We start from the raw sequence: 46,917 nt of genomic DNA, 5'->3' as shown, positions 1-46,917 counted from the left end.
GCCGCGGCTTGTAGGCTGCAGCGCAGTGGCCCTCGGCTCGGACAATCGGAGGGAAACAACGTGGTGCGCCCCAGCAGCACTGGCTCGAACGGAGTCCAGTCGATTGATCGCGCCTTCGTTCTCCTCGACGTCCTCGCGCGGGCCGGGAGATCCATGGCCGTCAACGAACTGGTCGCTGCGTCCGGCCTCCCCCAGCCCACAGTCCACCGCCTGGCCCGCACGCTCATGGAGTCCGGCCACGTGCGCCAACTGTCCAGCCGTCGCTACACGCTGGGCCCGCGCCTCATCAGCCTCGGCGAGGGCGCAGCGCGCATGCTCGGGGCGCGGGCGCAGCCGGATCTCGCTCTGCTCGCCGACGAGGTCGGAGAGACGACCAAGCTGGGCCTGCTCGACGGCGAACGCGCCGTGTACGTCGCGCAGGTGCCGGGTCGTCACTCGATGCGGATGTTCACCGAGGTCGGTCGCCGGGTCTATCTGCACAGCACAGGTATCGGCAAGGCAATTCTCGCGCAGCTACCCGCTGAGTCGGTGCGTAGGACATTGCTGGCTGCCGCGACGCCACGGCTGACGGACCGGACGCTGGTCGACGTCGAGGAGATCCTCGATGAGCTGGAGAAGATCCGACGGACGGGGCACGCCGACTCCGACGAGGAGCAGGAAGTCGGCCTGCGGTGTATCGCCGTGGCGGTTCCAGGTGCTCCGACACCAGCCGCCATCTCGTTGTCAGGCCCCACCTACCGGCTGACCCCCGACATAACGGACGACGCGGTCCGTCACCTCCACTCCACAGCGCGGAGAGTGTCGGAATACTTCGCGTGAGACCGCCGCACCCAACCCGTGGATCAGCGGACGGAACGGTCGGCCGGAATCAGGCGAAATGCTTGGCCACCGCGGTTGCGGTCTCGCGCAGTAGCGGCACGACCCTGTCGACCACCTCGGCAGTGAGCCGACTTGCCGGGCCGGACACCGAGATTGCCGTGAGCGTTGCCGCGTCGGGGACTGGTACAGCGACGCAGCGGACGCCGACCTCGTGCTCGCCGTCGTCGACCGTGTGGCCGCTTTCGCGGATCTCGGCCAAGACCTGTAGGAGGACGTTGACGTCGGTGATCGTCCGATCCGTCAATGGAGGCATGCCGGTCGAGGTCATGAGCTTGCCTACCGCGGAGTCAGACATCTGCGAGAGCAGCGCCTTACCGACGCCCGTTGCATGAAGATGGACACGGCGTCCCACTTCGGTGTACATGCGCATCGAGTGGTGTGAGGGAACTTGGGCGACGTACACAGCACGATCCCCGTCGTACAAAGCCATGTTCGCGGTCTCACCCGCGACCTCAGCAAGTTCCCGCAGATCTCGCTGAGCCCCGGCCGCCAGCATGTGCGAGGCGCTTTCGCCGAGCCCGATCAGCCGAGGTCCCAGTGTGTACTGCCGTGACGCGTCCTGCCGTACATAGCCGGACTCGGTTAGCGTGCGAATGATCCGGTGGATCGTCGGCAGCGGCAGGCCTGACGCCGCGGCAAGTGCGCTGATGGACATCTGGCCGCCGGCCTCCGACATCAGATGCAGAAGGTGGAAGGCTCGCCCGACCGATTGCACTCCGACCGGCGTTTCCGCGGCCAACTGTTCCTCCCGATCGGGTGCGAGGAGCTGACGTCTCAGTAACTCCTCGCCGGGAGTCTACTCAACCCTCCTACGGACTACTGGTCCAGCCGGAGGTGATCCTGGAGCCCGGCCCGATCCGCCGGGGCCGGTGAGACGGCTCGCCGTCGTCCGCGGGGGGTCGGCGAACTCGTGGGTGCGTGGTGTGACCTGCGGTCGATCGACACTCGGAGGATGCCGGTGGAGTAGGGCAATGGTTCTCGAGGCCAGATGATCGTCGGGTTGCCCCGGTCGTGCCGGCCGCCCCCGTGGGCAGGGCCGGGGCAATCGCCCGTCATCCGTAGCGGCGCAGGTCGTGAAAGAAGTGATCGATCACCTGCAGCTCACCGCAGCGGGTCACCTCGTCGTAGACGTACTTGCCGACCGCGAGGTCGAGCACCCCGAGGCCGAAGGGCGAGAACACCACCGGCCGGCCCGTCGGAACCGTCACCCGCCCGGCCATCACGTCGTCCAGCGTGCCGTGCAGGAAGTCCCGGTTGCCCGCGAGCTGCTCGGCCAGGTGCGGCGATGTGTCGGCCTTGAGGCAGTGCTCCACGTCGTCGACGATGTTGGTCGAGGCGAGCACGATCTCCGGAGCGAGGTCGCGCAGCGACACGTGCAGCACCACCGGGTTGTGGTCGAACCACGACACGTCGCCGACGTGCGGCCGGCCGGCGACGGTGGCGAACACGACCAGGTCGCTGGACCGAATCAGTTCCTCGGCGCTGTCATGCACCATGATGCGACCGGCTGCGCCGGATTGCTCAAGGTGTCCGCGGAAGCCGGCGGCGCTGGCGGCGGACATGTCGTGCACGCCGATCTCGTCGAACGACCAGCCGGTGGCGGCCAGGAAGGTGTGGATGTAGCGGGCGATCAGCCCGGTGCCGATGAAACCGACGCGGGTGGGGCGGGCTCGCCCCCGGGTGAGCATGTCGGCACCCAGGGCCGCCGAGGCAGCGGTCCGGGTGGCGCTGATGATCGAGCTCTCCAGGCAGGCGAACGGGTAGCCGGTGTCATGGTCGTTGAGGATCAGCACCGCGGAGGCCCGCGGGATACCGGCGGCGACGTTGTCCGGGAAGCTGGAGATCCACTTCATCCCGTCCACGCGGATCGGCCCGCCGATCGACGCGGGCAGCGCGATGATCCGCGCGGACGGCCGGTCGGGGAACCGCAGGAAGTAGGACGGCGGGTTCACCGATTCCCCGGCGCCGTGTAGCCGGTAGGTGGCCTCGACCAGCCCGACGATCTGCTTCTCCCGCCCGCGCAGCGCGCGCTGGACCTGGGCGCCGGAGATCACCGCGAACGGCGGCACCCCGACCTGGGGCGCGCTCACCGTCCGCCTCCCGGGACAGGCATCCGCAGGGGCTCGCTCATGCCGACGAGCACCTCGCGGTCTCCCTGGTAGGGCTCCCGGCTGTGTGCCATCCGCACGTTGTCGACGAGCATCAGGTCGCCGGCCTGCCAGGGCTCGCGGAGGGTGTTGGCCTCATAGACCTGGTTGAGCAGTGCCACGACGTCCTCGCCGACCGGGTCACCGCCGCCGAAGCACGTGGTGAACGGGAGGCCATCGGCGCCGTACATCTCCACCAGGTACTCGTGGACGTCGGGGTCCATCGTCCACTCGTTCAGGAAGGCGATCTGGTTGAACCAGCACGGCTGCTTGGTCACCGGGTGCCCGACCAGCGCAGGGCGGCGCTGCCGGGTGCGTAGGCCCCCGTCGGGCTGCCACTCGAGCTCGATCGCGTTCGCCCGGCAGTAGGCCTCGACGGCGCCGCGCTCCGCGGTGCCGAACGCGTCGGCGTAGGACGCCCCGATCTCGTCGTTGTAGTTGCGGACGAGCATCCAGCCCTCGCGCGCGAAGCGCTGCACCAGTTCCGGCGGCAGCGCGTTCATCACCGCCGTCGAGTCGGCCACCGCGGTCACGCCCCCCGCCGTCGGCGGGGTCAGGCACGCGAACAGCATCAGGGAGGGGATCTCGAGGGTGTAGCTCAGCTCGTGGTGCATGCACATCGGCTGGTTCGCCGGCCACTTTGTCGAGGAGTAGACCCCGTCGGCGTAGGTCTGCCGCGACGCGAACGCCTCCCGCTCGGCCATCAGGCCGGTGCCGAGCCGTTGGAAGACGGCCGCGACCTGTGCCGCGTCACGCAGCCCGAGACCGCGGACCAGGACAGCGCCGTGCTGGGCCACCGCGGCCCGCAGCCCGTCCCGGTGCTGGGCGGCCCAGCCCGGGGCGTCGGCGGTGGGGTCGACCTGCAGGAGCGGGGTCCGGCCGGGACGCTGTTCGACGTCGAGCGGCGCCGCCAGATGGGGGGACGACATCGCGGTCTCCTCTTGTCGGGTCGGTTCAGGTGATGGAGTCGGTTCGGATCTCTCAGGCGTATCGGCAGGCGATGGCAAGACTCCGTTCGTTGTTGCCTTCGGTCGCGCTGCCGATCAGCTCGCTGGTCCGTTCCGGATTGCTGTCGATCGGCCTGCTGTTCATCAGGTCGGCGAGATCGGCCAGCACCGGATGCCGGGTGACGTCCTTCAGAGACACGACGCGGTTCAGGGCGACCACGAGTTTCACCGCGGACAGCGAGGAGCCGCCCAGCTCGAAGAAATGGTCGCGCCGACCGATCTGGTCCGCTGGGACGCCGAGGACTTGCGCCCACGCTCGTGCCAGCAGCTTCTCGGTCGGCGTGCTGGGCGCCTCGTAGTCAGTCTCGGTGACCTCGAGCTGGTCGGCGAGCGTGGTCAGCGTCGAACTGTCGATCTTGCCGTTCGGGGTCAGCGGGAGACGCTCGCGCCAGCGGAAGGCCGAGGGCAGCATGTACTCGGGCAGCCGTTCGGTCAGCCGGTCCCGCAACACGTCGGCCTCGATCGCCCGCTCGCCCGAGTAGAAGGCCACGAGGCGTTTGGCGCGGTCGGCTCCGTCGGCGACCACCACGGCGCCGTCGCGGATCCCGGGCACACGCAGCAGGGCGTTCTCGATGTCGCCGATCTCGATCCGGAAGCCACGGATCTTGACCTGGTTGTCGCGGCGGCCGAGGAAGTCCAGCTTGCCGTCCGGCCGCCAGCGGCCGTAGTCGCCCGTTCGGCAGATGCGTCGGCCCGGGCGATGCGGATCGTCCCCGAACATGCGACGGGTGCGCTCGGGGTCGTTGACGTAACCGCGGCCGGCGCAGACGCCGGAGAAGACGATCAGGCCGGGAGCGCCGAGCGGCACCGGTGACAGGTGCACGTCGACGACGTAGACGGTCGTGTTCTGGATCGGGAGGCCCAGCGGGATCTGCGCCCCGTTCGGGACCCCATACATGATCTCGTGGACGGCGTCGTCGGAGGTCTCGGTCAGCCCGTAGGTGTTGACCAGCCTGGTGCCGGGCTGGGCCGCGAACCACCGACGCACAAGCTCCTTCTTCAGGAAGTCACCGGTCGGGCACACGCAGTGCAGATCCGGCAGCTCGCGGGGATGCTGTTCGAGATAGGACAGGAGGATGTCGAGGTAGGAAGGCACGACCTGGAGCACGCTGGCCCGGGCCTCGCCGAGCGTGTCGACGAGCCGCGCTACGTCCAGGACCACCTCCTGCTCGACCAGCAGGGTCCGGCCGCCGACCAGGAGCGCGCCCACCAGTTGCCACACCGAGATGTCGAAGCACTGGGGCCCGGTCTGCGGGATGGCCTCCCCCTCGCGGACCCCGAGGTCGGCGAGCTTGGCGTAGACGTGGTTGAGCATGCCCGCGTGCTCGCACATCGCGCCCTTGGGCTCCCCGGTGGAGCCCGAGGTGAAGAGCATGTAGGCGAGCTGATCCGCCCCGACGTCGACGCCGAGGTCGCCGTCGGCGTGGCCCTCCGCATAGGCCGTGTCCACATAGAGTGTCTCGACCCCGGATAGCGTACCGAGAGCCTGGTCGAGTGTCGTGGTGCTGGCGCGTTCGGTCAGCACGAGCGGGCTCTCGGCCCGGCAGATGGCGGTCCCGATCCGCCCGGGAGGGAAGTGCGGCTCGAGGGGCAGGTAGGTCAGCCCGGCTTTCCAGATCGCCAGCACGGAGGCCATCCAGTCCAGGTTGCGCTCCGTCACCACGGTGACGACCGCTTCGCGCCGCAGCCCCCGGGCCAGCAGGGCCCGGCCCAGCCGGTTGGCCCGTGAGTTGAGCTCCCGGTAGGTCCACTGCTGGTCGCCGTGCACGGCCGCGACGGCGTCCGGATGCATCGCCACCCGCTGCTCGAACAGCTCGTGCACCCGCAGGTCCGGCAGCTCCCGCCGAGGCCCGTCGAGCCCTTCGAGCTGAACGTGGAGCTCCTCGGCAGAGAGCAGGCTCTGCCGCCGGTGCTCGGCGTCCGGATCGGCGGTGATGGACGCGAGAGCGGCGAGGTGATAGCCAGCGATCCTGGCGGCGGCGTCGCCGTCGAGCACGTCGGTCCGGTAGCGCAGCCGCAGCGCGAGCCGGCCGCCGCGCCGCGGGAAGCCGACCTGCAGCACGACACCATCGGCGAGGTCGTCGCCCGCACAAACCGGATCCGACCCGGAAGGATCAGGCCCGGACGGCTCGAACACCGTCTCGAACAGAGAGCCGCTCGGGCCGTGCTCGCCGTTGCCGTCGGCTGGCCCGAGCTGCCGCGACCGGGCGGCGGCGAGCAGCACCGCCAGCCAGGTGTCGGGCTCGGTCGTCACCTGACAGGGCATCGGCCGGGCGCCCTCACCGGCCGCGTACCCGGTCACGATCTCGCGCTCGCCCGACATGGCGGAGAGCACCTTGGCGTGCGCGGCCAGCAGCACGGCGTCGAACGGCACGGCCTGCTCGTCCGCAACGCGGTGCACCGCGGCCAGGAGGTCGCCCGGAATCGCGGTCTCGTGCTCGGCGATGCCGGGGACCGGGTCGAGGGTCCACCGCGAGATTGCGGTGAAACCGGCGGTCGCGGCTGCTGTCGTCATCTGGTTGTTCCTCCTCGATCGCGCGGTCGTCATCGGCCTTGCTGCAGGCCCGCATCGAGTACGGGCAGGTCGCCGTAGCCGAACCACCGCATCTCTGCCGGGTCCGGCGGCGGGACCGGCGCCGCGGCCGTCAAAGGCTCGGGGCTCGGAGCGAGCTCCGCCGAGGGCGGCACCAGGCCGCCGGCGGCGACCGACGTGCCTTCCACGGGCGCGGCGGACCGGGGCTGCTCTACGAGCACCGGAGCCGCGGCGTTCAGGGCCGGGGCCTCCACGACCAGCATGGGGTCCCTCATCTCGTGCGCCGGGTTGCCGCCCCAGTGCGCGTTCGGCGGCACCTCCTCGCCCTTCATGAGGAAGGAGTCGGGGGCGAGCACCGCGCCGTCGCCCATCGTCACGCCGTAGTGGACCAAGGCGGCGGTCCCCACGGTGCAGCCGGAACCGACCGTGATGTAGTCGGACTTGTAGGCGTAGTCCTCCTGCGAGTGGCACTGGATGGCCGACCCGGCGTTCAGGGTGACGTCGTCGCCGATCGTCACCATGTTCTTCTCGGCCATACTGCAGCCATCGTCGAAGAGCCTCTTGCCGAGCCGGACGCCCAGCATTCGCCACGCCAGGTTCTTGAACGGGGTGCCGTTGAGGACCATGTGCGCGTCCGAGCTGTTCTTCAGGAAGCGTTCCACGCGCCAGAAGTCGAGCTGGTAGATCGAGCAGTACGTCGGCCGCAAGGCCCGGAATCCCCTGGCTGCACGTTCGACCAGCACCTGGTAGAAGACACTGATCACGAGGCTCAGGACGGCCCAGAGGGCGAGCGCCGACGTACCCCGCGAGGCGTACAGGTCCGTGGCGCACAACGCCCCAAGAATGAGCACGAAGCTGAGGAACCACTGCGCCAGCAGGTGCAGTGCGATGGTGACGGTGTTGTGCCTGTTCTTGCCGGCCAGCCCTCGGCGCAGCTCATCTCCGCTGGCCAGGTGGTGGAACCTGCTGTCCCGAGCCACGGTGCGCGGGATCTCGAAGCTGGGCGAGCCCAGAAGGCCGACGTTCTCCCGAACCTCTCCATCGATCGGGACCAGGACCTTCGTCCCGAGTAGACAGTTGTCGCCGATCTTGCCCTGCGAGGGATACGTGATCACGTTCCCGGTGAAGCTGTTCGCTCCGATCGACGCTCGGGACACGCTGAAGGACGTGCTCGAGAAGTCGGCGTTGACGAACGAGATTCCGTCAGCGCACACCGTCCCGGTACCGACGGAGACCAGGTACGGGGTCTCGTGCCTCGTTTCCTTGCCGAAGTTCGACCCGGCCTGCACGAGGGGGGAAAGCTTGTACCCCAGAAAGCGCAGATAGTGGGCGATGTAGGAGCTGTCACCGAAGAGTGTCGTCAGGAACTTCGCGTTCGTCATACGCGCGATCGTCCGGTGGAGCGCGTAGTGGAAGCCGTACAAGGGGTAGACCTTGTCCGGCTCGATCGCGAGGTTCAGCACGCGAGGGACGGTGAACGAGACGAGGACGGTGAGGAGCAGGGCGCCGAAGAAGAACACGACGGACGCGATCAAGGCCTGCCCGTAGAACGACCAGGACGTCCATGTCAAAGGCTCCGAACCCAGGAGCGCACCGAGCCACGAGATCTCGCTGAAGAACAGGGACGCGACGCCGAACGCCAGCGGTACGTACAGGACCAGCACCTTCAGCAGTTGCAGGGCGCTGTAGACGGCCCTCCTCGCGCTGCCGCAGTCGGCCGCGCCGGCCGGCCGGTAGTTGGTCTCGCTCCGCTGCCCCGGGGATCCGTGCCAGCGCTCGCCGTCGGGTACGGACTGTCCCCTGTGCAGAGACGAGGAATGACCGATCTGGGCCCCGTCCCCCATCGAGGTCTCGATGTCGATCACCGTCGCCTCGCCGACGAACACGTCCTTCCCGAGGGTGACCGTGCCCGTCTGGATCAGGCCGGCGTGGGCCCGGTAGCAGGTGAGGAAAGTGTCCTTGCGGATGACCGTGCCGTCACCGATGGTGAGAAGGTCGGTGCAGACGGGCATGTGCTTGGAGAAGATTACGACGCCCCGGCCGATCTTCGCCCCCAACGCCCTCAGATAGAGCACGTAGAGCGGTGAACCGATGAACAGGCGGACCAGCGGGTTGGCCTGGATCAGTGTCTTGACGAACCAGAAGCGGACATAGGCCAGGCTCCAGACGCGAATCTCCTGGGGTTTCCAGCGCCCGATGAGCACCCACTTGGCCAGGATCGGAAGGGTGCACTGGAGAAGGAAGATCGCGCCGCCGGTGGCCACGGCTCGCAGGTACTTGTCGAGCAGGGTCTCCCCGGCGGTGATCCACAGGAAGGCGCTCTCGAAGATGCGCGCGTAGACGAAGGCGTATCCAAGGAACAGCAGAAACTGCAGCGCTCCGCAGAACAGGTACTCACGCGTGCTGGCCGGCCTCCGAGCCTCGGGCTTCGGCGGCACCGGCGAGCTGGTCGACGCCGGGGCCGAGGAGCCGACAGGGGCCGTGGGCGCCTGGTCGGTGAACGCGATCGCCAGGCCCCGGATCGTCGGGTGCTGGTAGACGTCCTTGATCGAGATCGACGGCAGGTCCTCGCGCTTGCGCAGCCGGGCGCAGAACCGGGTCATCACCATCGAGTCCGCGCCCAGCTCGTCGAAGAAGTGGCTGTCGGCCGTGACCTGGTCGCTGCCCAAGACCTCCGCCAGCACCTCGGTCAGGGCCCGCTCGGTTTCACTGCGCGCCGGGGGCGGCGCCGCGACGGGCGCGGGCGCGAACGCCGTGGCCAGGCCCCTGATCGTCGGGTGCTGGTAGACGTCCTTCATCGAGATCGACGGCAGGTCCTCGCGCCTGCGCAGCCGCGCGCAGAACCGGGCCAGCACCATCGAGTCCGCACCCAGCTCGTCGAAGAAATTGGCATCGACCTCGACCCGGTCGACACCGACGACCTCGGACAGCAGCGCTGAAAGCTCCCGCTCCGTGTCGGTGGTCGCTGCGGCGCCGGCGGGCGAAGCCGGCGGCTTCACCCGGTCCACGGCCGGGAGGGGCTTCTCGGCCCGCGGCACCGGGAGGTCGATGACCTGCAGCTCGGGGAGGTCGATGGCCTGGGGTACCGGGAGGTCGATGGCCTGCGGCACGGGGGGTTCGACGGCCTGCGGCACCAGGAGGTCGACGGCTTCCGGTACGGGGAGTTCGATGGCCGGCGGCGCCGAGGCTTGGGAAGCCCGCAGCAGGTCCGATTCGATCTCGTCGATCTCCGTCCAGTAGCGGCGCGCCGCGCCGTTCCCGTCGATCCGGTCCCCGTCGATCCGGCCCCCGTCGATCTGGCTCACGTACTCGATCTCCCCGTCGGGATTGACCCGACCCAGATCACCGGCGCGGAAGATTCGGCCGGACGGGTTCGCCGGGATGCCCAGGAAGTCGGGGATGTACGCCTTTTCGGTGAGGTCGTCGCGGTTCAGGTAGCCGCAGGCCAGGCCGATGCCGGCGATGCCGATCTCACCGGCCGTGACGTCCACGTCCAGCGGGACGTACGCGGCCCCGATCTTCAAGACGGCCAGGATCGCGGCGTAGGAGTCGGTCGGACGGTCCAACAGCAGCCCGATCCGATCGCCGGCGCCGGCACCGCGTAGACGAAGGTACCGGGCGAGCTGATTGGCCCGAGCATCGAGCTCGTCGTAGGTGAGCGACCCATCGGGGGAGTCGATCGCGTGCTTGTCCGCCCGGCCGTACGTGCGAACCCAGTCGCAGCGCACCTCGAACAGGTGGTCGAGGCGCTCGCCCTTGTGGCGGACCCGCCAACCCTGCGCCTCGTGCTGGTCCATCAGGACCAGCTCGGAATTCGGTGTGACCAGCCGGGCGTCGGGCTGCGCGGCGAGCGTGACGCCGTCCTGCCTGCGCTGCTCCCGGCGGGCCTGCAGTTCCACCGGAGGGCCGGGCACGTTCTTCGTGACCTGCCCGCAAGTGCCCTGTGTCAGCGCGGTCATCGCGTATCCCTCGGGGTTGTGGAGCAATCGGTACGGGTTGTCGGGGCCGGTCGGAGACCGCACGGTGGCGCGTCAGGCCGCACGGGAAGCGGCGGTCAGCTCGCCGGTGCGTAACACGTCCTCGCCGTAGAGGTCCTGCACCCAGTCGCTCTGGTAAATGGTCTCGAGATAGCGCTCGCCGAGGTCCGGGGCGATGGCCGCCGCCGTGAGGTCGCGCGAGTCGTGCAGGTCCAACCAACTCATCGCTCCGCTGACGACCGTGCCGGTCGAGCCGCCGAACAGGAACCCGCGGCGGGCGAGGCGGTGGCAGACCCGGATGGCGTCCGCCTCGTCGACGTGGACGACCTCGTCCACGAAGGACTCGTCGAGCAGCGGCGGGCGAACGTTCATGCCAAGGCCGGGGATCAACCGGCGGGACGCCGGGGTACCGAAGCTCACCGAGCCGGCCGGGTCCACTGCGACGATCCGCACCTGCGGGTGCCACTCGCGGAAGTAGCGGGCGCAGCCCATCAGGGTGCCGGTGGTGCCCGCGCCGACGAACAGCACGTCCAGATCCGGGAACTGCCTGGCGATCGCCGGCCCCGTGGTGCGGTAGTGCGCCTTCCAGGCGTCGGCGTTGGTGTACTGGTCGAGCCACACATAGCGCGCATCGGAGGCGCACAGCGCGCGGACGTAGTCCAGCCGCGCGCCGAGGAAGCCGCCGACCTGGGCTTGCTCGGTGATGGTGTGCACCTGGGCGCCCAGCGCCTCCATCAGCAGGATGGTCGCCTGGTTGCAGCGCGAGTCGGTCACACAGAGGAACTCGTAGCCCTTGCTCGCCGCGATCATGCTCAGCGCCACGCCCAGGTTCCCGGACGAGGACTCGACCAGGACGGACCCCGGGGTCAGCACACCGGCCCGCTCGGCGGTCTCCACCATCGCATTGGCGGCCTTGAGTTTGACCGATCCGGCGAAGTTGAAGCCCTCGCATTTCAGGAACAACGGGCGCCCGATGATCGACTGGAGATCGACGTAGAGGTCGTTCTCATTGAACTCCTGGGGAACGGATATTACCGTCACGATGACTCCCTCGTCAGTCTGGCCGGGAGACCGGGAGATCATCGACCAGAGATTCCGCACTGGCCGTAATAGTGGAGCCGGAGGCGGCGCCGAACGATGGTGACAGCCCGCCGACCTGCGAGACTTCCCCCCTGAGCGCCCTGGGGTTTTCCCGACGTGCGAGCCCAGAACGGAGCCGGCAAACACGGGGATTTGCCGGAGAGGGCTGCCCCCCTTGCCCGAGGGGGGTGGCCCCAACGGGTGTAGGGCCGGCCCCATCGATCCCACCGTGGATCGAGAGCAATGGTTTCCTGGTTCAGCGGACTGGACAGAATGTACCTCGAGGGGACGTGGCGTTCATGGCAGCTGAATCACCAGAACTGGAACGGCGGGGTGTGCCGTCGGCGAACGCTGTCACCAGCGGAACTCGGGCCATCGCCGGCGGTAAGCCGCGTGTGGTCGGAGTGGACGTCGCGCGGGGTCTCGCGCTGATCGGGATGATGGCGACACACGTCTTCGCGACACTTGACGACAACGACAACCCGACGGTGGCGACTGTCGTGGCGAGCGGTCGGGCGGCCGCGACCTTCGTGCTGGTCGCCGGGGTGAGTCTGGCGTTCCTGTCCGGTCGGCGCACGGCCGTGCGAGGGCGTGATCGGGGTGTCGGCCGGGCTCGTCGTCCGCGCGGTACTGGTAGGCGCGCTTGGCCTCGCCCTCGGGTATCTCGGGCATTTCAACGGGGTCGACGGGATTCTGCCCTTCTATGGTCTGCTGTTTCTGCTCGCGATCCCGCTGTTGGGCTGCGCACGGCCCGTACTGATCGGGATCGCCGCGGCGGCGATCGCCCTTGGCCCGCTGCTCATCGTGGCGACAGCCGGCGCCGGGCTGCCCCGCTCCGACTTCGGCCCCGACCCGACGTTCAGCACGCTGGTCCACGACCCGGTCGGGCTGCTCGTCCAGTTGTCCCTCACCGGCACCTACCCGGCGATCGTCTTCCTGGCCTACCTTCGTCTGCGTGGGGCTGGTGATCGGACGGCTCGATCTGGGCTCCCGCCGTACTGGGTGGTGGCTGTTTGGCGGCGGGCTGGCGCTCGCTCTTGCCGCCCGCGCGGTGTCCGCGCTGCTGCTCTACCGGATGGGCGGGCTCGCCCAGCTCATCGAGCAGAACGGCCTCGGCGACGACCCGGGCGGTGTTACGGCGTTGCTGTGGGAGCCGGCCACCCCGATGTCGTGGTGGTATCTCGCGCTGCGCACCCCGCACTCGTACACGCCGGTCGACCTGCTGCACACCCTCGGCTCGGCCGCCGCAGTGCTGGGAGTCGCCCTGCTACTGACCCGGTTGCCTGTCGTGGCCCGGGCGCTGGCGCCGCTCGCCGCGGCGGGCAGCATGTCGCTCACCCTGTACTCCGCGCACCTGGTGCTGCTCGCGACCGGTGTCCTGAACGGCGAGCGAGTGCTGCTGTTCCTGTCGATGGCCGTCGGAGCTCTCGCGCTGGCCGGCCTGTGGCGGCGGCGGTTCCGGCAGGGCCCCCTCGAAGCGGTCGTGACCGTGTCGGCCGCCTCCGCGCGACGAGCCGTCACGCGCATGCTCGCGCCTCGACCATAACTGTCCCCGCAGGGTTTTCGCTCCTGGCGGCCGTTCCTATCTGTTGCGAATCCTGCCGGAGGCACGAACCTGCGCGTGACGCCGTCACGTCAAGAATGCAGAGACGAACGCCCCGCGCCGGGCGGCCGGGTCGTTCTGCTCGCTGTAGGCGTTGCATACCTCGGAACCCGCCACCAGCAGCTTCGCCCGCGGGAGTTGCGCTCGTCGGCCCTGCTGGACGAGTGGCGCAAGCAAGAACAGCTGACCGGTGCACGTGCGGTGAACGCATCCCCGGAGGCTCGATCCCGCCGATCTCTGCCTGGGCCGCGACATAGAGCGCCGCCGAATCCCCGGCCGGGTCAGGCCGTGGTCTTGCGCGTCTTCCGGCGCTTGCGAGGTTCGCGGCGCGACCTCTCGTCCTCGAAGGTCCTCGCACTGGTCGCGGGCATGCTGTGGGCAAAGCAGCACCGTAGCCGCCCGCTACCGCGATACCCGCACCTCGCTGACCACTGACCCACCCCGCCACGCGCGACCTTGAGAGGACGAACCCGATGGCCGGCGTCGGCCCGACCCGCACACCCCTGGTGGACGTCCACGCCCACTTCCTGACCGACCACTACGTCCAGGAAGCGAAGGACGCCGGACACCTCCACCCCGACGGCATGCCCGGCTGGCCCACCTGGAACGCCGCCCAGCACCTGGAACTGATGGACCAATGGGGCATCGCGACCTCCATCCTGTCGATCTCCTCGCCCGGCGTCTCCTTCGGCGACCCCACCGCCACCCGCACGCTGGCCCGGCACGTCAACGACACCGCAGCGGAGATCCGCCGCGCCCACCCCGACCGATTCGGGCACTTCGCCTCCCTACCACTGCCCGACGTCGACGCGGCCCTGGAAGAGCTGGCGTACGCCATCGACCAGCTCGGCAGCGACGGGGTGGCCACCGAGAGCAACGTCGACGGCAGCTACCTCGGCGATCCGCGCTACGAACCGCTGCTCGCCGAACTCGACCGACGCCGCACCCCCGTCTTCGTCCACCCCACCTCGCCCCCCAACTACCAGGCCGTGTCGCTGGGCCGCCCACGCCCCATGCTGGAGTTCATCTTCGACACCACCCGCACCGTCTCCGACCTGGTCTTCAACGGTCGCCTCCAGCGCTACCCCAACATCCCCTGGATCTTCACCCACGGCGGCGGCACCCTGCCCCTGCTCACTCAGCGCATGGAGCTCTTCCGCAGCGTGTTCGGAGCAGGCAGCACAACCGACGTCACGGACCCAGTAGGCCCGATCCCAGAACAGATCGGCCGCCTTTGGTTCGACATGGCCGGCACCCCCTTCCCCTACCAGATCCCCGCCCTGACCACCGCATTCGGCAACGAACGCCTGCTGTACGGCAGCGACTACTGCTGGACCCCAGCCGCAGGCACCACATCCCAGGTCGACTCCGTCGACGCCGCCCCCCAACCCGACGGCGACACCTGGCGCGCCCTGACCACCCGCAACGCACAGCGGCTCTTCCCCCGCCTGGACGACCTCAGCTGAAATCACCTTCGGACCCGGCCGCCAGAAGATGAGCAATCGTCAAGACCTGTGGATGAAGATCTTTAGGCGGCTTACGGTTGTGGCGGGCGGATGCCCTTCGGCGGCGTGATCAACCCCGCGAGCGGTCAGAACACCCGGATAGCGATCTCCGCCGGGTCGGCGAGCAAGGACTCGATCTCATCGTCGAGCCGGACGAGCGTGATCGACGCACCTGCCATGTCCAGCGACGTGCAGTACTCGCCGACGTAGTTGCGGCCCACGGTGATACCGCGGTCGGCGAGCTGGTTGTGTGCCCGCCGGTAGAGGATGTACAGCTCGCTGATCGGGGTGCCGCCCAGGCCGTTGACCATGAGGGCGACCCGGTCGCCGGACTCGAACGGCAGGTCGCCCGCCACGGCGTCCAGCAACTCGTCGACGATCGCGTCGGCCGGCATCAGCTTCACCCGCCGGCGCCCCGGCTCGCCGTGGATGCCGACACCCATCTCGATCTCGTCAGCCGGCAGGTCGAACAGCGGCGTCCCCTTCGCGGGCGGCGTGCACGCGGTGAGGGCCATGCCCATCGTGCGGGTGACGCTGTTGACCTTCTCCCCGATCCGGTAGATCTCGTCGAGGTCGGCACCGCGCTCGGCCGCTGCCCCAACGGCCTTCATCACGAAGAAGTTGCCCGCCACACCCCGCCGGCCGACGGTGTAGGTCGAGTCCTGGACCGAGACGTCGTCGTCGATGAACAGCGTGCGGACGGTGATGTCCTCGGCCTCGGCGAGCTCCTGGGCCATGTCGAAGGCCATCCGGTCGCCGGTGTAGTTGTTCACCAGGAGCAGCACGCCCTTGGGAGTGGCGAGCAGCTTGATCGTCTCGTAGACGTAGTCGGTGGGCGGGGCGGCGAACACGTCACCCGGGCAGGCGGCGTCGAGCATGCCCGGGCCGACCGTCATGACATGGGCGGGCTCGTGGCCGGACCCGGAACCCTGGATGATCGAGACCTTGTCGTCACGCGGGGCGTCCGTCCGCATGATCAGGTTGTAGTCCGGGACGTAACGGAGGGTCTCCGGGTTGGCCAGCGCCAGGCCCTCCAGCATCTCCGGCACGTAGTTCTTCGGGTCGTTGACGAACTTCTTCATGCGGTTCTCCGTCGGTCTCGTCGTTGAGGGACTCGCCGTCCCGCGGTCAGGCTGCTCAGCCCGCCGATCCCGTCCAGGTCTGGGCGACACGCTCGGCCATCACCGCGACGGCGACAGCGCCCGCGTCGGGTGAACCGATGCTGCGCTCGCCCGTGTAGCTCGCACGGCCGCGCATTGCCTGCATCGGTGTCGTCGCGTCTGCTGCGGCGCGCGCGGAGCTGGCGGCGATCTTCGCTACCTCGGGGGCGGGCGTGGCCGGGTCGGCGGCGAGCTGCGCGGCGATCGCGTCCGTCATCGGCACCAGGGCGTCCAGGAGCGTCTTGTCGCCGACGTCGGAGTTGCCCCTTTTCTTGATCCCCTCGGCGGCACCCCGGAGCATCGCGACGACGTCCTCGCCGGTCAGCTCCGACTTCCCCTTCACCGCCGCGGACGCACGCAGGAAGGCCGTGCCCCACAGCGGGCCGGAGGTGCCGCCGACCCGCTTGGAGATGGTGAGGGCGATCTTCTGCAGGAACACCGACGGATCGGTGCGGTCGAAGGTGTCCCAGTCGGCCAGCACGATCTCGAATCCGCGAGCCAGGGAGTAGCCGAAGTCGCCGTCGCCCACGACCGCGTCGAGCTCACCGAACGCTTGCTCGTTGTCCACGGCGGTCTGCGCGATCGTACGAACGACGAACTCGAGATTCGCTGACGAGGTCATGGTCACTCCTTGCTGGACGGTCCGGCCGGCCGCAACGCCCTCTCGGTGAGAAGCGTCCGGAGATGGTCGAGGCGGACGACGGGCGTCGGGTCGAGTTCGAACGGGTCGTCGAGCACCTGTGTGGTCTCCCCCGGGTCGCCGAGCGACGACACCAGGAGCGCAGCGCCGGTGAAGTCCTCACCCACGGTGTAGCTGCTCGGGGTGACGACGCAGGCGAGCCCGGCGTCGAGCGCGGCGAGCATCCCGTTGCGGCTGTCCTCCACGACCACCACGGCATCCGGCGACATCCCCGTCTCCGACACGGCGAGGATGTAGATGTCCGGCGCGGGCTTCTTGTGTGGGACGACGTCGCCGGCGAAGACGGCGAACCGGCCGGCCAGCGCGTCGCCCATCACGTGCTCGACGACGCTGCGCACCGACGCCTCGGCGGACGTGGACGCGACGGCGAGCGACCAGCCGGCGGCGGCGGCCTCCTCCGCGATCCGCCGTACCCCAGGCCGAGGCGGGATCGACCCGCTCGCGATGATCCCCGTGTAGATCTCGGTCTTGCGGCGGTGCCAGCGCGCGAGGTGCTCGGCGAGCTCGCCACGGTCGGACGGGAGCCCGGCCGCAGCGATGAACTCCGGCGTCAGCATCGTGGCCATCCGTTCCTTGCCACCGCCGACCAGGAGCTTCTCGCCGTACTCGGCCTCGCTCCAGCGGACGGGAAGACCGAACTCCTCGAACATCGCGTTGAACGCGGGCAGATGGCCATAGCGTTCGGTGTCGGCGAGGACACCGTCGCAGTCGAAGACGAGGGCGGGCACCGGTCAGCCGACTCGACCGGCGCTGCCGAACTGCTCCATCAGCGACCCGGCCATGTCGACGGCCTCGTGGCGCACCGACCGGAAGAGCGACGGCGGGTCCCATTTGTCCTTCGCCGCCGTCTCCTGCAGGAACGCGAGGCTCGACTTCATGTATGTCTCCTTGAGCGCTGTGGAGATGTTGACCTTCGCGCAACCGCGGTCGATGAGATCGCGGAACTGCTCGTCGGAAAGGCCGCTCCCGCCGTGCAACGCGATGGGGACGGGGTGGGCGGCGACGATGTCGGAGACCCGCTGGAAATCGAGCTGAGGCGCGACCGCGTACGTGCCGTGCGCATTGCCGATCGACGGCGCGAAAACGTCGACGCCGGTGGCGTCGAGGAAGTCGAGGGCGACCTGCAGGTCCTGCCTCCTCGCCACGGTGTCGGAGCCGATCCCGTCCTCCACACCGGTGATCGACTCGATCTCCCCCTCGACGTGCGCGCCGTGCCTGCGGGCCTCGGCGACGACCTCGATGGTCTGCCGGGTGTTCTCCTCGACAGACAGGTGGGATGCGTCGAACAGCACGGAGTTCCAGCCGCGGTCGAGGCACGTCGTGATGACCTCACGCTCCGGGCAATGGTCGAGATGCAACGTGACCGGAACCTCGATACCAGCAGTCATCGAGGTCCACATGGAATAGAGCACGTCGACGCCGATCGACTTCACGGTCTTCACCGAGGTCTGCACGATCAGCGGCGACGACTTCTCGACAGCCGCCGCGAGAACGGCCTCGAGAGTCAGGTCGTTGAACACGTTGATCGCCGGCACACCGTACCGTTTGGCGAAGGCGTCGGACAGGATGTCCTTGAGCGACACGACAGGCACGGATTCCAGGCTAGTCAGGCGGCATCGCATTTCCAGGCGTGGTTCTCCCCATCTTCGCCTGGGGGAAATCCCCTACGTCGGCGCCTCGGACAGGTCCGTCCGGCGGGCGAGGGCCGTCCGATTGGGTGCACCGGTCTTGCGCAGCAGCGCCCCGACGTGCTTCTCGACGGTCTTCGCCGAGATCCCGAGCCGGTCGGCGATCTGCTTGTCGCGCATGCCGAGCTCCACCAGGGTGCGGACCTCGCGCTCGCGGCTGGTGAGCCGGCCGTTGCCCGCGCGGTCGTGCCTCCGAACTGCGCCGAGCACGGTCTCGGTGAGCAGCGTGTCGCTGCGGGCCGCGGCCAGTACGGCGCGGGCGAGCGCCGAGCCGTCCAGGTCGGTCCCGATGCAGCCGGAGGCACCGGCGTGCACGGCGTCGCGCAGCAGCCCGTCGGAGAGATCGTCGGTCATCACGAGCACCGAGACCCCCGGTCCCGCGGCGCGGATGTAGGAGGTCAGCCGGGCGCCGTCGAGGACTGGCATCCGCAGGTCGAGCAATACGACGTGAGGGTCGAGTACCCGCACCGCGTCGACCACCTCACGAGCGTCCCGGATCTCGCCCACGACAAGGATGTCGGGCTCAGCCTGCGCCAGTAGCCGGACGAGGCCTGCTCGCACGACGGGCCGCGCGTCGACGACGAGTACGCGCCACGGCACGTCCGCGCGGACCTCGCCGCCCGCATCGCGTGGCTCGTAGGGGATCCGCGCCCGGATCCGCGTGCCCCACCCCGGCGTCGACTCGATCTCCAGCTCGGCGCCGAGCCGGTGCGCCCGCGCGACGATCCCGTGCAGGCCGAGGCCGGACCGCCGGCGATCGGTGAGCACAGCCGGGTCGAATCCGATCCCGTCGTCCTCGACGACGACGGCGACGTCCTCGGCGCCGTACATCATCCCGACCCGGACCGACGCCGCTCTGGCATGGGTGATGACGTTGGTGAGCGCCTCCTGGATGAGGCGCAGCGCCTGCTGGCTGATCTCGGGCTGCAGCGTCGGCGGCTCGCCGGTCACGACGAGGTCGGTGCGGATACTCGTCGTCGAGCGCGCCCAGGCGAGCTCGACGGCGATGGCGTCCTCCAGTGAGTGCAGCTCGAGCAGGGCCGGCCCGAGGCCGAGGACAGTGCGCCGGGTCTCGGCGAGCGCGGCGCGGGCCGCCTCCCGCGCCGCGGCGATGTGCTCCGAGCCGGGCGGATCGTCGCAGGCGTCGAGGTGCAGGACGATTGACCCGAGCGCTCGGGCCACGGTGTCGTGGACGTCGCGCACGACCCGCTCCCGCTCGGCGCTCACGGCCAGTCGCCGGGCCCGTTCAGCGGCTTCGGCGTGCAGCCTCGCGTTGACGATGGCGATGGCAGCGTGGGTGGCGAACATACCCAGCAGCTCGATGTCCTCGGCGCGGAACCGGACCTGCGGGTCGGTGCTGAACACGACGCAGGCCCCGATGATCTCGCTGCCCCACTCGATGGGCACCGCGACGGTCGCGTGCAGCCGGGCCCGATCGGGCGGGGCGACGTGGCCCCCGCGGACCTGGGAGTAGTTGTCGAACACCACCGGCGCCCGGTTGGCGACGACGGCGCCGGTCGCGCCCTCGTGCAGCGGGAAGACCTTGCCCTCCTGGCAGCCGACGCCGAGATCGACCTCCTTGCGATAGGTTCCGGCCCGCTCGTCGACGGTGGAGATGGAGCCGGCGTCGCCGCCGAGGAGAACGACTGCGCGCCGCAGGATGCGGTGCAGCAGCGGCTGCAAGCTGAACTGGCCCGCGAGGTCTTCGACGGCTCCGGTCAGAGCGTCGACCTGGTCGTGCGGGCTGACCCGGGCGCGTCGTCGGTTCGTGACGGCCAGGGTCTCCTCGCCGCTCACCCCGGGGGCCCGGGCACGCGGCGGCGTCGGACACGCATATGTCGGATGGTAACCGCGGTGACGCCGGCCGGTTTCCGTCAAACGGCTGGTCACCGCGCTCTTCACGATGCTGACCGGCCCGCCCGGATCCCGACTCACGGCGGTGATCCGGGCGTGGACCGTGCCCCGCTACGGCAACAACACCACCTTGCCGCCGGCGTGCCCGTCGCGGACGAACCGCAGCGCGTCGGCGGCCTCGGCCAGGGGGTAGGTCCGGGTGACGACGACCTTCAGGGTGCCATCGGCCGCGGCCGGCAGCAGCGTGCGCCAGGCGTTGGCCCGGATCTCGGTGCCGGGGTCGGCCCCCGGGCCCCCGCCGATGAGCCGGATCCCGGTGTCGGCGCGCCCGAAGGCCGCTATCGACACGATGCGTCCGCGGTCGGCCACCAGCTCCAGGGACGTGTCCACGGCCTCGTCCGTGCCGACGGTGTCGACCGCGGCGTCCACGCCGCCCGGTGCGGCCGCGCGGACGCGGTCGGCCAGCCCGGGTCCGTAGGCGACCGGGACCGCGCCGTACCCGCGCAGCAGCTCGTGATTCCGCTCGCCTGCCGTGCCGACGACGGTCACGCCGGCCGCCACCGCCAGCTGCACCGCGATCTGGCCCACGCCGCCAGCCGCGCCGTGCACGAGCAGGGTCTCCCCGGCCTTGAGGTCGAGCACCGCCAGGGCGTGCGTCGCGGTGCCACCCACCAGCAGCGTCCCGGCGGCGTCCGCCCACGCCAGCCCCTCCGGCTTGGGCACGACGTTCGCCGCCGGCACCGTCACCGTGTCGGCGTAGGCGCCCGTGGGCGGGAACGTGACCACGACCTCGTCATCGACGGCGAGCGGACCGGCCGGCCCCTCCGCCCCAGGCCCGACGGCGGTGACCACCCCGGCGAGCTCGAGCCCGACGGGCAGCGGCAACCGGTCGGGATCGGCTCCCATCGCCCCACTGACGATCTTGTAGTCAACCGGATTGACGGCAGCCGCCTTCACCGACACCGTCACCTCGCCCTCGGCCGGTGCCGAGACGTCGGCCTCCACCTGGGACAGGACCTCCGGGCCACCGAACGCGGTGGCCACAATCTTGGTAGCCATTCCCTGCCAACACCCACGGGCCTCCCGCGATTCCGGGACCGCGTGTCCACCACAAGACCAACTATTGCGAAAACCCAGGGCTAAGGTGCGGTCATGGATCTCGGCGTCGGGCTTCCCTCCACCATTCCCTCGGCTACCGGGGCCGATGTGCTGACCTGGGCCCGCGAGGCCGACACGGCCGGCTTTGCCAGCGTGGGCACCCTGGACCGGGTGGTCTACGGCAACCACGAGACGATCCCGACGCTGGCCGCGGCGGCCGCGGTGACCAGCCGCATCCGGCTCACCACGGCGATCCTGATCGCCCCGTTCCGGGGCAACGGCGCGCTGCTGGCCAAGCAGCTGGCCAGCGTGGACAGCTTCGCGGGCGGCCGGTTGACGGTCGGCATCGCGGTCGGCGGCCGGCCGGACGATTTCAGCGCGACCGGGGCCGACTTCGACGGCCGGGGTGCCGCGTTCGACGCGCAGCTCGCCGAGTTCCGGGACGTCTGGGCCGGCGCGTCGCGGGGCACCGCCGGCCCGATCGGACCGAGCCCGGTGCAGCCCGGCGGGCCGCCGTTGCTGTTCGGTGGCATGGGCGTGGCCGCGTTCCGGCGGGTGGCGTCGATGGGCGCCGGGTGGATCGCCGGCGGCGGGGGCCTACCGATGTTCACCCAGGGCGCCGAGCGGGCTCGGCGGGCCTGGACCGAGGCCGGCCGGGACGGCGCCCCTCGGCTGGCCGGTCTGGGCTACTTCGCGCTCGGCCCGGACGCGTCAGCGCTGGCCTCGGGCTATCTGCACGACTACTACGGATTCCTCGGCGACTACGCCGACCAGGTCGCGGCTGGCGCGCTGACCAGCGAGAACGCCGTGCGGCAGGCCGTCGCCGAGTTCACCGATGCAGGCTGTGACGAGCTGATCCTGTTCCCGTGCTCCCCAAACCTCGACCAGCTGCACCGGCTGGCCGACCTCGGCCTGGGCTGACCCGGCCGCCGATCGTGGTCGGACCCGACGTCCGGCACGCTCGGGGTCAGGCCGTGGTCTTGCGTGTCCTCCGGCGCTTGCGAGGTTCGCGGCGCGACCTCTCGTCCTCGATCTGCCGGACCATGTCTCTACGCACCTCCGCGAGGGCATGATCGACGTCGCGCTCGTGGGATGTGGCCACGAGGTGCGCCCGTCCTGCTAGCCAGACTTGAAGGGTGACCTTCTGGTCCGGCCCCTCGGCGTCTTTCAAAGACACCTCGAGATCGACCTGGTCGTGTTCCCATCCAGACAGGTGCGGCGCGAGCGCGGACAGGGCCCCGAGAATGCGCGGCCGATCGGCTGCGGCGAAGCCGGCGCCCACGCGCAGGCGCTCTTCCAGGGTCCCTGCGGGACTGTTCTCAATTCCGCTCATCGGTACGCCTCTCTCGTAGGTTCAGCGTACGACTTCGCCCTGACCGACCGCGCTATGTCGGAGGCGAGCGCTGTCGCTTCGAGCATGCGCGGCGTTGAGCCGCGCCGGGCCAACTCGCGGGGACACCCCCCGCGTAGGGACGAGCGCCGGATCGAGGCCGAGCGGCGAACTTGGGGCGGCTCACCGATGCCGGCCCGCTCGCGTTCACTGCTCGGGCCGGGGCCGCATCAGGTCGAGCGCGAAATCGACGTATTGCTGGGCGATCTGTTCGGGGCTGTAGGGCCCGTCCGGGCGCCACCAGGTGGGGAGGGCGGTGCACATGGTCACCACCGCGCGTGCGGCTTCGTGTGGGTGGTCGTTGCGGAATCGGCCTTGGCGAACCGCCTCCTCGACCTCGTGATCGACCATGCGCTGCTGGGTGATGCGCAGCTCGGCGATCTTCTGCCGGTTGTCGGCGTCGAAGCTGCGCATCTCGCTCGCGCCGACGAAGCCGAGCTCCCTGCGGTGGGTGTGGAAGAGCGCGAGGTGCTCGATGAGCAGGCTGAAGCGTTCGACGGCGTCGCGTCCCTCGGCCTGAGCGGCGCCGGCTCGGGCGAGCAGGTCGGTCATCGTGTGGTCCAGGATGCTGACCAGCATCTGCTGCTTGCTGGCGTAGTAGTGGTAGATCCCCGAGACTGACAGACCGGCACGGGCTGCGATGCCGCGCACAGTGGCGCCGTGGTAGCCGATCGCGAGGAACTCGTCGAGCGCGGCGCGCAGGACCGGGTCGAAGTCGAGCGGCCCGTACTCGCGCCAGCGCGTCGGGACCTCCGCCGGTCCCGGCAGTCGGGGTTCGGGTGCCGGTGGCGCCTGGTCGAGTGTGGCGTCCGGCGTGATGACGATGTCCAGGATCTGGGGCACGGTCAGTTCGAGGGCGTCGGCGATCTGGCTGAGCCGGCTCACACTCAGGCCGGTTCGGCCGTTCTCGATCTGACTCAGGGTGGCCGGGCTGACCCGGAGAGCCCGGGCGAGGCTGCGCAGGCTGAGGCCCCTCGAAGTCCGTGCTGATCGCACTTGTGCGCCCAAGGTTGCGTCCGCCGCACCCCTGCCGCCCGTCGTCGTCATCCGCCCCATCCTGCGATCCACGCTGTTCAGCAATTCTAAACATGCTGTGCAGACAGTGACGAAAGCCTGCACTTGACGGGCATAAGTGTGATCAGCATCATCGTTCAAACAAAAGCCGTTCGATCGCTCGAACGTGTGCGCTCATGTTCGCTCGGAGGAGACGACTATGTCAGATGCCCCTGCCATGCGGGAGCTGCTCGGTGAGGACGCCCCGACCAACTGGGGCAAGTGGGGCCCGGACGACGAGCTGGGGTGCCTGAACTACCTGGACGCGAAGGAGGTGCTGCGCGGCGCCCAGCACATTCGTTCAGGTGATGTGTTCACGCTGCAGATCCAGATGGGCCGCACCGACGGCCCCGGCGACCCGCTGTGGCCGGGCCGGGAGGGGATCAAGCGCAAGAACGAGCTGGACGAGTCCACCTGGGACGGTGAGGGCGCGCCCGCGTTCCCAGGCGGGTTGCACTACGCCGACGACACCGCGCACATTTTCCTGCAGGGCTCCACGCAGTACGACGCGCTGGGCCACGTCTGGTACGACGGGCAGCTGTGGAACGGCTACGACGCCCGCAGCACCGTTGACGCCATGCAGAGGGCGTCGGTGCTGCCGATCGCGGAGAAGGGCATCGTCGGGCGCGGCGTGCTGATCGACATTGCCCGCCACCGCGGGAAGCAGTGGTTGGACAAGGGTGAGACGTTCGACCACACCGACCTCGAGGCCGCCGCAGCGGCGCAGGGGGTCACGATCGAACCGCACGACATCCTGTGCGTGCGCACCGGGTTCATGAAGTACTGGTACGAGCTCAACGACAAGGAGAAGTTCTACGAGGGCTTCTGCGAGCCGGGCCTGACCTACTCCCGCGAGCTCGTCGAGTGGTTCCAGCAGCGCGAGGTGCCCAACCTGGTCACGGACACCATCGCCAACGAGGTCACCTACGACCCGAACTCCGGGGTGGCATTGCCGCTGCACTGCGCGCTCATGCGCAACCTGGGCGTCACCCTCACCGAGATCGCGTGGCTCGACGACCTGGCCGACGCCTGCGCCGAGGATGGGCGGTGGAGCTTCCTCTACGTTGCAGCCCCGCTCAAGGTCGTCAACGGCACCGGCGCCCCGGTCAACCCCGATCGCGATCCGCTGAGGGATCGCGGCTGATGAGTGTCTACGACGACAAGCCCTGGCTGGGCCGCTATGACGAGGGTCAGCCGGCCGAAATCGAGGTCGAGTACGCCACCGCGCTGGAGTTGTTCCAGGCGGCGGTGCGCCGGGCCCCGGATGCCGACGTGGTCCGCTACTTCGACGGTCGGATCAGCTACCGCGAGCTCGATGCGTTGACCGACGCGTTCGCCGTGGGGATCACCGAGGCCGGGTTCGCCCCTGGCGAGCGAGTGGCGATCTTCGCCCAGAACGTGCCCCAGTTCGTCATCGCGCAGGTCGGCACGTGGAAAGCCGGCGGCATCGCTGTGTCGATCAACCCGATGAACAAGCAGCGCGAGCTCACCGAGCTGCTCGCGGACTCGGGGGCGACCGTGCTGGTGTGCCTGCAGTCGCTCTACCGCGACGTCGCGGCGAAGGTGGTGCCGGGCTCGGCGGTGCGCACTGTGCTGACCACCTCGGAGCTGGAGTACCAGACCCGCAACGACCCGCGGGTGTTCGCCGGCGTCGAGCGGATCGAGTGCCCGGGCACCACGGACCTGCTGGAGCTTCTCGAACGCCATCGGGGCGCGACCCCGCCCACGGTGACGCTCGGATCGGGCGACATCGCGTTCCTCACCTACACCTCCGGCACCACCGGACCGCCCAAGGGTGCGATGACCACCCACCGCAACGTGGTGTTCAACGCCCAGACCTATCGTGACTGGGTCGGCCTGGACGGGGACGACGTCGTTCTGGGCATCGCCCCGCTGTTCCACATCACCGGGCTGATCGGGCACATCGCCGTCGCCTTGCTGGTCGGGGCGCCGGTGGTGCTGATGTACCGGCTGGACCCGTCGCTGACGCTGGACACGGTCGAGGCCGAGGGTGCCACTTTCACGGTCGGGTCGATCACGGTGTTCATCGCCATGATGAACGCTGCCAACGCCGAGAAGGGCAAGCTCGCCTCGCTCACCAAGATCTACTCAGGGGGGGCCCCGGTCCCACCGAGCACGGTGAAGACGTTCTCCGACACGTTCGGCCACTACATCCACAACGTCTACGGCCTCACCGAGACCACCTCGCCCTCGCACGCGGTGCCCTTCCACCGCGAGGCGCCGGTGGATCCCGGTTCCGGGGCGCTGTCGGTGGGCGTGCCGACCTACAACACGGTAGTGCGGATCATCGGCGAGGACGGCAAGGACCTTCCAGCCGGCGAGGTCGGCGAGCTGGTCACCGCCGGGCCGCAGGTCGTCGCCGGCTACTGGAACAAGCCCCAGGAGACCGCCAAGGCGCTGCCCGGCGGGGTCCTGCACACCGGCGACGTCGGCTACATGGACGAGGCCGGCTGGTTCTACATCGTCGACCGCAAGAAGGACCAGATCAACGCCGGCGGCTACAAGATCTGGCCGCGCGAGGTCGAGGACGTGCTCTACGAGCACCCGGAGGTGCGCGAAGCCGCCGTGGTCGGCGTGCCCGACGACTACCGCGGCGAGACGGTCAAGGCGTTCGTGTCGCTCAAGAGCGGCGCGACGGCGACACCGGAGGAGATCATCGCGTTCACCAAGGAACGCATGGCCGCCTACAAGTACCCCCGACAGCTCGAGATCCTCGACGAGATCCCGAAGACCGTCAGCGGGAAGGTCCTGCGCCGCGAGCTGCGCATCCGCGCCTGGCCACACCGTCTGCTCCGCTGGGCCCGACGTCCCGGGCGCAGCGCGCGCAGCGGCGGCCACGACGCCACGCCACCCCGACATACGTGCGGCTGGCCAGCGGCCTGCCGACGCACGCTCACATCCAGGAGAGCCATGGCAAACACCGTCCTCATCGCCGGTGCCAGCGGGCTGGTCGGCGCCGCCTGCGTAGACCGGTTCCTCGACGACGACTGGAACGTCATCGCGGTGTCGCGGCGCCGCCCCGAGGTGTTCAGCGACAAGCCCTTCCAGCACCTGCCGCTCGACCTGCGCGACGAGGCGGCGATGCGCGAGGGGGTGCAGGACCTGTCGGACGTCACGCACGTCGGGCTGCGCCAGCAGCGGCTCCTGCGTGCCCGCCAGTTGCTGGAGACCACCGAGCTGTCCATTCCCGCGGTCGCGGCACGCTCAGGGTTCGGCTCGGACGTGGCCTTGCGCGTCTGTTTCGCTCGGGAGCTTGGGTTCTCGCCGCAGGCCTACCGGCGTGCCTTCCGCGTGCCCGGCGCCGCCTGAGCGCTCCGTGCGGTCGTCCTGCCGCTGCCCGCGCCGCCGTGTGCAGAGGTGGAAGACGTCGGCACCGTGCAGCTTCCGCTCAGTTCGCGTTCAATCGCTGCCGGCTGCGCGTCATCGTGTCGGAGCCGGGCGCTCGTTGGGCGCTCTCCCGCCATGCTCGCAAGCGCTCCTCGCCGGACCGATATTGGTGGACTATCTCCAGTCGCCGCATCTGCTCAGCGTCGGCACAGTGCAGGGCGTAGGCACGCTCGGCTTCGGCGAGCTCACCGGCGGACGCGAGATTGCGCGCATGTTGGGCGATCTCCTCTTCGCTCTGTGGCGGGGGACCGGCCGGCATGTCTCGGTGGTATGGGTTGTCCAAAGGCAGTCTCCCGGTGACGCGCCCATACGCACCCGTAATGAGCAACACGGCACCTACTGCGAAGCTGAACAGGACGTTCTCCATACGAAATGCCAACACATTCAGCGACGTGCCCAATATGAGCGCGTTGACGAGTCCGGACAGCAGGAACAGCCCTCCCAGCGTCATCGAGACGGTCGATGCCGTGTGGCCGCTACGAACGGCTGAGGCGAGGAGTATGACTCCGACGATCACCGAGACAGCGGCCAGCAGCCCGTTCGTGGACAGTCCCAGCACGATCGTGCCGGTGGTCGAGAAGAACGGCAAGCGTTGGCCGAGGCCGAAACACCCGAACAGAATGAGAAAGCCGCCGCATAGGGCGGCACAGACGCGGTGAATCGTGTGCACCGGATGTGGTCCAGGCCTGGGGTGCCACATGCCCACGGGATGCGGCTCGGAGTGCGACGGGCCCATACCGATCTCATCTCCCTGTTTCAAACCCGACAGGTGCAATGCCTGTCCCCGGGAGGGCCAGGGCTAGCACCGCTCGTCACCGGGATGGCGGCGAATAGATTTTAGTCAGTCTGAGAGGAACGTCAAATTCGATCAGGCCGCATGCCGAGCAAGACCGGGCCTGACCTGGCCGTTGTGGCAGCATGACGGGCATGGACGTCGCCGATCTCGCGGCTTTCCTGGCGAGGCACCCGCCCTTCGACTCAGTCGGCGCGGCCGCTCTGGAGGCCATCGCGCAGGGCTCGAGGGTGGACCGGTTCGCCGACGGCGACCTGATCCTGGACGCGTTCCGGAACCCGAGCGTCGAGGTGTTCGTCGTGCTCGAGGGACACGTGCACCTGTGGAACGACGCCGACACCCCCGCAGACGGGCACGACGAGGTCGTCTCGCCGGGCGGCGTATTCGGGTTCTCCGCCATGCTGACCGAGAGCTCGATCGGCCCCCGCGCCGTCGCCGCCGGCGCGGTCGTCGTGGCGCGCATCCCCGCCGTACTGGCCGCGCCCGTCTTCACCTCGCGTCGCGGGGCGCGGTTCCTGGCCGAGATCGTGTCCTCGGCCCGCCGCCGGGTGTCCGCCGCCCCGACCTACAGCCTGGTCGACGAGCTGATCGTCCGGCCGCCACTGGTCGTCGAGTCGAGCACCCCGGTCGTGGAGGTGGCTCGGCGGATGACCGCCGAGGGCGTGCCCTGTGCGGTGATCCGGCTTGAGGCAGGAGGGTTCGGGCTGGTCACCGATTCGGTGCTACGAGCCCGCGTGCTGGCCGAGCGCAGGCCGCCGAGCTCCCCGGCGCAGTCGGTGATGGACACCTCGGTTCCCGCCGCCGTACTGGGCGACTCCGCCGCCGAGGCGCTGCTGCTCCTGCTCGACCGGGACGCCGAGTTCCTGTTGGTGACCGACCGGGCCGGGCAGCTGCGCGGGGTCGTCGCCCCGCGCGACTTCGCCATCTCCCCCACCACCGCTGGGGTCTCGCTGCACGAACAGCTGCGTCGGGCCACCTCCGTCGAGGACCTGGCCTGCCACTCCGCCGGTATACCGGCCATGCTGGGCGACCTGCTGTCCCGCGGCCTGGCCTCCGGCCGGGTGATCGCGGTGTACTCCTCAGTGGTCGACACACTGGTCCGGCGGGCGATCGAATTCGTCTTCGCCCGGCACCCGGAACTGTCGGTGGACGCCTTCACCTGGCTGTCGCTGGGCAGCAACGGACGGCGGGAGGCGATGCTCAGTTCGGACGTCGACTCGGCGGCGGCGTTCGACGGGCCCGTCCCGGACACCGATATCGCTCGCTACCGGGCGGCGTTCGGCGAGGTTTACGAGGTGCTGGCGCGAGCCGGGCTCAGCGGCGACGAGCACGGCGCGACCGCCCGGCACGCCCTGTTCTCCCGGACCAACGACGACTGGCGCGCGGCCGGTCAGCAGTGGCTTGCCGCGCCGGCCGAGCACAACGGGGCGATGATGACCTCGCTGCTGGTGGACGGGCGCCCCATCCACGGCGACCCGGGGCTGCCGACGGTGACCCGGGTCTTCGGCGATCTGCGCCGGCATCCGGGCACCATGCGGCTGCTGCTGCAGGAGTCGCTGTCCAAGCGCGCCAAGCTGCGGTCGATGCGGCACATCCTGGCCCGCCAGCCGGACACCTTCGACATCAAGACGCACGCGCTGGTGCCCATCGTCAACATCGCCCGCTGGGCCGCGCTGAGTGTCGGCTCCGCCGCGCTGCCCACCACCGAGCGGCTGCGGGCGGCCTCCGGGTCGGCCATGCTGCCGGACGAGCAGGCCAGCACGTTGATCGAGGTGTTCGGGGTGCTGCAGCGGCTGCGGCTGCGCTACCAGCTGATGCAGCACCGGGCCGGCGACCGGCCGTCCGACCTGATCACCATGAGCCGGATGTCCTCGATCGACCGCAGCGTGATCGCCCAGGCGGTCCGAGAGATCTCCACGGTCCAGCGACGGATGGACAACATTGCGCACTTCGTCCCCGCCGAGGCGTGGGCCTCACCGGAGCCGGCCTACTGATGCCGGCCCCCGACCGACCGGACACGGTCCGGGCCGAGCGCCCGGCGCACCGCGTTGCGGTCATCGGCGACGTCGCGGGTCACAGCACGAGATCACCGTCCTGGCCGGTGGCCGGATCATCGGCATCGATCCCGGCCACGGCAGCCAGCCACGCCGCCCGCGGCGTGCGTGGAAGATCCGGACTCGACCCGCTCAGGCGGTGCCCGGGTTCGGCGGGTCGGGGATCCGATAGCCCGAGGGCTCCACGGTGATGCCCAGAGCCCTCCGCCACGAGCCGTCGGCGACGTATTGCTTCAACGCCGCATTCACCTGGTCACGCAGCGCGGTGTTGCCCTTCCGGATGCCGACCCCGTAGCTCTCGTCGGAGAAGCCCTTGCCAACCACCTTCAGCTGGCCCCGATAATGCGGTTCGGCTGCGTATCCGGCCAGAATGACGTCGTCGGTGGTCACCGCGTCGACCTGGCTGTCGGCCAGCGCCTGGACGCAGTCGGAGAATCGGGGGAACTCCTTCAGTCGGATCCGACCCAGATAGCGCTGTATTACGTTGGCTGCCGAGGTGGTGCCGGGTACGGAGCACAGGTCCTTGCCGTTCAGCGTGTCCGGCCCGGTGATCTCGGTTTCGTTGCGGCGCACCAGCAGGTCCTGGTGGGCCAGGAAGTACGGCCCGGCGAAGTCGACCACTTGCTTACGGGGGTCGGTGATCGAGTAGGTGGAGAAGACCAGGTCCACCTGGCCGCTGGCCAGCAGCTGCTCCCGCGCGGCGCCGGTCGTCTCCTTCCAGGTGATGTTCGACTCCGGCACGCCGAGCGCCTTGGCCACGTACGTCGCGGTCTCCACGTCAAAGCCGCGGTAGCTGGTGCCGTCCTTCAGCCCGATGCCGGGCTGGTCGAACGGGATCCCGATGGTGAGCCGCCCGTTAGGAGCTGCCCCGGGCACCAGCGCGGGCGAGGGGTTCGGCCCCTCGCCGCCCGAGCCACATGCGGCCAGGGCGGCGACCACGAGCCCCGCCAGCGCCGCAACGGCAAGCCGTCGCACCGTGTTCGCCATCTCAGGTCTCCTCGTCGGCCGGCTTGGCCGGGTCGAGGTCGTCCGGGTCGACGCCCGGCCCGTAGGTCGGCCCGTGGTTCGACCAGACCGCCTTGATCCGACCGTTGGTGTTCGCGATGACCGCGGGCTCCACCAGCTTCCAGCCGAGCGCGAGCAGCACTGCGAGGATCGGGATCCCGAACACGACCACCAAGAAGGTGACCTTGTGGCCGAAGTACGGGCTGCTCTGCCAGCCCGACACGGCCAAGCCCACGATGACCAGGCCGAGGAAGACCAACCCGATGATGCTGGTGTACGGGTGACCGGGCATCTGAAATGGGCTGGCCGGGATCACTCCCCGCTGCACCAGCGACCGCAGCCGCAGCTGGCAGAGGAAAATGGTGGCCCAAGTGAAGACGACACCGATCGCCGCGGCCTCCAAGGCGATCTCGAACGCGTCCGGGGCCAGCGCGTTGAGCACGGCGCCGAAGACGTACACCACCGACGTCATGACGATGCCCGCCCACGGCACGCCCGACGCGCTCATCTTCAGGGTGAACGCCGGGGCCTGTTTGGACATGCCGAGGCTGCGCAGCACCCGCCCGGTGCAGTACAGGCCGGAGTTCAGGCTGGACAGCGCGGCCACGATGAGCACGGCCTGGATCAGCGCGCTTATCCAGGGCAGGCCCATACGGTCGAAGACCGTGACGAAGGGGCTGGTCCCCGACTTGAACTCGGTGGTGGGCAGCATGGAGACCAGCAGCAGGATCGATCCGCAGTAGAAGATGGCGATCCGGTAGATGACGGCGTTGATGGCCTTGGGCACCTCCCGGGTCGAGTCGGCCATTTCGCCGGCCGCCACACCGACCATCTCGATGGCCGCGTAGGCGAACACCACGCCGGCCATCACCAGGATCGGCCCGTACCAGCTGTAGTCGCCGCTCGCCGGCCAGAAGCCACCCGGGTTGCTCCACAGGTTCTGGAACCCGGCCTGGTGGTCGCCGACGCTGAGCCCACCGACCACCACGACCAGCCCGACCGCGAGGAACACCACGATCGCGGCGACCTTCGCGAGCGCCGCCCAGAACTCGAACTCGCCGAACGCCCGGGCGGACAGCAGGTTGACCACCAGCACCACGGCCAGCGCGATGAGCACGGTCGCCCAGGTGGGCATCAGCGGGAACCAGTACTGGACGTACAGGCCCACCGCAGACAGCTCAGCAATCCCAGTCAGCGCCCAGTTCAGCCAATACATCCATCCGGTGACATAGGCCCACCGCTCGCCATAGAACTCCCGCATGTAGGACACGAAGGCGCCCGACGTCGGCCGGTGCAGCACCAGCTCCCCGAGCGCGCGCATCAGGAAGAACGCGATGACCCCGACGAAGGCGTAGCTGAACAGCAGCGCCGGCCCGGTGCTGTGCAGCCGGGAGGCCGAACCCAGAAACAGCCCGGTCCCGATCGCGCCCCCGATGGCGATCATCTGGACCTGCCGGCGCCCAAGGGTCTGTTTGTAGCCGACCTGCTCGGCGTCCAGGGAGTGATGGGGTTCCTGTTCCCGAACCTGCGTCATGGCATCGTCCTCACCGGGTCGACTCAGCCACCCGTGGGCAGTCTCGTGATGCATGGCCGACCAGGCGATCAACCGGATATCCGCCGACAAGTCACCCACGCGAGTGGAGCAACCTTATTAGAGACCCGGTGGGCCTGCTCGCTCCACGAGTTCATTCGCTGCAGCGAGCCCAGGGTGCTCGCTCTCCGACGTGAACCGCTGAATTCCGGCTGCCCGCGCGGGACCATCTCCCACATGGAGCTTCGCGACGTGTTCGCTGCGACCCGTTCCCGCCGGCGATGACCTTCGGGGCGCTCGCGCTGATCGTGGTGGCCGGGCTGGCCGGGCCGTTGCTGGCCGCGCTGCCCCGGTTCGGGCTACCGCTGGTCGTCGGCGAGATCGGCGCCGGTGTCCTGCTCGGTCGCACCGGGCTGGGCTGGATCGATCCCGGCGAGCCGACGGTCGCGTTCCTGTCCGAGGTCGGCTTCGCGATGCTGATGTTCGTGGTCGGCACCCGCCTGCCGCTGCGTGACACCGGTCTGCGCCGCTCTTTGCGGCCGGCCATGCTCGCCACCGCGCTGGTACTCGCGCTGGCGGTCCCGGCCGGGTTCCTGCTGACTGCGGTGGGCCCGCACCGCCCGTTCGTGCTCGCCGTGATCGTGGCGACGTCGTCGGCGGCGGTGGCGATGCCGATCCTGCAGGGGCTCGGCGAGGACGTGCTGGCCACTCCGGTGGCCACGTTCGGCACGGCGTGGATCACGCTCACCGACATCGTCACCGTGCTCGCGGTCCCGCTCGTGCTGGCCACCGGCGCACTGATCCGGGTGCTCGCCGGCGCCGGCCTGGTGCTGCTGGCGGGGGCGGCCGTGTTCGTCCTGCTGCGGCGGCTGCGGCACACGGACGCGATGCGCACGCTGCGCAGCCTGTCCAAGAGGCGGGGGTGGGCGCTGGATCTGCGGGTCGGCCTCGCCCTGCTGTTCGGTCTCGCCGCCTTGGCGACGGCGTTCGGCACCAGCATCCTGATCGCGGGCTTCACCGCGGGCGCGGTGCTGGCCGCGACCGGAGAGCCACACCGGCTTGCTCAGCAGCTCGTCGGGGTCGCCGAGGGCTTCTTCGTGCCGCTGTTCTTCGTGACGCTGGGCGCACAGCTGCAGTTCGCGGCGCTGCTGGAATCGCCGCGTGCGCTGGCCCTGTTCGGGGGGCTGGTGCTGGCGGCGGTCGTCGTCCACACGCTGGTTGCGCTGATCCTGCGCCGCCCATTGGCGCTGGGACTGCTCGCCACTGCGGCCCTCGGCGTGCCGTCCGCGGTGGTTGCGATCGGGCTGCGGCAGGGCATCCTCGACGCGGGCCAGGCGGCCGCGATCGTGACCGCGGTGCTGGCGACGATCGCGGCCTCGTCGGTCGGTGGGGTGCTGCTGGGACGGCGGATGGCGTCTCTGGCGAAGGAGTGAACGTTCGGAGCCCAATGGGTGCGAAGCCCAGGCCCTTCAATCCGCGGGTTCAGGGTTCGAGCCCCTGGGGCCCACCGAGCTACGGCGTTCGATTGCCTGCTTGCGGAGCAAGCGTGACGAGCAGTCCCGGGTGGTCGGTAGTGCCGCGCAGGTCGATCGTTTTGGAGCTGTCGACGACGAACTCGGGCGTCGCGACGACGTGCTGCTCGCCGCCGTCGTCGACGAGCGCGGAACCGGCCGGTAGGCAAGACTTGAGGTCCGGGCTGTCGCCGGATCCGAGGTTCAGGTCACCACCCATCACGAGCGGCGCCGCCCCGTCCCGTGCGCGCATCTCCGCGATGACCGTGCCGAACAGGTACCTGCACTGGGCACCCGCGACCTCCCGCTTGGTGTAGGCCAGGTGCGTGGTGCAGACGGCCACGGCCGGCGTGGCCGCGACGTCCAGACACAGCCACGCCCGCTTCTCAGGGTCTTCCCTGTCCTGGGCCGGGTAGATCCCACCGCCAGCGGAGGACCCGGGCATCGACGGCCACCGCGAGACAAGGCCGATGCCGTATTGCTGGCCGTTACGGCAGCGGTACGCGTCCCCGGTACGCCCGTCGCGCGCCGCCTGGAACGCGGACACGACCGCGCCGCCGGGCACGACATCGGCGAGCGCACGCTGGAGGGTCGACACGTCGTCCCGACAGACCTCGTTCAGGGTGACCAGGTCGGGAGTCTCTGCGCGGATCACCGCGGCGGCCTCGGCCGTCGACCGGCCGGTATAGCAGGCGGCGATACCGCTGTTGCACAGGTTCAGCTGCAGCACCTGCACCTGCACCGGCGCGGCCGGTACGCCCCCGGCCGGGGTCGGCGGACCAGGCGGGGGTCCGACCGCGTTCGACCCGGTCGCCATCGTGGCGCACCCGACCAGACTCGCGACCAGGCAGCCGACGACCGCCGCCCACAACCCTTGGAACGACCGGTCTGCCATGCCCGTCTCCCAGTCCCATGTGCCCGGCCCAGGTCGTCCAGGCCGTCCGACCATACGGCTCCGGATCTGGCCGAACACCACACGTCGTCGCGACGCCGGCTGCAGCAACTCGAGGAGCTCCTCCTCCCAACCGCATCGAGTTGTGCTGCATGCTCGAACGCGCAGCCATCCTTCGATCCCACTGGAACGGGCGAGCTTCGCGCCGAGCGCGGGAGAGCCGTCACGACCCAGGACGGCCGAGTTCCCCTCGTACGTCACCGAGGGCCGCAGCCCTTCCGCAGCATCGCGGTCCGCGCCGTCGAGGTCGCGTACGCCGTGGAGGAAGCGCAGCGCCTCATCGACGCACACGAACCACCGGAGCTGCTGGTCTACAGCGTGCAGGTGGCCGACACCGGGATCGGCACCGACCTTCCCCCGCCGTCGCCGCGGCGCCGACGCGACTGACCCGCATCGTGCTTTGTGATCCAGTGACGCGCCGGCCGAGCCTTTCAACGGCGAGTCGGCAGGATCTCGTGGGGCTCCTCGGGTTTCGTGACCAGCGCGGCGATCATGAAGTCGCGGAAGTATGCGGCCTGCGTTTCGACGTTCTCGCTGAGCACGGCCGGGCGGGCCAGCAGCCAGAATTCCTGGCAGCTGATCCAGCGGCTGAGCGCTCGATGGTCCAGACCAGGACGCAGGACTCGCGCGTCCGCGTATCGCTTCAGGATGGGGAGCCAGAGATTCTCGCGTGCCTCCGCCACGCGGCCCGAGCTGATGCCTTAAACGGGCGTCGGACCCGCCCTGTGGTCGTCGTCTACCTGATAGACGTTCCGCTCCCCGCCTCGGGCCATAACGACCCCGGGCACGCCGGGTCACTCGCGGTGGTCGCCCCCACTACCGCGAGTGGCCGCTCGGTCACTCGCGGTGGTGGTACATCATCACCGCGAGTGACCGCTTGGTGCGGGGGCGTGCCCACCGACCCACGGAGACCTCGTCTTCGGACGAGGAGGACTCGGAGCGCGGGGATCAACAGGCTGCGGCGAGCGCGTGATCGGCGAAGGCGACCGCGACCCGATGGCGCGGATCGAGGTCGACGGCGAGTTCATAGTGGCCGCGACGGAGCCCTTTCTACCGGCGCGTTCACGGCCCGGGTGCGGGCTGTGGTGCCTCCTGGTGAGTCTTTCCGGCGACCGTGAGGGGGCGTGCGACGGGGTTTCGGTGGCACGCCCCGTCACCGTGACGGTGGTGCCCTGGCTCAGAGGCCGTACTCCTCGACAAACCACCCGCCGACTGCAACCTTCAGGGCGGCGGCGAACCGGGTGTCCTCGGCGAAGGCATCGAGGTCGACTGACGCGCACGCGTCCACAATCTCCGCGGTGAAGGCCTCCTCGTCGATCGTGGTGAGGCGCGATCCCGACATCACCCAGGCCCCGCCGATCATCACGTCCGTGATCGCCTCTGAGCGCGAGCGCTGGACGATCAGCTCGGCCTCGGAGACGCCGGGCAACTGGAACGGGTGGCGCAGCGTGTCCTCCTCGAACAGCACGAGGTCCGCGGGAGCGCCAGCCGTGATCGTGCCGTGGCCCGGCCTGTAGCTGGTAGTCCGGGCGCCGCCGACAGTGGCCATGGTGAAGACCTGCTCCGCAGTGAGCCGCCGGCGAGAGATACCCGGCTCGCGGTTGACCGTCCAGACCATCCGCATCTCCTGAAGCATGTCGCGGTCGTCGTTGATGCCGGCCTCGTCGATGCCGATGGCGACGTTGACTCCGGCGTCAAGGAGGTCGTGCACGGGCAGCCGACCACTCGACAGGCGGAAGTTCGAGCTGCAGTTGTGGCACACGTGCGCACCGACGTCCGCGAGCGCCTCGATGTCGGTGTCCCGGAGCCAGGTGCCGTGCCCCAGGGTGAGGCGGTCGCTCAGCACACCGGACCGGGCGAGGTACGAGACGCGCTCGGCCCCGGCCCGGCGGTCCATGTACATGGACTGGTAGATCGTCTCGAGCACGTGCATGTGCATGGGCACGCCGGTGCGGGCGGAGGTCTCTCCGAGCTGCTCGAGCGCCTCGTCGCTGGTCCAGTGAAAGTTGGCGGGGGCGAGCTGGACGACGAGCAGCGGGTCGTCCGCGTAGGTGGCGTGGAGCTCTTCGAAGAGGCTGAGCTGCTCTGCGAGGGGCACGCGCAGGCCCTTGAGGTAGGCGCTGAACCGGTCGTGCTGCTCCACGGGCAGCCGGTCGAGGAGGGTCTCGTCCTGGTCGTGGATGAGCAGGTTCTGGTCCCGCACCATCTTCGAGTACGAGCCCCGCATGCCGATCTCGCCGTAGGTGTCGAGAACGGCCCGTGCCGAGGCTGTCAGGTCGCTGGCGTCTGTCGAGTGCCACCCCTGCACGTGCTGGACGGTCGTCACGCCGCTGCGGAGCATCTGGACGGCGGAATAGGTCGTGTCGAGCCGGAGGTCGAGGGTGGGATGCGCCGCGCGCGCGGCGATCCACGTCTCGAGGCTGGAGTCGGGGACGCCGAGCTGGAAGGGTGTCAACCCGACGTGGTGGTGGCTGTTGACGAAGCCCGGGGTAAGGATCGCGTGCGGGAACCGCTGCAGCTCGACGTCAGGGTGTCGAGTCTCGATCTCGGCGGCAGGGGCGACCTCGGTGATGATGCCGCCCTCGACGACGACGGCCTGCCCCGCGGTGCAGGTGACCTCGGAGGTGACCGGGTCGGCGGTCACGATGGAACGAGGGATGACGATCTGGGTCATGTGCTGCTTCTCCTCGGAGCGTGGACGGCGTCGACCTGCCTGGGCGTGGTCGCGCCCGAGTGTGACGAGACTGAAGGCCCACGCCGGCGGTAGAGGACGTCGTCCGCCATGACGACGGTCCGCAGCAGGACATCGGCGCCGAGGACCAGGTCGTCGGGTGTGCTGGCCTCGGCAGGTGAGTGGCTCACCCCGCCGAGACTGGGGACGAAGATCATGGCCACCGGACCGAGCCGCGCCATGATCTGGGCGTCGTGACCCGCACCGCTGGGCAGCTCCTGGTGCGGTGCTCCGAGCGCGTCAGCGGCCTCGGCCACGCATCCCGCGAGCCACGGGGCGGTGGGCACGGAGGGCACTGCGGGACCGGGCCGCAGTGGGATCGTCGTCCCTGTGCGCTGTGCTACGGACGCCGCAGCCTCGCCGAGCCGGGCGATCGCGGCGGAGATCCGGTCGCGGTCGAGATCCCGGATGTCGATCCCAAGTACCGCCTCGCCAGGTACCACGTTGCGCACTCCCGGCTTCGCCGCCAGGACGCCGGTCGTAGCCGCGTGCACGTGGCCCGCCGCGGCCAGCGACTCGACGGCGAGCACCAGGTGCGCCGCGGCGACGGCGGCGTCCCGGCGGCGGTCCATCGGGGTGGTACCGGCATGGTTCGCGGTCCCGGTGATCGTGACGTCGACCTTGGCCTGGCCGGTGATCGCGGTGACCACCCCGACCGGGCAGCCGGTGGACTCCAGCACGGGGCCCTGCTCGATGTGCAGTTCGACGTAGCCCGCGACGTCGGCCGGGTCCCACGCGGCGTCGGCGATGCGCCCGGGGTCACCGCCCGCGTCGGCGATCCGGGTGGCCAGAGGCACGCCCTCGTCGTCGGTACTCGCCAGGTCGGCCGGGGTGAGCAGGCCGGCGACCGCGCTCGAGCCCACCATTCCGGGCGTGCCCCGGCCGCCCTCCTCCCCGCTGAAGGCCGTCACCACGAGGTCGTGCCCGAGCCGTGTGCCGGCCCGCTGCAGCGCGTCGGCGACCTCGAGGGCAGCGAGCACGCCATAGGCACCATCGAGGGCGCCGCCCTCGAGCACGGTGTCGAGGTGGCTGCCGATCACGAGCGCCGCCCGGTGGCGGCCGGTACCCGACAGCCGCCCCAGCAGGTTGCCCACCGGGTCGACGTGCACAGCGAGGCCGGACGACGCCATCCAGCCGGCGACCAGATCGCGGGCCTGGACGTCCTCCGGGGAGAATGCCAGGCGCGTCACCCCGCCGGCGTGATCCGCGCCGATCCGAGCCAGCTCGCCGATCCGGGCGAGCAAGCGGCCGGCGTCGACACGGACGTTCGGGAACGGCAGGGAGTCCGGATCACAGGCTGAGGAGGTCACGGGCCCGCTCGTTCGCGCTGAGGTGTGCTCGGTAAGCCCGCCACCCGCCGAAGTCGGCGATGTCGACGACCTCGTCCCCCGGGACGAGCCGGTCCGGTTGAAGGATCATCGCGTGCACGGTCGACCCGTCGGCCAGCTCGATCGAGCCGAGTTCGAGCTCCTTGGGTTCCTGGGGGAGCAGCACGTCGAACAGCATCTCGTCGGTCATCTCGTACAGCTCGCCGGCGATCGAGACGCCGTGCGCGGCGACCTGCAGCAGGCCGGGGAACTCGCGGCGCACCGCGAAGAACCGGAATCCGGGGGCGGTGCGGGCCGGGCCGAGGAATGTGGCACCGGCGACGGCGGAGTGGTCCTTCTGGCCGGACATGGCCGTGCCGTTCAGGAACATGCGTGGCAAGGGGGGGAACCCTTCTCATGGGATGTCAGGTCGCAGCCGGCTGTCCGCTCGCGCTGCGGTGAGGAGTCAGGTCGGGAGGATCGAACGGGTCCTGGCGTCCTTCGCGTCGGTTGCGCTGCGCTGCGCATGCGCCTCGGCGGCAGCGGCCGCCCGGGTGATGTCCCGGCTGGCCAGCTCCGTCAGCAACGTCTGGTGCTGGTCGACCGCAGGGAGCGCGCGGGCCGGCTCGCGATAGCTCATGTCCGCGGCGATCTCCAGGTACTGCAACAGGTGCTTGCCGAGGAACCCGGCGAACCGGCCGCCGAACGCGATGCGGTAGATCGAGGTGTGGAAGGCCTGGTGTGCCTCGCTGAACTGCTCCGATGCCGGGCCATGTGCGGCGACCGCGGCGTTCATCGCCTCAATCAGCGATCGTGGTTCCTCCCACTGCTTCGGCTCGGCCCGCTCGCACGCGAGGCAGGCGGCCAGCTGGTCGAGCTGCGCCCGCACGAGGAACAGGTTCTCGATCTCGTCGGAACTGATCGTGCGTGACCACAACCCGCCGCTCGGCCCGCGCTCGGCGAAGCCATCGCTCTCCAACCTGCGCAGCGCGTCGCGCACCGGGGTGCGGCTGACGCCTAGGCGGGCTGCAAGGTCGGTCTCCACCAGGTGGGTGCTCTCGGGGATCTGCCCGGTGGCGAGTGCCCGGCGCAGCGTCCGGTAGACGTGGTCGTAGGTGTGCCGGCGCACCTCCGCCGGTACCGCGCCCAGCTCGCCAAGCCCGGAGGCGGCACTCGGCCTTCGGTCCATCTTCCCTACCAACTCTCTGCAGATCCGGACAGGTCACCACCAGTGTTCACTGCGGGCTGCCAGCCTCACGGCGGAGAAACCGTCCGCTGCCGGGCTTGCCGACGAACAGGCCGTTCTCCACGACGGGCACACCCGCGGAGACGACGGTGCGCACCGCTCCGTCGAGCTGCCAGCCCTCGTACAGGCTGTAGTCGACCGCCATGTGGTGGGTCGCGGCGCTGATCGTGGTGGTCGCGTTCGGATCGAAGATCACGAGATCGGCGTCGGACCCGACGGCCAACGTGCCCTTACGCGGGTACAGGCCGAACAGCCGGGCCGGTGCCGTGGCGAACACCTCGACCATCCGCTGCAGCGGCAGCCGGCCCGCGACCACCCCGGCGTACAGCAGTTGCAGCCGGTGCTCCACGCCCGGTCCGCCATTGGGGATCCGGGAGAAGTCGCCTTCGCCCAGCGTCTTCTGCCCGTTGAGGCAGAACGGGCAGTGGTCGGTCGAGACCACCTGCAGGTCGTCGGTGCGCAGGCCCCGCCACAGCGCGGCGTGATGGCGGGCGTCCCGCAGCGGCGGCGTGAGCACGTATTTCGCGGTGTCGAAGCTCTCGTCGTCGTAGACGCTCGCGTCGAGGAACAGGTAGTGCGGACAGGTCTCGGCGAACACCGGCCGGCCCCGGTCGCGGGCCGCGGTGACCTCCGCGAGCGCTTCCGTACAGGACAGGTGCACGAAGTACACCGGCGCGTTCGCCATCTCGGCAACGGCGATGGCGCGGTGGGTGGCCTCGGCCTCGGCGAGCTCCGGCCTCGTCCGGCCGTGCCAGGACGGGTTGGTCCGGCCCGCCTTCAGCGCGCGGCGGACCAGCACATCGATGACCGGTCCGTTCTCGGCGTGCACGCAGCACATCGCCCCGAGCTCGCCCGCCCGCTCCATGACCTGGAACAGCGTGGCGTCGTCCACCATCAGTTCACCCGGGTAGGCCAGGAACATCTTGATGCTGGTGACGCCCTCGGCGACCAGCTCGTCGAGCTGGCTGAGCGAGTCCTCGTCGAGCTGGGTGAGCACGATGTGCTGGCCGTAGTCGATCACGGCCTTGCCCGCTGCGGAGGCCAGCCCGCGATCGATCGCGGCCCGCAGGTGCTCGCCGCGCTGCTGCTGGGCGAAGTTGACCACGGTCGTGGTCCCGCCGAAGGCCGCGGCGATCGTTCCGGACTCGTAGTCGTCGGCGGTGCTCGTCCCGGCCAGGTCGAACGCGAGGTGGGTGTGCGGGTCGACGCCGCCGGGCAGCACATAGCAGCCGGTGGCGTCGACGACCTTGTCGGCGGGGATGTCGAGTGACGCTCCGATGGTGGTCACCGTGGTGTCGGCGATATAGACGTCGGCCACGTAGTCGTCGGCGGCGGTGACCACCCGACCACCCTTGACGAGCAGGCTCATGCCCCGCCCTCCCCCGCGGCAGCTCCCTGCACCCAGGCCCGCTCGTCCCCGCTCCACCGGTTGATCCCCATCGGCTCGCTGCAGCAGCGCCGGTAGATCTCCGCGAAGTGCGGCTCGAAGGCGCGGTTCAGCTCCTCGATCTTGGCGTAACGCTCCAGGTACTCGCCCGCGAGCCCGCGCAGCTCGTCAAGCACGGCCTCCTCGTCGATCAGCAGGCAGCGGCCGTCGCGCACCACGACCTGCCCGTTGACCCATACCTCCGTGATGGAGTCCCCATTCTCCACGTAGACCAGATGCGTTGGCACGTCGTTGACCGGCGTGAAGTTGATCGAGCGCAGGTCGAGCACGACGAAGTCGGCCTTGCGACCGGCCTCGATCGCGCCGACGTCGTCTGCCAGGCGGGCCGATCGGGCCCCGCCGCGGGTGGCCGCCCAGAGCACCTCGTCCGCCGTCGGCCACGTCCGGTAATCGGGGTGGGTGACCTTGTGCAGCAGCGCGGCCGACTTGACCACGTCGAACATGCGGGCGCTGTCGTTGCTGGACAGGCCGTCGCTGCCCAGCCCAAGGTTCACGCCCGCGTCAAGCAGTGCCCGCCACTGCGCGATCCCCGAGCCCAGCTTGAGGTTGGAGATCGGGTTGTGGGCAACAGAAGCGCCTACCTCGCCGAGCCGGGCAATGTCGCTATCGGTGAGCCAGATGCCGTGGGCGAGGGTCGCCCGGTCGCTGAGCACGCCCAGTCGGTCCAGGTACTCGACGAGCGTGGAGCCGTAGAACTCCCGGCCGGTGACCGCCTGCATCTTGGTCTCCAGCACGTGCACGTGGAACGTCGTGTCGTGCTCGCGGGACAGCTCGTCCGCGGCCACGAAGAGGTCATCCGTGCAGCGCTGGGGGCCGCTCGGCGCGATCACGTACCGCAGCCGCCCGGCCCGGCCGTCGTAGCGGGCGAGCGCCTCCCGGCTGAACTCCAGGTACTCCTCGGTGCTGCGCGGCGGCACCTCGTGCGCCTTGGCGAGCAGATCGGCCGGGAGCACCTCGGCACTGAACGGGATGGTGTCGACATAGGGGCGGTTGACGATGTTGCCCGAGCAGTTCGCCCGGATCCCGGCGTCCTCGTAGCCGCGGAACACCGCGTCGAGCGCATCCATGCTCTGCCGCGGACTCTCGATCACGTCGTCGAGCAGACACGTCGCCCCGTTGCGCAACGACTCCATCGCGACCAGCAGCGTCCGCAGGTAAACCAGCCGGTCCGACATCGGCTCCAGGCCGAGGATCGGGTACGACAGCAGCATCCACAGCTCGAGCGGCATGTTGTCGTAGCGGCCCTTGAACAGCGCCTCCCACGAGTGCACGTGCGCGTTGACCAGGCCGGGCATGAGCAGCCGGTCGGTCGCGTCGACCACGTCGGCCCCGTCGGGCACAGGCAGGTCGGGGCCGACCGCACCGATCCGGTCGCCCTCGACAAGGACGTCGGCGCGGAACGGCTCGGCGCGGTGCTCGTCGTCCATCGCGAGGACGAGTGCGTTGCGGAACAGCGTGGTCAAGAAGCCTCCTCGTGCTTTACGGAGCACTGCGATGCGAGCAGGGGCGGTGTGGGCAGGGGCCCGGGAAACAGATCCGTGCGGCGGTGCTCGAAGTAGCGCAGTTGGGCCCGGGTGGCGGCCAGCACATCGAGGTCGATGTCGGCGAGCACGAGGCCGGGCCCGTCGGCACCGGGGCGGTGGGCGAGCAGCTCGCCGTCCGGTCCGACCACGCAGGACTCACCGAAGTTGTCGACGGGGTGACCGCCCACCCACTCGGTACCGATCTTGTTGGCCGCCACGGCGAACACGCCGTTCTCCCTGGCATGGGTGCGCAGCTCGCCGAGGAAGAACTCGGTGCTGTCCCCGCCGCTGCCCGCGATCGGGACGACGGCGAGGTCGGCACCGAGTGCGCGCAGCTCCCGCCAGCACTCGGGGAATCGGCGGTCATAGCAGATGAGCGTGCCGAGCAGCAGGCCGGCCACGTCGTGCAGGCCGAGCCAGTCTCCGGGGGTGAAATGAGCGGGCTCGTCGAAGCCCGGAGCGGGGTCGTCGCCGACCGGGAGGTGCAGCTTGCGGGCGAGCCGGTGCGGCCGTCCCGCCCGGTCGACGCACGGCACGATCCGGTCGCCCTGGTCGCCGTTCAGAACAACGGCGGAGTTGTGGAACGTGCCCGACGCGAGGTCGCGTTCGAACAGCGGCAGGACTACGGCGACGCCGAGCGCGGCGGCGAGCCCGCCGACGCGTTCGGTGAGCGGCCCCGGCACCGGTTCCGCCCAGTCCCGGTGCGCCCCGGCCGGCTCGCCCGCGAAGTACGGGGTGGTGGCCAGCTCGGGCAGCACGACGAGATCGGCACCGGCGGACGCGGCCTCGCTGAGCGCGGACTCGACGACGGCGAGGTTCGCGGCCTGGTCGTCCCCGCAGGCGGGCAGCTGCGCCGCGGCGACCCTCGTGGCCCTCACCCCGACACCTTCTCCTGCTGGGCGAAGGCCCGGTCGACCTCGTCCCGCAGCAGATCGATGAGCTGGTCGTGCAGCCGGTGGTACTCGGCCGAGCGCGGGTCACGCGGTCGCTCCAGTTCCACGGGAACCACGGCCTTGATCCGGCCGGGACGGGCGGTGAACACGACGATCCGGTCGGCGAGCGACACAGCCTCGTCGATGCTGTGCGTCACGAACAGCACTGATGCGCCGCTCTCGGTCCACACCTGCCGGATGAAGTCCTGCAGCTTCGCCCTGGTCTGCACGTCGAGCGCGGCGAACGGCTCGTCCATGAGCAGCACTCGCGGCTCCATGGCCAGCGCCCGGGCGATCGCGGCCCGCTGGCGCATGCCGCCGGAGAGTTCGTCGGGGTGCTTGTCGAGTACGTCGCCGAGGCCGACCGTGCGCAGCAGCCGCTGCGCGACCTGGCGGCGCTCCGACTTGGGGCGGCCTCGCAGCCGCAGCCCGAAGCTCACGTTGTCGGCCACCGAGAGCCACGGGTACAGCGAGGACTGCTGGAAGATCATGCAGCGGTCGGGGCCCGGTTCGCGGACCGGTTCCCCGTCGGCCTCGATGAGACCGGAGGTCGGCCGGTCGAGCCCGGCGACCATCGACAGCAGGGTGCTCTTCCCGCACCCGCTCGGGCCGAGCATCACCACGAACTCGCCGGGCGCCACATCGAGGTCGACGGCGTCCAGGGCGACGAGCTCCCGAGCGGTGCCCTCGCCCCACACCTTGCCGACCCCGCGACAGCGCACCGCGCCGGTCCGGGCGGTCGCGGCGCCGGTCGTCGCGTCGGAGCTCATCGCGCCGCCCCCGCTCCTGCGGGCCGCCACCACAGCAGCCGCCCTTGGACCTGCCGGAACACGATGTCCAGGAGGTAGCCGGAGATCCCGATGACCGTCATCGTGAAGAAGACGAGGCTCGAATTGAACGTGTTGCGGGCCAACATGACGACCTGCCCGAGCCCGCTGCCCACTCCGACGGCCTCGGCGAGCAGCACCACCATCCAGGCCGCGAAGAGGTTCATCCGCAGCGTCTGGAGCAGCCCGGGGAGGATGGCCGGGAGGATCACCTGAAACAGCGTCTGCCGCCGAGTGGCGCCCATCGTGCGCGCTACGTTCAGGTAGGTGGCGCTCACCCCGTTGATCTCGCTGATCGTGGCCAGCGTCATCACGAAGAACACCCCGATGAACACCATGAACACTGCAGGGCCGTTGCCGATGCCGAACAGGAAGATCGACACCGGCAGCCATGCGATCGGCGAGATCGGGGCGAGCAGCGTCACCGTCGGCAGGATCAGCTTCCCGACCAGCGCTAACTGGGACACCACGACGCCGGTGACGAGGCTCGCGACGAACCCGATCGCAAGGCCCGTGAGCACCCGGCCGACGGTCGCGAGGACCGTAGTCGCCACGGCGACGGGGGGCGGGGCCTGAGCCTCGCCGATGGTGGAGGTGTCGAAGAACGATGCCTGGGTCGCGAAGCTCTGCAGGAAGACGTGCGGTGGCGGGAGCAGCAGTTCAGGTGCCCACCCCATCGCCCACGCGAGCTCCCACAGCCCGCCGAACAGCGCCACCGAGGCGAGCCACCACCCGGCGGCCGCGGCGATCCGGCGCACCCGCGGCCCGGCCGGCCGTGCCGGAGCGGCGCGGACCGGGGCGCTCGCGACGGAGATCTCGGCGTGGGGGGCGCTCATGCGGCCTTCATCTGCAACGAGTCGTAGAGCGCCGCGTTCTCGTTGATCACCTGTTCGAGCAGGCCCCAGTTGAAGATGCTCTGGTCGGGCAGCGTCTTGAGGTAGCCGAGCTCCAGCATGCCCTGCGCCCGATCGAGCATGAACTGCGACTTGCTGCGCTGGTCCACGACGTTGGGCTGCTTCGTGGAGGCGTCCAGCACGTCCTGCTTGCTGGCCTTGAAGTAGGTCCCGGTGGTGGCGTCCACTGCGCTCTGCCGGTCCTGCTCGGCCTGCTGCTGGGCGACAAGAAGCCCCTTGATGACCGCCTTGACCGCCGCAGGGTTCTCCGTGAGCAGGTTGTTGCGCACCGCGAGCACGCAGTCGGTGTAGCCCGACCCGTAGACGTCTGTCCCGTCGGAAAGCTTGACGGCGCCGGGCCGCGCGTTTAGCGCCTGCGTGGGGTAAGGCTCGATGTGGCTCATCGAGTCGATCGATCCGGAGATGAACGCCTGGGCGAGCTCGGGGGAGGTGCCGAAGTAGCGGACCTTCACATCCGAGAACGACAGACCGGCCGCCTTCAGGTAGTCGTAGGGCAGCATCTCCAGCGTGTCGGCCTGGAACGTGCCGAGTGTCTTGCCGCGCAGGTCCGCGGCGCTGCTGATGCCCGGCTGGGCGACGATCACGCAGCCCTGCACACCGCCGCCAGCGACGATCGTCACGGGGGCGCCCTGGTCGTGGAGCGTCATGAACTGGGTGTAGGGGATCATGGAGATGTCGACCTGCCCGGCACCGAACAGCGTGACGATATCGGCATTGGTCGGTGTGACCACGAAATCGAGGCTCACGCCGTCGGCGGCGGCCAGGTTGCGCTCCTTGACCAGGAAGATGCCGAGGTTGCACAACCCGGTGCCGTGGGTGGCCTTCAACACGCCGCCCGCGCCACCGGTGGCCCCGCTGGCGCCGCCGCACGCAGCGAGCAACCACGACGGGACGGCGACCGCGACACCGGCCACCGCGGTGCGGGCGAGGAACCGCCTGCGGTCCATCCGCGGTCCGGCCGACCGGGCTGGCTGGTCGTTCGAGGTGGTACTCATGGTCAGTTCTCCTCTGGGGTTGGGGAGCCGAGCACCGCGACGCTGCCGATGCTGTTGGGGCCGGCCG

The 46,917-nt window shown here is 69.8% G+C and carries 40 protein-coding genes and 1 pseudogene (1 of these 41 running past the window's edge); 11 read left to right on the top strand and 30 right to left on the bottom strand.

The window, feature by feature from the left end; translation table 11 throughout:
* The first annotated feature begins 60 nt into the window (after window positions 1-60).
* A complete protein-coding gene (locus ABD143_RS19150) occupies window positions 61-819 on the top strand; it encodes an IclR family transcriptional regulator (RefSeq protein ID WP_343980302.1) in 759 nt (252 codons plus the stop codon).
* Window positions 820-868: 49 nt separating this feature from the next.
* Here the strand turns inward: ABD143_RS19150 and ABD143_RS19145 are convergent, their stop codons facing one another.
* From ABD143_RS19145 to sbnA, 6 genes are all read right to left on the bottom strand, one after another.
* Complete coding sequence (locus ABD143_RS19145; RefSeq protein WP_343979884.1) at window positions 869-1,618, bottom strand: IclR family transcriptional regulator; 750 nt, start codon at window positions 1,616-1,618, stop codon at window positions 869-871.
* 313 nt (window positions 1,619-1,931) lie between these two features.
* The gene (sbnB, locus tag ABD143_RS19140; RefSeq protein ID WP_343979881.1) at window positions 1,932-2,969 is read right to left on the bottom strand and encodes a 2,3-diaminopropionate biosynthesis protein SbnB; all 1,038 of its coding nucleotides are present in this window, start codon (window positions 2,967-2,969) and stop codon (window positions 1,932-1,934) included.
* A complete protein-coding gene (locus tag ABD143_RS19135; RefSeq protein ID WP_343979878.1) occupies window positions 2,966-3,955 on the bottom strand; it encodes a TauD/TfdA family dioxygenase in 990 nt (329 codons plus the stop codon). The genes sbnB and ABD143_RS19135 overlap by 4 nt, the downstream gene beginning before the upstream one ends.
* Window positions 3,956-4,007: 52 nt before the next feature.
* Entirely contained in the window at window positions 4,008-6,548 is a 2,541-nt protein-coding gene (locus tag ABD143_RS19130) for a non-ribosomal peptide synthetase (RefSeq protein ID WP_343979876.1), read from the bottom strand.
* 29 nt (window positions 6,549-6,577) lie between these two features.
* Window positions 6,578-10,525, bottom strand: coding sequence for a Pls/PosA family non-ribosomal peptide synthetase (locus tag ABD143_RS19125; protein WP_343979873.1), 3,948 nt, complete (start codon window positions 10,523-10,525; stop codon window positions 6,578-6,580).
* Window positions 10,526-10,597: 72 nt separating this feature from the next.
* Window positions 10,598-11,584, bottom strand: coding sequence for a 2,3-diaminopropionate biosynthesis protein SbnA (gene sbnA, locus ABD143_RS19120; protein WP_343979870.1), 987 nt, complete (start codon window positions 11,582-11,584; stop codon window positions 10,598-10,600).
* 338 nt (window positions 11,585-11,922) lie between these two features.
* On the opposite strand from sbnA, the gene ABD143_RS38260 reads away from it, so the two are divergent.
* The 3 genes from ABD143_RS38260 to ABD143_RS19110 all read left to right on the top strand — a co-directional run bounded on the left by ABD143_RS38260 (window position 11,923) and on the right by ABD143_RS19110 (window position 14,692).
* Entirely contained in the window at window positions 11,923-12,591 is a 669-nt protein-coding gene (locus ABD143_RS38260; protein ID WP_379659874.1) for a heparan-alpha-glucosaminide N-acetyltransferase domain-containing protein, read from the top strand.
* On the top strand, window positions 12,579-13,169 hold the full coding sequence (locus tag ABD143_RS19115) for a DUF418 domain-containing protein (RefSeq protein WP_343979867.1): 591 nt from the start codon (window positions 12,579-12,581) through the stop codon (window positions 13,167-13,169). Before ABD143_RS38260 ends, ABD143_RS19115 begins: the two co-directional genes overlap by 13 nt.
* 530 nt (window positions 13,170-13,699) lie before the next feature.
* On the top strand, window positions 13,700-14,692 hold the full coding sequence (locus ABD143_RS19110) for an amidohydrolase family protein (protein WP_343979865.1): 993 nt from the start codon (window positions 13,700-13,702) through the stop codon (window positions 14,690-14,692).
* Between the two features lie 125 nt (window positions 14,693-14,817).
* Here ABD143_RS19110 and dhaK read toward each other — a convergent pair whose 3' ends face one another.
* The 6 genes from dhaK to ABD143_RS19080 form a co-directional block, all read right to left on the bottom strand.
* A complete protein-coding gene (dhaK, locus tag ABD143_RS19105) occupies window positions 14,818-15,813 on the bottom strand; it encodes a dihydroxyacetone kinase subunit DhaK (RefSeq protein WP_343979862.1) in 996 nt (331 codons plus the stop codon).
* A gap of 55 nt (window positions 15,814-15,868) precedes the next feature.
* A complete protein-coding gene (gene dhaL, locus ABD143_RS19100) occupies window positions 15,869-16,513 on the bottom strand; it encodes a dihydroxyacetone kinase subunit DhaL (RefSeq protein WP_343979859.1) in 645 nt (214 codons plus the stop codon).
* Window positions 16,514-16,515: 2 nt separating this feature from the next.
* Window positions 16,516-17,319, bottom strand: a complete 804-nt coding sequence (locus tag ABD143_RS19095) for an HAD-IA family hydrolase (RefSeq protein WP_343979857.1) — start codon at window positions 17,317-17,319, stop codon at window positions 16,516-16,518.
* Window positions 17,320-17,322: 3 nt separating this feature from the next.
* Window positions 17,323-18,183: a class II fructose-bisphosphate aldolase gene (locus tag ABD143_RS19090; RefSeq protein WP_343979854.1), complete on the bottom strand. Its 861-nt coding sequence runs from the start codon at window positions 18,181-18,183 to the stop codon at window positions 17,323-17,325.
* Between the two features lie 72 nt (window positions 18,184-18,255).
* Window positions 18,256-20,076, bottom strand: a complete 1,821-nt coding sequence (locus tag ABD143_RS19085) for a hybrid sensor histidine kinase/response regulator (protein WP_343979852.1) — start codon at window positions 20,074-20,076, stop codon at window positions 18,256-18,258.
* 168 nt (window positions 20,077-20,244) lie between these two features.
* Window positions 20,245-21,192 (bottom strand): quinone oxidoreductase family protein, encoded by a 948-nt coding sequence (locus ABD143_RS19080; RefSeq protein ID WP_343979850.1) that lies wholly within the window; start codon window positions 21,190-21,192, stop codon window positions 20,245-20,247.
* Window positions 21,193-21,285: 93 nt separating this feature from the next.
* On the opposite strand from ABD143_RS19080, the gene ABD143_RS19075 reads away from it, so the two are divergent.
* A complete protein-coding gene (locus ABD143_RS19075; RefSeq protein ID WP_343979847.1) occupies window positions 21,286-22,152 on the top strand; it encodes an LLM class flavin-dependent oxidoreductase in 867 nt (288 codons plus the stop codon).
* A gap of 46 nt (window positions 22,153-22,198) precedes the next feature.
* Here the strand turns inward: ABD143_RS19075 and ABD143_RS19070 are convergent, their stop codons facing one another.
* Window positions 22,199-22,564 (bottom strand): HPF/RaiA family ribosome-associated protein, encoded by a 366-nt coding sequence (locus ABD143_RS19070; protein WP_343979844.1) that lies wholly within the window; start codon window positions 22,562-22,564, stop codon window positions 22,199-22,201.
* Window positions 22,565-22,768: 204 nt separating this feature from the next.
* Window positions 22,769-23,740, bottom strand: a complete 972-nt coding sequence (locus tag ABD143_RS19065) for a TetR-type transcription factor C-terminal domain-containing protein (protein WP_343979841.1) — start codon at window positions 23,738-23,740, stop codon at window positions 22,769-22,771.
* Between the two features lie 94 nt (window positions 23,741-23,834).
* Here ABD143_RS19065 and ABD143_RS19060 point away from each other — a divergent pair, with 94 nt between their 5' ends.
* From ABD143_RS19060 to ABD143_RS19050, 3 genes and pseudogenes are all read left to right on the top strand, one after another.
* On the top strand, window positions 23,835-24,818 hold the full coding sequence (locus tag ABD143_RS19060; protein ID WP_343979839.1) for a cyclase family protein: 984 nt from the start codon (window positions 23,835-23,837) through the stop codon (window positions 24,816-24,818).
* Window positions 24,818-26,467 (top strand): annotated as a pseudogene (locus tag ABD143_RS19055) (class I adenylate-forming enzyme family protein); the annotation flags it as partial. The gene ABD143_RS19060 and the pseudogene ABD143_RS19055, both read left to right, overlap by 1 nt.
* A 138-nt stretch (window positions 26,468-26,605) precedes the next feature.
* Complete coding sequence (locus tag ABD143_RS19050; RefSeq protein WP_343980300.1) at window positions 26,606-27,004, top strand: helix-turn-helix domain-containing protein; 399 nt, start codon at window positions 26,606-26,608, stop codon at window positions 27,002-27,004.
* A gap of 79 nt (window positions 27,005-27,083) precedes the next feature.
* Here ABD143_RS19050 and ABD143_RS19045 read toward each other — a convergent pair whose 3' ends face one another.
* Window positions 27,084-27,752, bottom strand: coding sequence for a DUF4383 domain-containing protein (locus ABD143_RS19045; RefSeq protein ID WP_343979837.1), 669 nt, complete (start codon window positions 27,750-27,752; stop codon window positions 27,084-27,086).
* A gap of 257 nt (window positions 27,753-28,009) precedes the next feature.
* Between ABD143_RS19045 and ABD143_RS19040 the strand changes: the two genes are divergently transcribed.
* Window positions 28,010-29,869 carry a putative nucleotidyltransferase substrate binding domain-containing protein gene (locus tag ABD143_RS19040; RefSeq protein ID WP_343979834.1) on the top strand — a complete coding sequence of 620 codons (1,860 nt, stop codon included), beginning with the start codon at window positions 28,010-28,012 and terminating at the stop codon, window positions 29,867-29,869.
* A 192-nt stretch (window positions 29,870-30,061) separates the two neighbouring features.
* On the opposite strand, the gene ABD143_RS19035 is transcribed toward ABD143_RS19040, so the two are convergent.
* Together ABD143_RS19035 and ABD143_RS19030 are read right to left on the bottom strand one after the other, a co-directional pair.
* The gene (locus ABD143_RS19035) at window positions 30,062-30,916 is read right to left on the bottom strand and encodes a glutamate ABC transporter substrate-binding protein (RefSeq protein ID WP_343979831.1); all 855 of its coding nucleotides are present in this window, start codon (window positions 30,914-30,916) and stop codon (window positions 30,062-30,064) included.
* Window position 30,917: 1 nt separating this feature from the next.
* Complete coding sequence (locus tag ABD143_RS19030) at window positions 30,918-32,468, bottom strand: amino acid permease (RefSeq protein ID WP_343979828.1); 1,551 nt, start codon at window positions 32,466-32,468, stop codon at window positions 30,918-30,920.
* 278 nt (window positions 32,469-32,746) lie between these two features.
* Here ABD143_RS19030 and ABD143_RS19025 point away from each other — a divergent pair, with 278 nt between their 5' ends.
* Window positions 32,747-33,898 (top strand): cation:proton antiporter, encoded by a 1,152-nt coding sequence (locus ABD143_RS19025; protein WP_343979825.1) that lies wholly within the window; start codon window positions 32,747-32,749, stop codon window positions 33,896-33,898.
* 79 nt (window positions 33,899-33,977) lie between these two features.
* Here ABD143_RS19025 and ABD143_RS19020 read toward each other — a convergent pair whose 3' ends face one another.
* Window positions 33,978-34,871: an endonuclease/exonuclease/phosphatase family protein gene (locus tag ABD143_RS19020; RefSeq protein WP_343979822.1), complete on the bottom strand. Its 894-nt coding sequence runs from the start codon at window positions 34,869-34,871 to the stop codon at window positions 33,978-33,980.
* Window positions 34,872-35,186: 315 nt separating this feature from the next.
* Here ABD143_RS19020 and ABD143_RS19015 point away from each other — a divergent pair, with 315 nt between their 5' ends.
* Window positions 35,187-35,315, top strand: coding sequence for a hypothetical protein (locus ABD143_RS19015; protein WP_343979819.1), 129 nt, complete (start codon window positions 35,187-35,189; stop codon window positions 35,313-35,315).
* A 44-nt stretch (window positions 35,316-35,359) separates the two neighbouring features.
* On the opposite strand, the gene ABD143_RS19010 is transcribed toward ABD143_RS19015, so the two are convergent.
* The 12 genes from ABD143_RS19010 to ABD143_RS18955 all read right to left on the bottom strand — a co-directional run.
* Complete coding sequence (locus ABD143_RS19010; RefSeq protein ID WP_343979816.1) at window positions 35,360-35,611, bottom strand: hypothetical protein; 252 nt, start codon at window positions 35,609-35,611, stop codon at window positions 35,360-35,362.
* Between the two features lie 494 nt (window positions 35,612-36,105).
* Window positions 36,106-37,602: an amidohydrolase family protein gene (locus ABD143_RS19005; RefSeq protein WP_343979813.1), complete on the bottom strand. Its 1,497-nt coding sequence runs from the start codon at window positions 37,600-37,602 to the stop codon at window positions 36,106-36,108.
* A complete protein-coding gene (locus ABD143_RS19000; protein WP_343979810.1) occupies window positions 37,599-38,969 on the bottom strand; it encodes a Zn-dependent hydrolase in 1,371 nt (456 codons plus the stop codon). The genes ABD143_RS19005 and ABD143_RS19000 overlap by 4 nt, the downstream gene beginning before the upstream one ends.
* Complete coding sequence (locus tag ABD143_RS18995) at window positions 38,950-39,357, bottom strand: allophanate hydrolase-related protein (protein ID WP_343980297.1); 408 nt, start codon at window positions 39,355-39,357, stop codon at window positions 38,950-38,952. The genes ABD143_RS19000 and ABD143_RS18995 overlap by 20 nt, the downstream gene beginning before the upstream one ends.
* A 75-nt stretch (window positions 39,358-39,432) precedes the next feature.
* The gene (locus ABD143_RS18990) at window positions 39,433-40,155 is read right to left on the bottom strand and encodes a GntR family transcriptional regulator (protein WP_343979807.1); all 723 of its coding nucleotides are present in this window, start codon (window positions 40,153-40,155) and stop codon (window positions 39,433-39,435) included.
* Between the two features lie 46 nt (window positions 40,156-40,201).
* Window positions 40,202-41,581: a dihydropyrimidinase gene (gene hydA / locus ABD143_RS18985; RefSeq protein ID WP_343979805.1), complete on the bottom strand. Its 1,380-nt coding sequence runs from the start codon at window positions 41,579-41,581 to the stop codon at window positions 40,202-40,204.
* Window positions 41,578-43,122 carry an amidohydrolase family protein gene (locus ABD143_RS18980; RefSeq protein WP_343979802.1) on the bottom strand — a complete coding sequence of 515 codons (1,545 nt, stop codon included), beginning with the start codon at window positions 43,120-43,122 and terminating at the stop codon, window positions 41,578-41,580. Before ABD143_RS18980 ends, hydA begins: the two co-directional genes overlap by 4 nt.
* Window positions 43,119-44,060: a carbon-nitrogen hydrolase family protein gene (locus tag ABD143_RS18975; protein ID WP_343979799.1), complete on the bottom strand. Its 942-nt coding sequence runs from the start codon at window positions 44,058-44,060 to the stop codon at window positions 43,119-43,121. Before ABD143_RS18975 ends, ABD143_RS18980 begins: the two co-directional genes overlap by 4 nt.
* Window positions 44,057-44,884, bottom strand: coding sequence for an ABC transporter ATP-binding protein (locus ABD143_RS18970; RefSeq protein WP_343979796.1), 828 nt, complete (start codon window positions 44,882-44,884; stop codon window positions 44,057-44,059). Before ABD143_RS18970 ends, ABD143_RS18975 begins: the two co-directional genes overlap by 4 nt.
* Window positions 44,881-45,777: an ABC transporter permease gene (locus ABD143_RS18965; protein WP_343979794.1), complete on the bottom strand. Its 897-nt coding sequence runs from the start codon at window positions 45,775-45,777 to the stop codon at window positions 44,881-44,883. The genes ABD143_RS18970 and ABD143_RS18965 overlap by 4 nt, the downstream gene beginning before the upstream one ends.
* Entirely contained in the window at window positions 45,774-46,850 is a 1,077-nt protein-coding gene (locus ABD143_RS18960) for an ABC transporter substrate-binding protein (RefSeq protein ID WP_343979792.1), read from the bottom strand. Before ABD143_RS18960 ends, ABD143_RS18965 begins: the two co-directional genes overlap by 4 nt.
* Window positions 46,851-46,852: 2 nt before the next feature.
* Window positions 46,853-46,917, bottom strand: the final stretch of a protein-coding gene (locus ABD143_RS18955; protein ID WP_343979789.1) for an ABC transporter substrate-binding protein. Its footprint extends 877 nt past the window's final position; 65 of the gene's 942 nt are visible here — the last part of the coding sequence; its start codon lies beyond the right edge, outside the window; the stop codon is at window positions 46,853-46,855.

Source organism: Pseudonocardia aurantiaca, assembly GCF_039526725.1.
In the GTDB taxonomy this organism is placed as follows: domain Bacteria; phylum Actinomycetota; class Actinomycetes; order Mycobacteriales; family Pseudonocardiaceae; genus Pseudonocardia; species Pseudonocardia aurantiaca.
This window is presented reverse-complemented; position numbering and strand designations above follow the sequence as displayed.

Bases quoted from the DNA above. Each gene is read 5' to 3' on its own strand.
- ABD143_RS19135 (WP_343979878.1), bottom strand. From the start codon at position 3,955: ATGTCGTCCCCCCATCTGGCGGCGCCGCTCGACGTCGAACAGCGTCCC.
- ABD143_RS19130 (WP_343979876.1), bottom strand. From the start codon at position 6,548: ATGACGACAGCAGCCGCGACCGCCGGTTTCACCGCAATCTCGCGGTGG.
- ABD143_RS19125 (WP_343979873.1), bottom strand. From the start codon at position 10,525: ATGACCGCGCTGACACAGGGCACTTGCGGGCAGGTCACGAAGAACGTG.
- ABD143_RS38260 (WP_379659874.1), top strand. From the start codon at position 11,923: ATGGCAGCTGAATCACCAGAACTGGAACGGCGGGGTGTGCCGTCGGCG.
- ABD143_RS19110 (WP_343979865.1), top strand. From the start codon at position 13,700: ATGGCCGGCGTCGGCCCGACCCGCACACCCCTGGTGGACGTCCACGCC.
- dhaK (WP_343979862.1), bottom strand. From the start codon at position 15,813: ATGAAGAAGTTCGTCAACGACCCGAAGAACTACGTGCCGGAGATGCTG.
- dhaL (WP_343979859.1), bottom strand. From the start codon at position 16,513: ATGACCTCGTCAGCGAATCTCGAGTTCGTCGTTCGTACGATCGCGCAG.
- ABD143_RS19080 (WP_343979850.1), bottom strand. From the start codon at position 21,192: ATGGCTACCAAGATTGTGGCCACCGCGTTCGGTGGCCCGGAGGTCCTG.
- ABD143_RS19075 (WP_343979847.1), top strand. From the start codon at position 21,286: ATGGATCTCGGCGTCGGGCTTCCCTCCACCATTCCCTCGGCTACCGGG.
- ABD143_RS19070 (WP_343979844.1), bottom strand. From the start codon at position 22,564: ATGAGCGGAATTGAGAACAGTCCCGCAGGGACCCTGGAAGAGCGCCTG.
- ABD143_RS19060 (WP_343979839.1), top strand. From the start codon at position 23,835: ATGTCAGATGCCCCTGCCATGCGGGAGCTGCTCGGTGAGGACGCCCCG.
- ABD143_RS19050 (WP_343980300.1), top strand. From the start codon at position 26,606: ATGGCAAACACCGTCCTCATCGCCGGTGCCAGCGGGCTGGTCGGCGCC.
- ABD143_RS19040 (WP_343979834.1), top strand. From the start codon at position 28,010: ATGGACGTCGCCGATCTCGCGGCTTTCCTGGCGAGGCACCCGCCCTTC.
- ABD143_RS19035 (WP_343979831.1), bottom strand. From the start codon at position 30,916: ATGGCGAACACGGTGCGACGGCTTGCCGTTGCGGCGCTGGCGGGGCTC.
- ABD143_RS19030 (WP_343979828.1), bottom strand. From the start codon at position 32,468: ATGACGCAGGTTCGGGAACAGGAACCCCATCACTCCCTGGACGCCGAG.
- ABD143_RS19025 (WP_343979825.1), top strand. From the start codon at position 32,747: ATGACCTTCGGGGCGCTCGCGCTGATCGTGGTGGCCGGGCTGGCCGGG.
- ABD143_RS19020 (WP_343979822.1), bottom strand. From the start codon at position 34,871: ATGGCAGACCGGTCGTTCCAAGGGTTGTGGGCGGCGGTCGTCGGCTGC.
- ABD143_RS19005 (WP_343979813.1), bottom strand. From the start codon at position 37,602: ATGACCCAGATCGTCATCCCTCGTTCCATCGTGACCGCCGACCCGGTC.
- ABD143_RS18995 (WP_343980297.1), bottom strand. From the start codon at position 39,357: ATGTTCCTGAACGGCACGGCCATGTCCGGCCAGAAGGACCACTCCGCC.
- ABD143_RS18990 (WP_343979807.1), bottom strand. From the start codon at position 40,155: ATGGACCGAAGGCCGAGTGCCGCCTCCGGGCTTGGCGAGCTGGGCGCG.
- hydA (WP_343979805.1), bottom strand. From the start codon at position 41,581: ATGAGCCTGCTCGTCAAGGGTGGTCGGGTGGTCACCGCCGCCGACGAC.
- ABD143_RS18970 (WP_343979796.1), bottom strand. From the start codon at position 44,884: ATGAGCTCCGACGCGACGACCGGCGCCGCGACCGCCCGGACCGGCGCG.
- ABD143_RS18965 (WP_343979794.1), bottom strand. From the start codon at position 45,777: ATGAGCGCCCCCCACGCCGAGATCTCCGTCGCGAGCGCCCCGGTCCGC.
- ABD143_RS18960 (WP_343979792.1), bottom strand. From the start codon at position 46,850: ATGAGTACCACCTCGAACGACCAGCCAGCCCGGTCGGCCGGACCGCGG.